Here is a 54250-nt window from a genome sequence, read left to right as displayed (position 1 = left end):
TATCCAGCCCGCGAATACGTGCCGGCAAGGTTGCGCCTGTTCATCGACCTGATCAGCCTACGGCTCGCGGGCTACGGAGATCGTCTGTCCTCGCCATCCACGGAGTAGCTTTTCCGTGCCTCGCGTCGAAGCATGGGGAGCCGTTCAACCCGGCTCGCAGTGTTTCGGCATTGGGACGGTGTGCAGGCGCTGTTGCGCTCAATGAAGATGGCCGGGTTGCCATCCGCCGCGTCGACGAAGATGAGGTCGTCGGACGCGCGGCGGGAGCTGTCGATCCGCAGGAACCCAAAGGTTCTTTCAAAATCTGCGGCAGCGCATGGATCACGGCCTGCTCGAAGGATAGCAGATCCCCGGGGCCGAACTCGGCTTCCGTCACCGGATCCTCCATCCAGGAGGTCCCGCGGCTGGACAGCACATAGAGACCTGCGTGCCATCCGCCTTCCGCAGGATCGGCACTACGCGGTAACGCTTTTGATGGTAGCGGGACACGAGACTGAGCCATCTGGACTGCTGCGCCGCGGCGAGTAATGCTGCGAGCTGTCTGACTGTCTGCGATGGGCTCGAAGCGGCCAGAGAGCCGAACGAGAAGCCCCCGGCGCGCACTTGGCTCCGGGGGCTTCCACATCAACATTTTTCTTAGGGGCTGGTCCTCCTCCCTGGGATCCCCGCAACTCCTCCTTCTCGTTGCAGGCGTCGGCAGACCCCTGGATGAACCTCCGGTCTCCCATCGTAGCGCGGGGAGCAGCTGTTCATTCCCACCCTGATCGTGCGTGCGCCCCATTGCCGACACTGGCGCATGGAAGGTTCCAGCATGTCCGTGGGTGCCGGTTCTCGCGCCGAGCCATCGGTTGCGGGTGGCGTTCTAGCCAGACGAAAACCCGCCAAAGGGATCGCCGCCAAGTAGGCCCGCCGCTCGGCGGGTTTCACCTCTAGCCAGCCGGGCAGCGGCCAGAGTGAGCAATCCCCGTTGAAGCTGCCGCGAACGCAGGTGCGACGCTCGCATGCGAGAAGCCGCTTCGCGGTTCACGCGAGGTCGGCTGCGTGCCGCTTCGCGCCCCTCGCGAAAATCGGAAAATTCATCTAAGCATATGTAATTGCATCATAAAATATGACCGAGCATCTTGCGGGCAGGCCCGAATCATGCATCATTAGGGGCACATCGAACGCCCAACCCGAACCACGCCTCACCCGCCTCGCTCAGGCGGGCCTGACCTTCTGCGCCCTGATGGATGCCATGACCGCACGCTACCCGTTTGTCCTCGCCCGTTATCCCGACCCAACTGTCTCGGAGTTCTCCATCCGCAACCGCCTGCGCGAGGCATGGTGCAAGGTGCATATCCGGCACGAAGGGCTCGAGCCGCCGTTGCGGCCCGACGGCACGCGGGATCAACAGGCCTACCTGAGCCTGCTCGACGAGGTGTCGGTCACCGGGGCGGCACTGAGCCGGGTCAATCGCCGGGCCAAGCGCTACATGGCTTGCTACGAGCGCCGGCACGAGGTGTCGCAGTTGCCCTCGAAGATCGCGGAGGTGATCGAGCCCGCCCGGCACGGTGTCCGGCTGATCCAGCTGCCCTCCGAGGCGCGCGCCGACGAGATCGCGGCCGAACTTCACGCCGACTACCCCGGTCTCGGTCCCTGCAACGAGCTCGTCTGGCATGCGATGCGCCAGTCCTGGCGCAGCGGAGAACCCGGCCTGCGCCTGCCGCCGGTCCTTCTGGTCGGCGCGCCGGGCATCGGCAAGTCGCACTGGGCGCGACGGCTGGCGACGTTGATCGGTGTGCCGAGCACGGAGATCGATGCCGCGGGCGAGAACGCCTCGTTCTCGGTGGCCGGCTGTCAGCGAGGCTGGGGCAATGCCGGACCCGGTCGGCCCGTGGAGCTGATCCTTCGCGAACAGGTGGGCAACGTCCTTCTGGTCGTCGACGAAATCGAGAAGGCCGTGCCCGCCCGGGGCACCTCCGGGGGCACATTCAATCTGACCGACGGGATGCTGCCGCTCCTCGAACCCGCGACCTCGGCGCGGTGGAGCTGCCCCTATGTCCGACTGCCGATGGACATGAGTTGGATCAACTGGGTGATGACCGCCAACGGCCTGCAGGGGCTGAGCGCGCCGTTCCTGTCGCGCTGCCGGATCATCGAGCTGCCGCCACCGTCCATCGATCAGATCGCGGCCTTCACGCGCCGTGTGGGGCGCAAGCGCGGACTTACGAACGACATGATTGAACTGAGCATCGAAGCCATGACCCGTTGCTTCGGGAAGGAGAGACAACCCAACCTGCGGACCGCGCTGCGCCTCCTGGACAATGCGGTCATGATGGCCGCGCGGCCGCTTCTGCACTGAGGGGGTGAAGCGTGAACCCTCTCGAAATTGCCCTCTCGACCGGTGCCCTGGTCTTCGGGGTTGCGGTCAGCGCCGGCTGCTTCCTCTCGATCCGTCGGATGCGGGACCCGGAACCGGATATCGAGGCTGCCGATCGCTTCATTGCCCGGGCACCGCAGCCAGGTCTCCTGCCGCTGTCTCGGGAGGTGCTTGCGGACGTCCGCGTCGTGGCCTTCGACGCCTTCGGCACTCTGGTGAGGATCGACGAGCCTCGGGGGCCGTGGATGAAGATCATCCGTCAGGCGGCACGCAGGCGCGACCCGCGCCTCGCCGCGGGAACCATCCGCGCGTTCGCCGAGGAGTGCGGCGCTCATTGGGACCCGGAATGGGAAGAAGACCTTCAGGCCGAACTCGGCTCGATCCGCATCTTCGACGACACCCTCCGAGTGATCGATCAGCTCCGGGAAGCGGGCTACCGCCTTGCCCTGATCAGCAATCTCGCAAGGCCCTACGTCGAGCCGCTTCGCGAGGTCTTCGGCCAGCGCTTCGACGCCGAGATCTTCTCTTGCGACCTTCAGGCCGTGAAGCCGCAGCCGGTCATGTTCGCGAGCGTCTGCGCCAAACTCGACGTGGCGCCCAGCGAAGTGCTGATGGTGGGCGACAGCCTCCGCTCCGATGTCGATGGCGCGCGCCGCTTCGGAATGGCGGCGCTCCACCTCCGGCGTGCCCGGAGGGAAGTGGCCGGGACAATCTCGACCCTCGATCGGCTCGCTGACCAGCTCAAAGCGGCTCGCCTGTAGTCGACGCCCCCTTACCGTGAAGCGAGAGAGGCCATGTCCACCCCTGATCATCAGTTCGTCCAACGCGCCCTGAGCGCCCTGTCCGCGGCCGAGGCCGGGCCAAGCCCGTCAGATCTCGCAGACGCACCCATGATGCACTTGTGGGTGCCACTCGTAACGCCGAAAGGGGGACCGACCCTGCACGGCTACGCGACGGGCCACCCGGACTTCTGGGTAGCCTGCGTCCGCACCTCGTGGCTGATCGCGCTCGATCGCGACGCGGGTTGGGCAAGGACCCTCGGCCGGTTCTACTTGCTGGACCCTCCGCTCGCGAGCGCAGGAACCCATGTCTTCGATCGCGAGCCAACGCCGGCCGAGGCTGGGGCCGGTATCCGCCGCTTCGACTGTCCCGGATACAGGCCGGTCACGGATCCCGAAGTTCTGGAGGCAATCCTGGCGGAGCATGCGGCGCGATTCCGTCAGCTCGCCGCAGAGGGGAAGACATCTTGATCATCCCGCTGGTGCCGCCATCCGCAAGGCCAACGTGTCTCCCTGCGTTCATGGCGTTCGTCACCACGAGACCTGCCAAACGTATCTTCATAGAGATACTCAATCGAGCCGGTTCGGCATGTCATGTATCCTTGAGGCGATACATTTCGCATATCGCTGCCGTGGGGAGAGAGCGGTGCGCGCTCTCGTGTTCGACGCCCTCAGCCCGGGATCCGGGATCCGCACAACGGACGAGAAAAGATGCCGAGAAAGCGACAGTTGAGCCGCGAAGAGAAGCTAGCGCTTCGCCTGGAGGTCGCCGACCTCGCCCGCCGCGCGCAGCTGAGGTTGCCGCAGGCCATTCGGCAGATGCGTAATTGCCTGGGCCTGACCCAAGCGGAGTTCGCCGACCGCTTCGGCCTGACGAGGATCCAGCTGATCGCGCTCGAGCGGGGCAGGGCCAATCCGACGCTCGAGACCCTCGAGAAGATCTGCAAACCCTTCGGCTTCGTGGTCGGCTTCGTGCCGCGGGAGAAGCATTCGGCGCCTGACCAGGCCGAGGGGCGGTGACGCCGACGCGATTGCCCTGAAGGCAGGGGCAGGCGCTGCGGCTAGTTTGCGAGATCCGTCTCCCGCATCCAGTCCAGTAGCCGGCAGGTCGGCTCCGTCATTCGGCGATCCTTCGGCACGGTCAGCCAGTAGCTTCCCAGCGTGACCACCGGCTCGAACGGACGTCTCAACCTCCCCGCGCGGATCTGGCGGTCGAACATCGGCAGCGGCAGCAGCGCGATGCCGAACCCCTCTGCTGCCAGTTCCGCGAGACCGTTCGAGCTGTCCAGCACCGGACCGGCGAGCGGCGGACAGCTCTCGCCCGCGGCGCGGAACCAGGCCGGCCATTCCTCGGCCCGGTAGCTGCGCAGCAGCCGGTGCCGGCGCAGGTCGCCCGGGCGGCGCAGCTCGAGCCCCGGCGCGCAGAGCGGCGCCATCGGCGCGTCCATGATGTGATGGGCTTCGAGACCCGGCCAGTGTCCGGAGCCGAAGCGGATGGCGGCATCGAGCCCTTCGCGTGCGATCTCCACCCGGTTGTTGTTGGTCGAAAGCCGGACCGTGACGCCCGGATGCGCCCGCTCGAAGGTCTCGAGCCGCGGGATGAGCCAGCCGGTGGCGAAGGTCGTCACGGTGCCGAGGTTCACCACCTCGGTCGGCTGCCCGCCCGAGATGCGCTCGATCATCCGTGCGATGTCGTCCAGCCCGCGCTCCAGCACCGGGAACAGCGACTGCCCGGCATCGGTGAGCACGAGACCGGCCGGAGTGCGGTGGAAGAGCGCGAGGCCCAGGAGGCCCTCGAGCCGCGCGATCTGGTGACTGACCGCGGCCTGGGTCACGCGCAGCTCGATCGCGGCGCGGGTGAAGCTGCCCTGACGGGCCGCGACCTCGAACGTGCGGAGCGCATTCAGCGGGATGTCGGGGCGATCAGGCATGAGCTGAGCTTATGCGAAGTCCAATCCTTTGTCGTCTGCCCTGTGCCGGCACCACCGGATAGGTCACAGCCAAACGCCACGAAGGACCAGACATGACCCGCGCACTTCCTTTCTTGATCCCATTGCTCGCAGCCCCAGTCTCGCCTGCGTTCGCCGAGGACGCCCAGGATCGGTTCGAAGCCGATGCGGCGGCAGCCTTCGGCCAGGCCATCGCGGACCACGACATCCCCGGGCTGGTCGTCGGCGTTACTCAAGGTGGCGAGCACCGCTTCTACGCGACAGGCCTCGCGTCGCGCGAAGACGCCCGTCCGGTCACGCCGGACACGATCTTCGAGCTCGGATCGATCAGCAAGATCTTCAACGTGACGCTCGCGGCACTGGCGGAGGACCGCGGAGAACTCTCGCTCGGCGCCCCCGTCTCGACCTGGCTGCCCCGTCTGCAGGGTGTGCCTGCAGGCGAGATGAGCCTGCTGGATCTGGCGACGCATCATTCGGGCGGTCTGCCGCTTCAGGTGCCGGACGATGCGAAGACTGTCGATCAGCTCGTCGACTGGCTGCAGACATGGACGCCGCCCGAGCCCGGGGCGCGCAGCTACTCCAATATCAGCATCGGTCTTCTGGGCCATGTCACCGCCGGGGCCATGGGCATGAGCTACGCTGATGCGGCAGAACGGGTTCTTTTTCCGGCGCTCGGCCTGAAGGACAGCTGGGTCGAGGTTCCGCCCGCAGCGATCGAGCGCTACGCCTACGGCTATGATCGCAAGACCGATGCGCCGATCCGGGTCACGCCGGGCGTGCTCGACGACGAGGCCTATGGCGTGAAGTCGACGGCGCGTGACATGCTGACGCTGCTCGATGTCGAGCACGGGGAAGCCCCGGTCGCCCCCGATGTCGCAAAGGCCGTGTCGCGGACGCAAGAGCCGCAGTTCCAGACGCGGCTTTTCACCCAAGGCATGATCTGGGAAGCCTATCCTTGGCCTGCCGATCCCGAGCGCCTGGTTGCGGGGAACGGCTATGATTTCATCCTGAAGCCGCAGCCGATGGAGGCTTCCGATCAGCCCGCGGGTGGAGAGGTGTTCCTGAACAAGACCGGATCCACGAACGGCTTCGGGGCCTATGTCGCCATGGTGCCGAGCGAGGACTTGGGCGTGGTCGTGCTGGCCAATCGCAACTTTCCGAACGAAGCCCGCGTGCGCGCCACCCTCGAACTGATTTCGCGACTGACGGCCGACTAGGTCGACGCGAGAGCGATGGCGACGCGGGTGATGCGCCCGCGCCGATGTCATCGGAGCCGGAGCGGGCCTCATCGACCAGCGCGCACCCGCGGGAGAGTGCTCTTCACAGAATGCTTGCCTCAGATGGCATAAGGGCTTGAGCCCGCCGCGGCGTGGCTGCCGCGGCCATGAAGCGAGTGGCACCAAGATCGGCGCGGAGGACGATGCCAGCGCTGAGTTGGCGGTTGCGTTTTTCCGCAGCGACGCGCCGGGCGCAGCCGACAAGGGCAGCAAGCCGTCATTCGCTGCGGCTGACGCCAATGGCGGCTCCGCCCAGAACTGACCTGGTGGGTTTAGTTGGAGGGGGCTGAGCCGTCTACCCTAACCAAGCATCCCAAAACACGGTGCTTAACGACCATACGGGAGCGATCTGAAGCTTTCAGTTGCACCATGGCAAAGGCGGCTGCATATTTAGCCTGACAGCCGCTCATCGCCACAAGTCCTTTCGAGTAGAGCATATCGACTTGATCATTAACAGAGTTGCCGAACTGAAGAACGCAGGAGTGTGGAAAGATTTTTCCGCCCCTGAAGATATTAAAATCATGCCTCGCACCTTAATTTATGGGTTCAATGGGTCGGGAAAAACAACTCTTTCGCGAGTGTTTTCTTCGATTGAGCGAGGAAGCCTTGAGGAGCGATTGCCCGCAGAAACTAATTTCAAAATAGAATCTTCAAACGGCACTACTGTCACGCAGGATCTGACATCTAAACCCTTCGGGAATAACTTGCTGGTTTTCAATACAGACTTCGTGTCCAGAAACTTTGAGTGGGATGCCAGCAGCACAAAGGGGATTGCGTATCTGAGTGAAAAGAAGGTCGATGCTCGAAAAGAATTTGACGAGATAGCTCCTAAATTATCTTCAGCAAAGCAACAGACCGACACCAAAGAGAAAGCAAAGGCCAAGGCTGATAAGGACTTGTCGGACTTCAAAACGCGAGTGGCTCGCAGCGTCCGAGAAGTCGCTTCATCGAGCACCTACACGCAGTCCTACGACGCTCGAAAGATTCAAGGACATTACTCGAAAGCATCCTTCGGCGCAGAGAAGAAGCTGTCCGAAGCAGACCTCAAGAAGAACCAAGGAATACTTGCTCAGCGGGAACCCCTGCCGACACTTTCGTTCTCCGCAAGCCTTCCGGCCGGTCTGATTGGTTGGTTCAAGGTTGGTCAAGCCCTGCTGACTCAGAGCGTGTCCGGCATCGCTTCAAAGGAGTTCGAAGGCCACTCGGATGCTCTTCGCTGGATCGAGGACGGGCTCCATTATCACGACGAACATAGTGTGGCCGACTGCTTGCTTTGCGGAAACTCATTCTCTGAAGAGCGCCGAGCACAGCTTCGGGTCATGTTCGACAGATCGTGGACTGAGGCGCTCCGCGCTCTGGAAGACGCCGTGAAGCACGGGCATGAACACCAGCAAGCTCTTAGGGAGCTCTACCGGTCTGTCCCCAAGGAATCTGAGGTTACCGCCGAAGAACGGGAAGCATTCGCCCAGAACCGAATGCTTTTCGAAACCGCTATCAAGCAGCTTGGCGTGTGTGTCGGGGAGCTTCTCAAGGGTCTCGAGGTAAAGGCAGCAAACCCGATAAAAGAAGTCGAGGCCACCGCGGAGCTGGCCGATTTCGGCCTTGAAAGGTGGCTCGCAGAGTATGGGAAAATAGAGACCGCCCTGACTTCTGCTGTGAATAAACACAACGAAGCCTTCACGAGTTTTGCCGCAATGCAAAAGGAGGCCTTCACGAAAATCGAAGCACATGTTTTGGCGACCAACCAAGGTGATTGGGGCAGCCTTCAAAAGGCTGTGCAGGATGCAGAAACGGAGCTTGTGACAGCGCAAACGGACGAGAAGGGTCTGGTCGACCGACAGTTAGAACTTCGAAGCGACCTACAAGACCACGGTGTTGGCGCGGACAAGATGAATGAACTTATTTGGGCCTACCTGGGGCACAAAGAGCTTCGTCTTGTTGCCGAAGCCGGTGGCTACAGCATCCTTCGGCCGAGCGGGAAACCTGCAACGGAGCTCAGTGAAGGAGAACGGACAGCGGTTTCTTTTTGCTACTTCCTGACGCAACTGGCCGCTGAGGGGCGCAAGGTCGAAGACCTTGTGCTGGTCATTGACGACCCGATTTCGAGCCTCGATACCGCCGCTCGAACCTATGCCTACAGCCTAATGACGCGCATGACCAAGAAGTGCGCTCAGGTCATTGTCCTCACGCACAACACGAGCTTCATGAATATGGTGAAGCGAGAGTTCCAAAACCTTCAAAAGCGGGATGATACGAGGACAGTGACCGCGCTCTTGTCTCTCGATTGTCGAAACTCTGGGGATGGAGATGAACGGGTGACTTGTCTCACCAACATGCATCCGCTGTTGGTGTCCTATGATAGCGAGTATCACTACCTTTTCCGTATGGTTCAGGACGCGGCTCAAAACAAGACAACAGACTATGTATTCTTACTTCCTAACGCGACGCGTAAGCTGTTGGAGATGTTCGCAACCTTCTGTTCGCCTGGGCAGCCGAATTTTGCGGGCGCGCTCGGGGACCACCACAATACCGTGAAGGACAAGCTCGATGTTCGTGCCCTTGAGCGGCTGGTGCAAATTGAATCACACGGTAAAATCGACGGCCTTGGCACCCTTCCAGACCTCACGCTGGAAGAAGCAATCCGTGCGGCCGAAGCAGGCATTAACTTCATCAAGGAAGTTGGCAAAGACCACTACAAGAAGATGTGCGCAACTTGTAAATAAGTAAACCGCCAGAATAACACAACATGCCACCCTGGATCGGAAGCGGTTGTCTGCTGCATATGGCATGAACGTTCGCGAAGGGCTGCTCTCGACACCAGGCGTCTTGCCGCGTTCCGGTCAGCAACGCGAAGTTTGCCAACATGGCCCGGTGAATGGGGCGCAAGGTCTAAGTAAGGCAGCCCGCCCTTCCTGCATGGCACATCCAATTCTGGGCTTGTTTTCTCAGTATCATTCTCATCGGAACGCACATACGCGTATGCTTTTCCCTGAGCCACACGGGCAAAAGTCATCCCTCGAGAAGCAAACTTTTTGTCTTTTCACCACCTTGTGTGCGCATTTTTGGTTAACGCGTTCTATCTTGTTCAATAGAATCCCATATTGCAGCGTTACCCTTTCAGCCTCTCGTGCCAGCATTGTTCCGAAGGCGTAAGCCTTTGAGAACAGAATGAAGAAGTCGCTGTCGTCGCTTGATGCTACCAATGGGTTTGCATTGTATTCCGTCATGTAGGCAAGTTGACCGCCCTGCGTTCTTACTATGCGTTTTTTCCTGGTGGTCGCCAAGTTGTCACCGATATTTGGGTGAACAAACTCGCAGCAGAAATTGTAGAATGGACGTATCCCCTTGTAACTTTCCTCTTTCTGAAGTCTATCGATCTGATTGAGGATATTTCTCGCTGAAAGATCCACCCGAGTTTCGGCGGCATCATGAAGGTAATCTGTCTTAGAGGGCATTTCCGGAAAGTCGACGACCTGAAGATCCGACCAGCTGAACCTTGTTCCAATTAACGGCCATATAGACTCTCGCACCTCAAGCAAGTCACCAAATGATTTTATTTCCGGTAGGCTGGTCTTGTGCGCAATCTTTCTAAGAGATGCTTCCAGGACTGCAAGTCTCTCAACGATAGAGCGAAAGCAGTTGAGCTCTTCATGAAGCGAAAGCGTGCCATAAGAAAGGCTCTCAATGCTTGAGGAGAGAGCCAGGACTTTTGGTGTGATTGCCATGCACGCTTGGCTGTATATCTTGCCATTCTCTCGGGCAATCCGCCTAACTTGATCGGTGGTTAAATTTGCATTGTGAGCCTGGTCAACCGGAGTGCCGAATACGCTGCTTTCTAACCCCTTGTCCATTTGCCAAATAAATGTGTTGCGGTGTGCGTCTACTTGCTTCCGAACAACAGGAAAAACTCTCAAACATTCCGCCTGAAGAGCCGCGCGAGCCTCCATTAAACCTACTTTTTCATCGCCACTCACAGAACATCCTTTGGGTAGCTTCCAGGAGCCCAGTTCTTCTGGAATCCGAAGGTGTAGTCAACGCATGCTTCCAACTGCTGGTCATACAGTCGCGTTCCTGTCAAGTTCTTCAAGTCGAGGGAGATCAAGTTGGCCCTAAAACCTATGATGTAGCGCCGATCCCTACAGATATCTCCGACGCAGCGCATGGCCGCTGTTTGACCTCCTACGGGCGCCTCACCAAGGGCAGGTAGCAGAAATCGAGCGCGTGCAGCGAAGGTCCGGAAGGACCGCGCAATAGCCATCCAATCGTGCAAATGCTGCGCGTCTCCTAAATGACCGGTTCGGCTGCGCCGCAGCGCGGCGACAGTCTCAGCTTCGAACGTCAGGTTTGGGCCGAAACTACTAAGTGCAGAGGGCGGGCTTGCCAGAGGGCATGCGTCCGCTCCATGCGCACAATCGACGTTGCAGGCTAGATGCCGCACCCTAGGACTTGATGGGAGGTCAAGCGGGGTGGAAACGTCCTGTAAAGTCCTAACCCCATCGCCCATAAGGGGGAAAAGGACCTCGCCTGCCATGATGCCCGCCGACCGTGAAACTCTGCCATCCTTCCTGTCTCGCCTCGCAGCGGAGAAGAATGTCGAAACGCAGGCCTTCGCGCAGGATCTTGCAGGTTCCTACAAGCGGCTCCTCAATGGCGAGCCGCGGGCGATCGAGGAACTCAAGAGTTGGGCGCGGCTTTCGGACACTTCCTGCAATGAAGTTCTGTCATGGACAGGGGTCTTCGACGCCGGCGTAAGGACGATGTTTCGAGGTGAAAGCGTCATCTCGAGGTCGCTGCGCAGCCCCGTGGTCCGCGGCTGTCCAGCCTGCTTGCGCGAGGATGCGAACGCGCGACCGTTCGCGCCGCTGACCGCGATGGCAATGCGTGGGCACTGGCAACTTCTCGAAGTGTCTGCCTGCAATCGCCACGCGCGGCTGCTCGTGCCGCTCTGGGAGGAACAGGAGCGGAGTCGGCGCCTGGACATGCAGGCCCGCCTTGCCGAACGCCTCCCGGAAATACTGACGGGTGGGCTCGATGGTGAAGAGGTCGAACTTTCAGCCTTCGACCTCTGGATCGACGCACGGCTCGAAGGGAGAGCAGACGAAGGCTGGCTCGCACCGATCGGGACCTCTTGGGTCGCCCGTTTCTGCGACGCGTTGGGTGACGGTCTCGTAGCGCCGACCACCGCATGGGAAGATCCCATCAAGCGCAGGCATCTCACATGCGCCGCAGGCTACGACGTTGCTGCGAAGGGGCGCGAGGCGGTCAGGCGGCTGTTTCTGGAGACAGCGACCGCGTGGAAAGAGGTCGGCGACCCGATCAAGAGGAGATTCGTCCGGCTGTTCTCGTATCTCGATGTCCACTGGCGCGACCATGCGGAAGTCGACGTCTTCCGCGACCTCGTGCGCGAGGCGATGTTTGAAATCTCCCCGATCGGCGCCGGTGAGCTGGTGCTTGGGCGGCCGCTCGCCGAACGCCGGTTGCATTCCGTCGTGACTGCAGCAGCGGCGTCAGGTGTTAGCGAGAACAGGCTTCGCCCGCTTCTCGTCGAGGGCGGGGCACTGAGCGCGGAAGACCCGCGGCCGGACGCGCGGGCCACCTTCGATGCGCCGCGCTACGCGAGGTTGCTCGCCGACATCGCGCAACTCGTCGACGACAAGGCGATGAGAAACGCGCTCGGAGCTACCGCGGTCGAGATGAGGGCACTGGAATGCGACGGCGTCCTCGTTCCCCGGACCTTTGTCGAGAACTCTCGCATCCGCTGGCATCCAGCGGATGCGGAGCGGTTCCTTGCGAAGCTGAGCGGGCGCCTGGTGTCGCCGGCGTCTGCGGCAGGGGAGACTTGGGTGCCTATCCATCGTGCGCAAACGCGAGCGGGCATTTCCGTGGGGCGCGTCATCGCGGCCGTGCTCGACGGACACGTTCGTGTCACCTGGGCCGACGGTGAGGGCAGATACTCGAGCTTCCGCGTCGAACTGGCAGAGCTTCGCAGGCACGTCGAAGCCGAAGACAGGAAGGCCTCGGACAGACCAGCGCATCTTGAGGGTGCGTCGCTTTCCGCGTTCGGACGAGAGATTGGCTGGCGTGATGCCGCACGCGTGATGCGCCTCGTCGAGACGGGTGTGCTCGAGGTGAGCATGGTTCTGAACCCCCGAACTCAGCGGAGCCAGTGGCAGGTCGCTCCCGAGAGCCTTGCCGCGTTCCGACAGCGATTCCTGACGTTCGGCATGGTGGCAACGGAGTTCGGCATCGAGACACTCTCTTCACGGGCATGGGTGGCGGCAGCCAATGTAGAGCCGGCCAGCATCGGCGGCGTGGTGCTGGACGGCGTCTACCCGCGTCCCGTCTTTGAAAAGATCTTGGCTGAGCGCGGTGCGGTTCGTCGCGTCGAGTAACGCCAGATAGCGACTGCAGACGCAGGCCGTCGCGATTGAAGTGATTTGTTGTCCTCGAAAACAGTCCTTTACGGGCGAGCGCCGGTGCTTGCGTGAAATTATTCTTGACAGGGGTGTGCATAAAAAGTGCCGAAACGTGCACTCATATGCCTTCTCTGCAGAAGCGGTGTGGATGGTGACCCCGACAGGACTTGAACCTGTAACCTGCCCCTTAGGAGGGGGCTGCTCTATCCAGTTGAGCCACGGGGCCGCAGCGACTGTTGACCAGAAATCCCGCCCTCGCGCAAGCGCGGGGCGGCGCGGTGCCGCGGGCACCGGCGGCTGCTTCCCTCGCGCGCGGGAATGCGCTACGCATCGCCCCATGAAGTGGAACATCCCGAACCTCCTGACCGTGTTGCGACTTATCGCGGCGCCTGGCGTCCCGGTGATGTTCCTCTATTTCCACCGGCCCTGGGCCGACTGGGCGGCGCTGTCGCTGTTCATCGGCGCCTCGATCACCGACTGGTTCGACGGCTATCTCGCCCGGCTCTGGAACCAGCAGAGCCGCTTCGGCGCCATGCTCGACCCGATCGCCGACAAGGCGATGGTCACCATCGCGCTTGTGGTCATCACCGGCTATTCCGGCATGAACCCCTGGCTGATCCTGCCCGCGACGGTGATCCTGTTCCGCGAGGTCTTCGTCTCGGGCCTGCGCGAGTTCCTCGGACCCGATTCGAACCGCCTGCAGGTCACCAAGCTCGCCAAGTGGAAGACCACCGCGCAGATGGTGGCGATCGGGGTGCTGTTCCTCGGCACCGGGCTCGACTTCGTCGAACATGGCCGCGGGCCCGAGGCCGGCGGCGTCGTGCGCCTTGCGGGCGGGGCGGCGGCGGTGGCGACCGTTCTCGGGCTGGCGTTGATCTGGGTCGCCGCGGCCCTTACGTTCGTCACCGGCTGGGACTACTTCCGCAAGGCCCTGCCGTTCCTGAAGGACCCCAAGTAAGGAGGCCGCATGGCCCTCGACATCCTCTACTTCGCCTGGGTGCGCGAACGCATCGGGCTGCCGCGCGAGCGGGTGGAGAGCGGGGCCGGCACCGTCGCCGAGCTGGTCGAGGAACTGCGCGGCCGCGAGGAGCGCTACGCCCTGGCCTTCTCGGACCTCACCACCCTGCGGGTGGCGCTCGACCAGGAGCTGTCCGACTTCTCGGCCCCGCTGGCCGGCGTGCGAGAGGTCGCCTTCTTCCCGCCGATGACCGGGGGCTGATCTCATGGCCGCGAAGCCGCCCACCGCAGATCTGCCGACCGCGGCCCCTCGCGACCCGGACGCTCGCGTTCGCGTCCAGGCAGAGCCCTTCGACCATGGGGCAGAGGTGACGGGCTTCGGCATCGGGCGGCGCGACGTGGGCGCGGTGGTCAGCTTCCTGGGCGTGGTGCGCGACGACAGCGGCACCCTGACCCGGATGGAGATCGAGCACTATCCCGGCATGACCGAAAAGGCGATCGCGGCGATCGTCGCGCAGGCGACGGACCGCTGGCAGCTTGCCGATGCGCTGGTCATCCACCGTCACGGCACCCTGCTGCCCGGCGAGGCGATCATGATGGTCGCCACCGCCGCGCGTCACCGCGTCGCGGCCTTCGAGGCGGCCGAGTTCCTGATGGACTACCTGAAATCCCGCGCGCCGTTCTGGAAGAAGGAACATGGCGCAGAGGGCGCGGGCTGGGTCGCGGCCAAGGACGATGACGAGGCGGCGCTGGACCGCTGGTGAGCCGCGCCCCGGGTCGCGCTCGCTGGAGCCCGCCACCCGATCCGCCGCAACCTGTCCGGGCCGCATCCGCTTCGACACCCGTTCGATGCGCCCCTGCCCGTGGCGCGCGTCGGGTCTCTCGCGCCTGAGGGGCCGGGTGCGCACGGCCCTGTCTTTCTGTGGGGGAACGGCAGGGGGCCCTCGCCGCGATCAGGCCCGAAGGCCCGATCCGCCCGCGCGGCCCCAGGCGCCGCATCACTCAGTCGCGGCGCAGCTTCTCGATATGGGCGCGCATTTCCTCGGCCTCCTGCCGGGCGTCGCGCAGGCCTTCCATCGCGGCGCGCAGCTCGGCCTCGGTCTGGCTCAGCTGGCTCATCAGCTCGCGCTCGCGCGTCTCCGACCAGCTCAGCGCCTGATCGCGGCCCTGCTCGGCCTCGTGCAGGGCCTGCGCCATCTTGTCCAGCTCGCCCATGTCCGCCTGCGTGACGCGGGTCAGCCGGTGCAGGATCCAGGACGCGAACCAGCCGAGCGCGAAGGCGACAAAGAGGATGATCGCCGTGGCGACGATGAATTCGGTTCTGTTCATGTCCTGTCCCGTGCCTGCCTTGCGCCCTGAATAGCCCCCCCAGCGCGCGCGGGACCAGAGCCGCCCGCGCTTGCCATGCCCGCCCGCCATGCCCGCCCGTCGCCGTGCCCGACGCCGCGCCCGTCGCTCCCGCCGCCTAGCGGCGCGCGGCGCGGGCCTCGATCGCCGCGGGACGGACCGGCGGTTTCACCGTGTCGCGCCCGGGGGTCTGCACCTCGATCACCACCTCGGGCTCGTCGGTGGCGGCGGTGTCCTGCGCGTCGGGGGCGGTGACCAGCGCGGGCGGGCTGCCGGCCGGGGCCACGCCCTCGGGCTGTGCCGCTGCGGTCTCAAGCGGCGTGCTGCCGGCGGCGGCGGGTTGCGCCTCTGCCGGCTGGCCAGCGTCATTCTGAGCGGTGGCGTCCTGAGCGGTGGCCGCGGGATCCTGCGCGGTGCTGTCCGGCATGCCGTCCGCTGCGCCCTCCGCGGCCTCACCGGTCGTGGCCGGCTCCGTCGCGTCGCCGTCGGCCCCTCCTTCAGGGCCCATCTCGTCGCCGGACCCTGGTTCGTCGCCCGATCCGAAGTCGCCGGACCCGTCCTCGGGGTCCATCTCGTCCCCTGATCCGAAATCGCCGGACGTTTCGTCCCCCGACCCCTGATCCTCGGGGCTCATCTCGTCGCCGGACCCTTCATCCGTCGCGCCGGTGGCGTCGTCGACCGCATCCGCCACCTCGGCCTCTGCCGAGGGTGCGACCTCTTCGGCGCTGGCCCCGGCGCGCTCGCCGGGGCGCATCCGCGGGCGGCGGGTGTCGTTGCCCGGCGCCTGCGCGGTGACGCCGGCATCGGCATCCGCGGCCCCCGCGGCATCACCGTCGGCCGCCGCCGCCGCGTCACCGTCCGTGGTCGCCGCGGCGGGCGCCTCGGTCAGCAGGGTGAACTCGATCCGGCGGTTCTGCTCGCGCCCGTCCTCGCTGCCGTTGTCGGCGATCGGCTTCGTCTCGCCATAGCCGGTTGGATGCAGGTTCGCGGTCAGCACGCGGCGGGTCATCAGCCCCTCGACCACCGCCTCGGCGCGGTCCTCGCTGAGCGCGAGGTTCATCGCGTCGCCGCCCTGGCTGTCGGTATGGCCCGCGACCTCGAACTGGTAGTCGCCGCACTGGCGCAGGATGTCGCCGAGCCGGTCCATCACCTCGCGCGAGCCCGAGGCAAGCCGTGCCGAGCCCGGCTCGAAGCTGATCTTCTCGGCCTCCTGCGCCTGCGCCAGCCGCTCGACGCATTGCTGGGCCGAGGGCAGCGCCAGCGAGGCATCCAGCTTGCGGTCATAGGTCACGCGGATCTCGAATTCCTGACCCTCGCCCAGCCGCTGCGACAGAAGCTGCGCGATCTGCGACGAGGTCTCGCGGCTGCCGGTGCGCCCCTCGATCCGCACGAGGTCGGGCTGCACCAGCATCCGCCCGTCATGCACCTTGTCCAGCGCCTCGAGCCCGGCCAGAACCCGCACCGGCCAGCCCGCCGGCACCCCGGCATCGAGCCGGGTCGCGACATAGACGTTGCCGCTGCCGAAATGCGCATGGGCATAGCTTTCGACGGCATTGCGCGTCAGCTCGTCGGGCAGGCGGCCGCGGATCTGCAGCTTGCCATCCTCGGACAGCGCGGCGCTGACCTGCGGCGGGCCCTGCTCGCCGCTTTGTGCCGCGGGTTTCGGCGTCAGCACCGCGGTCAGCGAGAAGACCTCGGGCAGGGCAGTGTCCAGCTCTCCGGCCACCCGGTCGAAATCGGCCTGTGCCACGCTGTCGGCCGCGATCAGCGAGACATCGGCATCCGACAGCGTGACCGATCCCGCGCCAAGCTCGGCCAGCGCCTTGATCGACTTGCCGGCGGCCTCGGACCAGGCGGGCGAGGGCGTGCCCATGCCGATGGTGCAGTCGCTGTCCTCGGGCGCGCCGGCCCCGCGGCCGGCGGCGAGGATGCGGTCGCGGGCGCGGGTCGTGTCGGCCGAGCAGGCATCGAAATGCGGGCCCGAGCCGTCGATGATGAAGCGCAGCGTGAAGGGCGTGATCACCGGGCGCGGCGCCGAGATGTCGAGCGTCAGCGCGACCCCTTTCGGCGCGGCCGATTGCAGGCGCCGTTCCAGCGTCTGCTTCTCGTCGATCGAGTCGGTGATCGCCGTCACCTGCACATGGCCGGGCGAGATCGACAGTTTCGAGCGCGGCAGCATTCCCAGCGCCTGCACCCCGAAATCGACCGCCGCCTGCCAGTCCTTCGGCGCGGGGTGGTCGCTGGCTTCCAGCATGTCGGTGACCGAGGCGCCGTCGGCGCGCTTGCGCACCTGTTCCAGGATCGCGTCGCGTCCCGATTCCACTGGCACCAGGCCGATCAGCGAGACGCCCTCGTCATTGCGCAGGATCTCGACCGAGAAATCGGGCGCGGCGACCGCGGCCGGGTCGGGGACCGACATCGAATCGACCACCCGGCTCGCGTCCACCACGCTGCCCGCGGCGCCCAGCGCGCGGAAGCGCATCGCCTCGCTCGGGGCCTCGCCGGTCAGGATCACGCTCAGGCCGTCGGCCTGAACCTGCGCCCAGGTGTAGCCCTCGTCCGCCAGCGCGGAACGCACGGCCGCGGCGGACAAATCCTCGATCGCGCCGGCGGCCCAGCTTGCGGTGACGACGGACAGACCCGCAGCGGCGACGAAGGCGGCGCCGCCCACCCAGTGGATGCCAAGGGTCTTCGGGTCGAAACGCATGTTCTGGCCTTCTTGTCCGGATCGGCCCCTGTCGTGGCGAGCGGGGCGCGGCGAGTCAATCAGACCAGCGCGGCAGCGGCAAGAAACAGCGCAGCGATCAGGCCCGTGTCGCGGTTCACACGGAAGAGAGCGAGGCAGCGCTCGGGATCGTCGATGTCGAGCCGCGTCAGCTGCCAGACCATGTGCCAGCCCATCGCCCAGGGCGCGATCAGCGCCAGCACCAGCGTCACCGGCCCGGCCGTCGGCAACAGCGCCACCAGGATCGCCGCGGTCATCAAGAGCACCGTCAGCACCATGAACAGCGACAGCCAGCGGTGGGTCTTCTCGGCGAAGAGCCGCGCGGTGGACTTCACGCCGATCAGCGCGTCGTCCTCCTTGTCCTGATGGGCGTAGATCGTGTCGTAGAACAGCGTCCAGCTGATCCCCGCCAGCCACAGCAGCACCGCGGGCCAGCCAAGCCCGCCCATATGCGCGCTCCAGCCCACCAGCGCGCCCCAGTTGAAGGCGACGCCCAGGAAGACCTGCGGCCACCAGGTGAAGCGCTTGGCGAAGGGATAGACCGCGACCGGCAGCAGCGAGGCCACGCCCAGCGCGATCGTCGGCCCGTTGAAGGTCAGGAGGATCCCGAAGGCCACCAGCGCCTGGATCGCCATCCAGACCGCCGCGCCCTTCGCGGTGACCTGCCCCGAGGGGATCGGCCGCGACCGCGTCCGCGCGACCGAGCCGTCGATATGGCGGTCGGTGATGTCGTTCCAGGTGCAGCCCGCGCCGCGCATCAGGAAGGCGCCGATCGCCATCGCCACATAGAACCACAGGTCCGCCAGCCGCGGCTCGGTCGCGGCCATCGCCAGCGGCAGGCCCCACCAGCAGGGGATCAGCAGCAGCCATGTGCCGGCCGGACGGTCGGCGCGGCTCAGCCGCAGCCAGGGGCGGCTCCAGGCCGGGGCGGTGTGGTCGACCCAGTTGCCGCGGACGGCATCCGCAACGGCGCCCGCGATCCGGGCCATGCCGCGGCGGGCGGTCTCTGGCGTTTCGGCGGGCGGGGTCATAGGGTCCCTCACATGAAAGAAGCGAAGATCAGGCTCCATGTAGACCACCCGCTCGGGCAGGGGCAATCGCTTCCCCTGACCGAGGCGCAGGCGCATTACCTCTTCGGCGTCATGCGCCAGTCCGAGGGCGCGGCGGTGCTGCTGTTCAACGGTCGCGACGGCGAATGGCGGGCGCGCGTCACCAGCGCGCGCAAGAAGGCGGGCGATCTGACCTGCGAGGAACAGACCGCGCCGCAGCGGATGCCGCCGGACCTGTGGCTGATGTTCGCGCCGATCAAGAAGGCGCGCACCGACTTCATCGTCGAGAAGGCGGCAGAGCTGGGCGCCGCGCGCATCCTGCCCGTGCAGACCGACTTCACCAATGCCGAGCGGATCCGGCAGGACCGGCTGCAGGCCCATGCCGTCGAGGCCGCGGAACAATGCGGCGGAACCTTCGTGCCCGAGGTCACCGACCTGCATCACCTCTCGAAGCTGCTGACCGGCTGGGATCCGGCCCGGCGCATCCTCTGGGCCGACGAATCGCTCGCCGGTGCCGTCGAGACGCTGGCCGCCGAAACGCCCGGCCCCTGGGCGATCCTGATCGGCCCCGAGGGCGGCTTTTCCGACGCCGAGCGCGAGAAGCTGCGCGGCCTGCCCTTCGTTCGTCCGGTGGCGCTGGGCCCGCGGATCCTGCGCGCCGACACGGCGGCGGTGGCGGCGCTGTCACTGTGGCAGGCGGCGCTCGGGGACTGGCGCTGATGCGACCGGCGCGGCCGGACGAGGCGGCGGCGCTGGAGGCCTTCCTGTCGCGCCACCCGGAAACCTCGATGTTCCTGCGCCAGTCGCTGGCCGCCCATGGAACCACCGGCGGGCCTGAACGGCATGCCGCGCGCTTCTGGCTGGCCGAAGCCGCGGGGGGCATCCGCGGCTGCGTCGCGCTGAACACCGCGGGTCTCGCGATGATCCAGTGGCCGGACCTCGCGCCGGGCGACTTCCCGCAAGTCGCCGCGGCGCTGGCGGGTGAGAAGCTGCAGGGCATGAACGGCGAGGTCGTCCAGATCGCGTTGCTGCGCCGGGCGCTGGGCCTCGACGCCGCGCCCGCCAGTCTCGACCGGACCGAGCCGCTCTATCGCCTGCCGCTCGACGCGCTGATCCTGCCCGAGGGTCCCGGTACCCTGCGCGCGCCCCGGCCTGCCGACCGCCCGCTGCTCGACGCCTGGCGTGCCGCCTACATGATCGAGGCGGTGGGCGCCGCCCCCGGCCGTCCGACCGAGGCCGAGGCGGCGGCCCAGCTCGACGCCTTGATCATCGCCGACCGGCTGCGGGTGCTGGACGAGGGCGCGGGGCCGGTCGCGATGACCAGTTTCAACGCCTGCCTGCCCGACATGGTGCAGGTCGGCGGTGTCTGGACGCCGCCGCAGGGCCGCGGTCGCGGCCTTGCCCGCCGCGCCGTCGCCGCGCATCTGGCCGAGGCGCGCGGCATCGGCGCCCGCACCGCGATCCTCTTCGCCGCGAACCCGCCCGCCGCCCGCGCCTACGAGGCGATCGGCTTCACCCGCATCGGCGGCTACCACCTGCTGATGCTGGAAAGCCCGGTCAGGATCGCCGCATGATCCGCCCCGAACTCCGCGAAGCCCTCAGCCGCCACCGCGAACCGATCGCCGCAGGGGCCGTGGTGCTGGCGGGGCTCTGGATCGCCAGCCTCGGCGGGCCGGTCTTCCTCGGCCTCGGGGGGCTCACCGCGCTGGCCGGGGCCGCGCTGATGATGCCCGCCCTGCGCCGGCTGCGCTTCACCGGCGGGGCGGCACCGGGGCTGATCGAGCTCGACGAGGGCCGCGTCGGCTATTTCGGCCCCGAGGGCGGCGGCTTCGTCGATCTGGCCGATCTGGTCGAGATCCGCGTCGTGGATATTGGCCCGCGCCGCTTCTGGCGGCTGCGGCAATCCGACGGTCAGGCGCTGCTGGTGCCGATGCTGGCCGAGGGGGCGGAACGGCTTTACGACGCGCTGGCCAGCCTGCCCGGCGCCGACCCGGCCGCGCTGGCCGCGGCGCTTCATGCCGCACCGCAGGGAGCGACGCTGTCGCCGCCACTGTGGCGCCGGCCCTCCACCATCCGAACGAGACCGTTCACCGAGCCTTGACTTGCCCGCGCCGGCACTCCACCTCTGGCGACGCAAAAGACGAACGAGGGCCACCGATGTCCATTCCACAAAGCGGCGGCGGCCCGATCGAGCATTTCGGCCAGCTGGCCGAATACATGGCCAAGGGCGAGAAGCCGGCGGCCGACTGGCGCATCGGCACCGAGCACGAGAAGTTCGGCTTCCTGACCGCCGACCACAGCCCGCTGCCCTATGACGGCCCGGCCTCGGTCCGTGCCGTGCTCGAGGGGATCCAGCACCGTTTCGGCTGGGAGCCGATCTACGAGCAGGACGCGATCATCGGCCTGACCAAGGACGGCGCGAATGTCAGCCTCGAACCCGGCGGGCAGCTTGAGCTGTCGGGCGCGCCGCTCGTCGACTTGAACGGCACCCGGGCCGAGCTGGAAAGCCATTTCGCCGAAGTCCACGCCGTGACCGAAGGCATGGGCGTGGCCTTCATGGGCCTTGGCGCCGCGCCGGAATGGACCCATGCGCAGATGCCGATGATGCCCAAGGGGCGCTACCGGCTGATGACCGACTACATGGGCCGCGTCGGCACGCTGGGCACCCAGATGATGTATCGCACCTGTACGGTGCAGGTGAACCTCGACTTCGGCTCGGAAGCCGACATGGTGAAGAAGCTGCGCGTCTCGCTGGCGCTGCAGCCGGTGGCGACGGCGCTCTGCGCGAACTCGCCCTTCCTCGAGGGCAAGCCCAACGACCACAAGAGCTGGCGCAGCCGGATCTGGCGCGACCTCGACGCCGCCCGCACCGGCATGCTGCCCTTCGCCTTCGAAGAGGGCATGGGGTATGAGCGCTATGTGGACTGGGTGCTCGATGTGCCGATGTATTTCGTCTACCGCGACGGCAAGTACATCAATGCGCTGGGCCAGTCGTTCCGCGACTTCCTGAAGGGCGAGCTGCCGGCGCTGCCGGGCGAGAAGCCGACGCTCTCGGACTGGGCCGACCACATGACCACGGTCTTCCCCGAGGCGCGGGTGAAGAAGTTCATCGAGATGCGCGGCGCCGATGTCGGCTCGCTCGAACAGAACGTCGCGCTGCCGGCGCTGTGGGTGGGACTTCTCTACGATCAGGGCGCGCTCGACGCCGCCTGGGATCTGGTGAAGGGCTGGGACCACGAGACCCGGCAGGGCCTGCGCGTCGCGGCCTCGGTCGAGGGCATTCAGGGCGGGGCCTCCGGCGTGCAGCTGCAGCCGCTGGCCGCACGGGTGCTCGACATCGCCGAAGCGGGGCTGAAGGCCCGGGGCCTTGGCGAAGAGCGCCATCTCGACATCTTCCGCGAGGTCGCGGCCTCGGGCCAGACCCCGGCCGACCGCTGGCTTGCACGGTATCGCGGCGACTGGAACGGGTCGCTCGCGCCGATCTACGCGGCCACGACGCTCTGATCGCGCCGGGCAGGGGCGGGCCGCGCCCCTGCGTTCGGGCGGTGTGCGCGGCCCGCAGGGACGCCCCGTCCGCGAGGGCGTGCTCTCCCCCGCGTTCCGCGCTTGCGCGGGTCCGGACGGAACCCGCGTCCCCACCGGCCAGCGCTACCGACCGACGCTGACGTGGGCGCGGTCACATCGCCTCAACCGCAGATCCCCACCGACCCGGGACCGGGGCGTTCGCGACCCTGCCTGCGGGCTCGGCTGGCGGGGCGAGGCCGTTGTCGACAGGTCCGGCGACCGCCGTCCTGTCTCGTGAGGGGGGCTGCGCGAGGCCGAGGTTCGCGGAAGGCGGGCTGCGAAAGAGGCGGCCAAAGCGCCTGTCAGGTCCCGCCCGCACCGACCGCCCGGCGATAGGTGAACGAGGTCGGCCGGTCGTGGCCCGGATGGTTGGTCGCACCGCTGCGCTCGAACCCCATCGCCGCGAAGGTGCGGTGGTTCTCGACCAGTTCGACCCGGGTCTGCAGCTCCAGCGCCGGCAGACACAGCTCCCGCGCCCGCGCCTCGGCCAGCGTGACCAGCGCCCGGCCGAGCCCGCGGCCCCGCGCCGCCTCGGCCACGGCGAGCTTGCCGATGTAGAGCCGCCCGGGCTTCGGCGTGAGGATCACGCAGGCCAGCGGCGCGTCGCCGATCACCCAGAGCTCGGCCCGCGCGGCCTCTGCGGCGAGCGTGGCCTCGGTCAGCAGATGCAACGATGATGGCGGGTCTATCCGCCCGTCCATATAGGAGAAGGCCGCGCGGATCAGCGCCAACACCGGGGCCATGTCATCGCCGGCGGTCAGGCGGCGCGGGGGCTCCATGCTCAGTTGCCGTGCGTCATGTGGTCCATGTGATCCATGCCGCCGCCCTCGGCGGGATCGACCATGAATTCGATCGCGACCCGGCCGGCCTTTTCGAAGACCAGCGTGGCGGGGATCATGTCGCCCTCGGCCAGCGGCCCGGTCAGGCCCATCAGCATCACATGCATCTCGCCGGTTTGCAGCAGCACCGTCTCGCCCGCCGGGACCTCCAGCCGCGGCACGGCCTCCATCTTCGCGATGGTGCCGTCCATCTGCGTCGCGTGGACCTCGGCCTTCTTCGCGATCGGCGTCTCGATCCCGACCAGCACGTCGGCCTCGGCGCCCTCGTTGGCGATGGCCATGTAGCCCGCGGCGGACTTCGCGCCCTTCGGCGGCAGCGGGATCATCGGGTGGATGATCTCGAACGACCCCACGGTGATCTCGTGCGCGGCGAGGGGGGCGGGAAGCAGCAGCAGGGCAAGAAGGGCGAGGGTCTTCATGGGGGACTCCGGGGCAGGCAAAATCAGAACAGCTTGCCGCGCGCGGTGACGGGCCAGAGCGCCTCGACCTTGCCGCGGCGGATGCAGACGTACCAGTCGTGCAGGTTGCAGGTGGGGTCGCAATGCCCCGGGATCAGACGGACCTGATCGCCAAGCGCAAGCACGCCGTCGGGATCGTCGAGCGTGCCATGTTCGTCCGAGGCGCCGCGGTAGGTGACGCCGGCGGGTGCGGCGACCAGCGGCAGGCCCGAGTCGACCGCCAGCGCCTTCAGCCCGGCATCGCAGACCGCCCGGCCGGGGACCGGCGTGCTCATCACCGTCGCCAGCACGAAAAGCGCCTGTTCGAAGCCGCCGGTGACGCCGCCCTCGGGATCGGCGACGCGGGCGTAATCGGCATCCATGAACACGTAGCTGCCGGCCTGGATCTCGGTATAGACGCCCGAGGCGGCCTCGATCGCGAAGCTGCCGGTGCCGGCGCCGGTCACCCGCGGGCAGGGCAGGCCCGCGGCCAGAAGCGCGTCGCGCGTCGCCGCCGCCGCCCGGATCGAGGCGTCGAGCACCCGCGCCCGCTCGGCCGGGTCGTAGATGTGCTGGGCGTTGCCGTGATAGGCCTGTATCCCGCCAAGCCGCAGCCCCGGCGCGTCGTGGATCGCCTGCGCGAGGGTCACCGCCTCGGCACCCGGCGCCACGCCGCAGCGCCCGGCGCCGGTGTCGACCTCGACCAAGACCTCGAGCGTCAGTGCCTCGGCCCCCTCGGCCCGCGCCGCCATCACCGCCGCAGACAGCGCCGCGACATTGGCCGGGTGATCGGCGCAGACCGCGACCCGGGCGCGGCTCGCGGCGCGCATCAAGAGCGCGATGGCGCGGGGGGCCACGACCTCGTTCGCGATCAGCACGTCGCGGACGCCGCCGCGGATCAGGGCCAGCGCCTCGGACACCTTCTGGCAGCAGATGCCTGTCGCACCGCTTTGCACCTGCGCCTGGGCGATGTCGGCGGATTTGTGGGTCTTGGCATGGGCGCGCAGCCGCACGCCCAGCCGCGCGGCGTGGTCTGCCATCCGCGCGAGGTTCGCCTCGAAGGCGTCGAGGTCGATCACCAGCGCCGGTGTGGCGACGGCCGAGACCGGATCGCCGGGGCGGGCGGGGATGTCGAAGCCGGGTTCGGGAGCGGTCATGGTCATCTGGGGCCTTCCGGGGAGCGCGCGACAGTTGTGGTCCGGTCGGGCCCGGGAGGCAAGGGTGGCTGCCCGGCGGGGTGAGGGGGCGCTGCCCGGCGGGGGAGGGGGCGCTGCCCCCTCGGGCCTTGCGGCCCTCACCCCCGGGATATTTGGACCAATGCGAAAGCGGGGCAGGAAGAGGGGGCTCTGCCCCCGCCCGTTCCGGGCTCCCCCGGAGTATTTGGGCCAAGCCGAAAGCGGAGGGGCGGGGCGGTCTTGCCGATGGGGGGCACGTTTGCGATAAGCGCGGGAAATCGCTGACCCGGGGGTAGACCATGTCCTTTCGCGCGCGCCACCTTCTTGGCATCGAGCATCTGGCCCCCGACGAGATCGTCACCGTTCTCGACCTCGCCGACCAGTATGTCGAGCTGAACCGCCGCACGGTGAAGCGCACCGACGTGCTGGCGGGGATGACCCAGATCAACATGTTCTTCGAGAATTCGACCCGCACGCAGTCGAGTTTCGAGCTGGCCGGCAAGCGGCTGGGCGCGGATGTGATGAACATGTCGATGGCCTCGTCCTCGGTGAAGAAGGGCGAGACGCTGATCGACACCGCGCTGACGCTGAACGCGATGCACCCGGACCTGCTGGTGGTGCGCCATGGCGCGTCGGGGGCGGTGAACCTGCTGGCCTCGAAGGTCAATTGCGCGGTGCTGAACGCGGGCGACGGCAAGCACGAGCATCCGACGCAGGCGCTGCTGGACGCGCTGACGATCCGCCGCGCCAAGGGCCGGATCCAGCGGCTGACCGTGGCGATCTGCGGCGACGTGGCGCACAGCCGCGTGGCGCGGTCGAACCTGATCCTGCTGGGCAAGATGGAGAACCGGGTGCGGCTGGTGGCGCCGCCGACGCTGATGCCCGCAGGCGTGGCCGAATTCGGCTGCGAGGTCTATGACGACATGACCGAAGGCTTGAAGGGCGCCGATGTGGTGATGATGCTGCGCCTGCAGAAAGAGCGGATGGACGGCGGCTTCATCCCCTCGGAGCGCGAGTATTTCCACCGCTACGGGCTGGATGCCGAAAAGCTTTCGCATGCGAAAGAAGACGCGATCGTCATGCACCCCGGCCCGATGAACCGCGGGGTCGAGATCGACGGCACCATCGCCGACGACATCAACCGCTCGGTCATCCAGGAACAGGTCGAGATGGGCGTCGCGGTGCGCATGGCCTGCATGGACCTGCTGGCGCGCAACCTGCGGTCGGAACGCGGCCGCGCGGCCGCCGGGGTGATGGTCTGATGCTGGACGGGCTGACCGCCGCGCTGGGCCCGCTCGATGCGGGCGCGCCGCTCTGGGCGCCCTGGGTCGCGCTGGCCGCGGCGCTGCTGCTGCTGCTGGCGCTGACGCTGGGTCTGGCGGTCTGGCGGCGCGGGGCCGCGCTGGCCGCCGCCCGAGCCGAGGCCGACCGGCTGGCCGAGCAGCCGGCCCGGAACGAGGCCCGCGCGCAGACCGAGGCGGTCGAGCGCGCCGGGGCCGAGGCCCGTCGCGCCGCGGATCTGGACGAGGCGCGCCGGCGCATCGGCGCGGGCGAGGCCGCGCTGGCCGAGGCCAAGGCGCTGACCGATGCGCTGCGCCGCGAGCAGGAGAAGCGGCTGAACGACGCCGCCGACCGCTATGCGAGTTCCGAGCGCAAGCTGGCCGCGCTGATCGCCCAAACCGGCGAGGAACGCCGCGCGGCGGATGAGAAGATCCAGTTGGTCACACAGATGCGCGACGAGATGGCGCGCAGCTTCAAGGAACTGGCGGACGCGAGCCTGAAGGCCTCGAACGAGGAACTGACCAAGGCCAGCCGCGAGCGGCTGGAACAGGCGCTGAACCCGCTGAAGGAACACGTCACCCTGTTCCAGACCGAGCTTCGGGCGGTGCACGAGGGCGCGCTGCGCGACCGCCAGGCGCTGAAGACCGAGATCGAGGCGCTGACCAAACGCTCGGAAGAGGTCTCGAAAGAGGCCACGGCGCTGACGCGCGCGCTGAAGGGTGACAAGCAGCGGCAGGGCGCCTGGGGCGAGATGATCCTCGAGTCGCTTCTGGACCGCTCGGGCCTGCGCAAGGGCGAGGAATACCTGACCCAGACCAGCCACGGCACCGACGAGGGCGGGCGCGTGCGCTCGGACGTGATCGTCAACATGCCGAATGGCTCGGCGCTGGTGGTCGACTCGAAGGTCTCGCTGATCGACTACGAGGCCGCGGTGAATGCCGAGAGCGAGGACGAGGCGCTGGCCGCCCGCCGCCGCCATGTCGTGGCCCTGCGCCGGCACATCGACACGCTGGGCTCGAAGAACTACCAGCATTACGCCGATGTCACCGTCGATTACGTGGTGATGTTCGTCCCGATCGAGGGCGCGCTCTCCGAGGCCCTGCGCGAGGCGGGCGACCTGACCCAATACGCGATGGACCGCAACGTGACCATCGCGACGCCCACGACGCTGATGATGGCGCTGCGCACCGTCGCCAGCTTCTGGACCATCGACCGGCGCAACCGCAACGCCGAAGAGATCGCCAAGCGCGCGGGGCTTCTCTACGACAAGGTCGCGGGCTTCACCGAGGCGATGGAGAAGGTCGGCGGCGCGCTGACCAGTGCCCAGACCGCCTATGGCACCGCGCTCGACCGGCTCAGCCGCGGCAACGGCAACGTGCTGGCGCAGGTCGACATGCTCAAGCGCCTGGGCGCCCGCGCCTCGAAACAGCTGAAGACCGAGTTCGAGCCCGAGGACCTGCCGGCCCTCGACGACGACGCCGGCACGGGCCTTGAAAGCCTGCCCGCCGCCAACGACCGCCCCGCCGAGTGAGGCCCCGATGATCCACATTGCAAATGCCCGCCTGATCGACCCCGAGGCGCTGACGATCCGCGACGGCTCGGTCACGCTGGAGAACGGCCTGATTACCGCGATCGGTGCCGAGGCGCCCGAGGGGGCAGAGGTCATCGACGCCCGCGGCAAGTGCCTGGCGCCGGGGATCGTCGACATCGGCGTGAAGATCGGCGAGCCGGGCGAGCGCCACAAGGAAAGCTTCCGCTCGGCGGGTCTCTCGGCCGCGGCGGGGGGCGTCACCACGATGATCGTGCGCCCCGACACCACGCCCGCGCTCGACAGCCCCGAGATGCTGGAATTCGTCACCCGCCGCGCCACCGAGGCCTCGCCGGTCCGCGTCCGCCACATGGCGGCGCTGACGAAGGGCCGCGAGGGCCGCGAGATGACCGAGATCGGCTTCCTGCTGGACGCCGGCGCCGTTGCCTTCACCGATTGCGACCATGTGGTCGAGAACACCAAGGTGCTGAGCCGCGCCTTCACCTATGCCCGCTCGCTCGGCGCGCTGGTGATCGCGCATCCGCAGGATCCGGGCCTGTCGGCGGGCGCGGCGGTGACCAGCGGAAAGTTCGCCTCGCTTCGCGGCCTGCCGGGCGTCTCTCCGATGGCCGAGCGGATGGCCTTCGACCGCGACATGGCCCTGGTCGAGATGACCGGCGTGCGCTACCACGCCGACCAGATCACCTGCGCGCGCAGCCTGCCGGCGCTGGAACGCGCCAAGAAGAACGGGCTCGATGTGACCGCGGGCGTGTCGATCCACCACCTGACGCTGAACGATCTGGACGTTGGCGACTACCGCACCTTCTTCAAGGTGAAGCCGCCGCTGCGCAGCGAGGATGACCGGATCGCGGTGGTCGAGGCGGTGGCCTCGGGCCTGATCGACATCATCAGCTCGATGCACACGCCGCAGGACGAGGAATCGAAGCGCCTGCCCTATGAAGAGGCGGCAAGCGGCGCGGTGGCGCTGGAAACCTTCCTGCCGGCGGCGATGCGGCTTTACCATGCCGGGATGATCGACCTGCCGCAGCTGTTCCGCGCGATGGCGCTCAACCCTGCGAAACGGCTGGGCCTGCCGCAGGGCCGGCTGGCCGAGGGCGCGCCCGCCGACCTCGTGCTGTTCGACCCCGACGCGCCCTTCGTGCTCGACCGCTTCACGCTGAAGTCGAAATCGAAGAACACGCCCTTCGACGGCGAGCGGATGGAGGGGCGGGTCATCGCCACCTTCGTCGCCGGCCGCCAAGTCTTCGGCGCGGAGGCGAAATGATGCCCGAGATCACCTCTGCGCCCCTGTCGCTGCTGCTGACCGCGGTCCTTGCCTACGGGCTTGGCTCGGTGGCCTTCGGGCTGGTGATCACCCGGCTTTTCGGTCTGGGCGACCTGCGCCAGATCGGCTCTGGCAACATCGGCGCGACCAACGTGCTGCGCACCGGCAACAAGCCGGCGGCGCTTCTGACCCTGATCCTCGATTCCGGCAAGGGCGCGATCGCGGTGCTGCTGGCGCGCTGGCTGGTGGGCGAGGATGCCGCACAGCTTGCGGGGCTTGCGGCCTTCCTTGGCCACTGCTTCCCGGTCTGGCTGGGCTTCAAGGGCGGCAAGGGCGTCGCAACCTTCCTTGGCACCATGCTGGCGCTGGCCTGGCCCGTCGGGCTGGCCGCCTGCGCGCTCTGGCTGCTGACCGCGCTGATCGGCCGGATCTCGTCGCTCTCGGCGCTGGTCGCCTCGGCTCTGGCGGCGCCGGTCGCCGTGGGGCTGGGGCGCGGTGACATGGTGGCGCTGGTGCTCGCGCTGGCGGCGCTGGTCTGGTACCGCCATCTTCCCAACATCAAGCGCCTGCTGGCCGGGACCGAGCCCCGGATCGGCAAGAAGACCTGACCCCGCCGTCCCGGGCGCTGGGGAGGACGCCCGGATGGTCCCGACACGGAGCCTGACCATGCCGCCGCTACTGGCCGCGATCCTCACCATCTTCCTCTTCCAGCTGGGCGGCGAGGTGCTGTCGCGCCTTGCCCATCTGCCGATTCCCGGGCCGGTGATCGGCATGGTCGCGCTGGCCGCGGGATTCGTCGCAAGCCCCCGGCTGCTGGAGCTGGTGCGCCCCGTGGCGCAGGTGCTGCTGGGGCATCTGTCGCTGCTGTTCGTGCCGGCGGGCGTCGGCATCGTCAGCCAGCTTGACGTGCTGCGCGATCAGGGGCTGGCGCTGGGCGCGGCGCTGGTCGTCTCGACCCTGCTCGCGATCGCGGTCGGGGCGGTGGTGTTCGAGCTTGTGGCGCGGGCCACCGGCAACCGTCCCCCCGAAGGCGCGGAGCGGCAGAAATGATCGAGGCCGCGCAGATCTGGTCCTATCTGACCCAAGGCCCGCTGGTCTGGCTGGCGGTGACGCTGACCGCCTACCTGATCGCCGATTGGTGCTTCCGCGCCACGGGGCGGGCGCCCTGGTCGAACCCGGTGATGGTCTCGATCCTGATCGTGGGCTCGGTGCTGCTGGCGACGGGCACGCCCTACCGCACCTATTTCGAGGGCGCGCAGTTCGTGCACTTCCTGCTGGGCCCGGCGACGGTCTGTCTGGCGCTGCCGCTGTACACCAACCTCGGTCATGTCCGCCGCGCGGCATTGCCGATGATCGCGGGGCTGCTGGCGGGCTCGGTGACGGCGGTCGCCTCGGCGCTGGCGGTGGCCTATGCGCTGGGGGTGCGCGGCAACGTGCTGGCCTCGCTCGCGCCGAAATCCGCGACAGCGCCGGTCGCCATCGGGATCTCGGAACGGCTGGGGGGCGAACCCACGCTGACCGCGGCGCTGGTGCTGCTGACCGGGATCATCGGCGCGATCTGCGTGACGCCGATGCTGAACGCGCTGGGCCTGCGTGACTGGCGGGCGCGGGGCTTCGCGACCGGGGTCGCGGCGCATGGCGTGGGCACTGCGCGGGCGCTGCAGGTCAACGAGACCGCCGGCGCCTTCGCCGGGATCGGCATGGCGCTGAACGCCGTGCTGACCGGGATCATCGCGCCGCTGGTGCTGCACCTCTTCCAGTGAACCATCGGCCGCGCCGATCGATCCGGCGCGTCCGATCGGGCTGGCCGATCAATCGGCGGCGCGCTTGCGGATCGCGTCGCCGGTGCGCACCGTGCCACCCTCGACGATCTCGCACAGGATCCCGCGCAGACGCAGCGCCGGGTGGCCGGGGGCAGTGATCCAGTCCTTCGCGGGCTGGCCGTAGCGCACCTTCCATTTCACGCAGCCGTCGTTGAACACATCGGTCACCCGCAGCAGCGCCGCGCCGACCTCAAGCAGGCTGCCCACCGGCAGGTTCGCCTCGGACGTGTCGAGATCGGCGATGATCGTGTCGCCCGGATGCGGCGTGCCGGCGCGGTCGCGCCAGACGGCATCCATCACCCGCCGCGGCAGGATCGAGACCTGGATCCGCAAGTCCGGGCTGCCGTCTTCCAGCTTCATCCAGGGGGCGGCCAGCCAGCGTTCGGTCTCGCCCGCCGAGGTGGTCACGCCGCGGTCGGGGGTGAACTCCAGCGCCTCGGGGAAGGTCCGCTTGTTGAAGCCGGGGCGGAAGCACAGCTGCTCGACCACCGCGGCGTCCTTGGGCGCGGCGAGGATGTGGGGCAGGGCCGCGTCAAGCTCGGCAGCCGTGGCATTGGCGGGGGTATCCATGGGGGCGGGGGGCTGGGTCTGGTCTGTCATTTCAATGCGTCAATGCCGCGAGCAGCGCGGGGGTGGGCCAGGCATCGGCAGGCAGGCCGAGGCGCTTCTGTTCCTTCTGCACCGCCGCCCGGGTCCGCGCGCCGAGGATGCCGTCGGCGGTGCCGACGTCATGGCCCAGCACCGTCAGCCGTTCCTGCAGGCGGCGCATCTCGGACGGGCCGAGGCCCGGTTCGGGAGTGCCGGTCTCGAACGCCTCGGACCCTTCCAGCCGGGTGGCGAAATAGGCGGCGGTGGTGACGTAGACGAAGCTCTGGTTCCAGTGGAACAGCACCCGGAAGTTCGGATAGGCGAGGAACGCCGGCCCCTGACGTCCCATCGGCAGCAGGATCGCGCCGGACAGCTCGCGCGCGAGCATGCCTTCGCGCGGCCGCACGCCCATCTTCGCCCAGTCCTCGACCGGCAGCGCCTGCTCGAGCCCGGTCTTCGACCAGTCGAGCTTCTCCGGCAGGATCACCTCCTGCAGCCAGGGCTCGCCCGGGCGCCAGCCGATGTCCGACAGCTTCGCCGCCGCCGAAACCAGCGCATCCGCCGACGAGGTCTTCAGCCGGATGTGTCCGTCGGCATCGCCGTCCTTGCCATGGGCGAGGATGTCGGCGGGCAGCATCTGCACCTGCCCGATCTCGCCTGCCCAGGCGCCGGTGGTGCGCGCGGGGTCGAAATCGCCGCGGCGGTAGAGCGCCACTGCGGCCAGCACCTGCGGGCGGAACAGGTCCGGCCGGCGGCAGTCATGGGCCAGCGTCATCAGCGCATCGCGGGTGTTGAAGTCGCCCTGCACCTGCCCGAAGTCGGTCTCGAGCGCCCAGAAGGCAAGAAGCACGCCGCGCGGCACGCCGGTCTCGCGCTCGATCCGGTCGAAGAGCGCGGCATGGGTTTCGGCCATCTGGCGGCCGCGGGTCAGCCGGTCGCGGCTGATCACCGCGCGCGAGAAGTCGGTGAAGCTTTTCTGGAAGACGCCCTGCGCCCGGTCGGCGCGCAGCACTTTGGGATCCTGCCGGGCGCTGCGGAAGAAGGCCTGCGCCTCTTGCGGGCTGGCGCCCTCGGCCACCGCCTGATCGGTGAGGGCCGCGACGAAGTCGGGCCAGGGCTCGCCGCAGGCACGGGCGGCGGCGGGCAGGCAGGCAAGGATCGCGAGGGCGGTCAGAAGGGCGCGCATGGCCGGACGCTAGCGCCGCGCCCCGCGCGCGGCAACGGGCTTGAGGGGGCGGGCCGAAGAAACCCGCACCCCGACCCTCACCCCTGCCGCGGGCTTCGTCAGCCCAGCGCGGCGCGGTCGTGGGGCGCGTCGAAGTCCAGCACCGGGTTGATCGGGATGATCCGGTGTGGATTGATGGTGTCGTGGCTGTAGTGGTAGTGACGCACGATGTGGTCGAGGTTCACCGTCCCGGCCACGCCCGGCGTCTGGTAGATGTCGCGGGTATAGGCCCAGAGCGCCGGGTAGTCGATGATCCGCCGGCGGTTGCACTTGAAGTGCAGGTGATAGACCGCATCGAAGCGCACCAGCGTCGTGAAGAGCCGCACGTCGGCTTCGGTCATCTGCCTGCCCACCAGCCAGCGCTGGCGCGACAGCCGCTCTTCCAGCCAGTCGAGACTGTCGAAGAGCGCGTGCACGGCGTTGTCATAGGGGCCCTGCTGGGTGGCGAAGCCCGCCTTGTAGACGCCGTTGTTGACGGTGTCGTAGACGCGGGCGTTGACCGCCTCGATCTCGGGACGCAGGGCTTCCGGCCAGTAGTCGGCGGTGTTGCCGGTCAGCCCGTCGAACGCCTGGTTGAACATCCGGATGATCTCGGCGCTTTCGTTCGACACGATGGTGCCCTGCGCGCGGTCCCACAGGATCGGCACGGTGACCCGGCCCGAGACCAGCGGCTCGGCCCGCGTGTAGATGTCGCGCAGGAAGGGCAGGCCGAACTGGCGGTCGCCGGTCGTCGCCGGGAAGTCGGTGGCGAAGGTCCAGCCCTCGTCCAGCATGTCGGGATGCACGACCGAGACGTCGATCAGCCCTTCGAGCCCCTTCAGCGCGCGGAAGATCAGCGTGCGATGCGCCCAGGGACAGGCGAGCGAGACATAAAGGTGGTAGCGCCCGGGCTCGGCCTTGAAGCCACCCTCGCCCGAGGGGCCGGGGGCGCCGTCGGCGGTGATCCAGTTGCGGAACTTCGCGGTGCTGCGCTGGAACGCCCCGCCGGTCGAGCGGGTGTCATACCATTCCGAGGACCACTGGCCGTCGATGAGCTGGCCCATGCCGATCTCCTTGCTGCTGGGGCAGGAGCTAGGGCGGCGCGGGCGATGCGCATACCCCTGTCAGAGCGCAGGGACCGCGCGCAGGCGCACAGTGCTGCGCCGCGGCGGGAAATTATGCCGCGGAAGCCCTTGAATGCAGGCCGTTTTGCGCCACACTGGATCGTGAGCCATTCGGGAGGTGCGCGTGATGTTCGAAGTGTTTCCGGCAGAGCTGCGCAACGAGCTGGCCGCGGCACAGGCCGCGCAGCGTCGCGGGCGGGCGCGCAAGTCGCGGCTTCGGGTGCAGACCGGGGCGATGAGCCTGCCGGTGCTGCGCCGCTGGGACGACGGATTCGCGCTGGATGCGGCCCGCGTCGGCCATCTGCGCGGGCTCGTCGATCTTTACGACGGGTCGCGCCACCTGATGCATTGCCTGATCGTCGCCTCGGCCGTCGAGGAGAACGAGCTGATCTGCACGGTGAAATCGGCGACCCCGGCCGCCGACCGCCCGCCGGTCGATTTCGTCCGGCCGGACGATGCGCCGGCCGGACTGCTGCCCCGTTACTGAAGGTCGGCGAAGGCCGCCTTCATCCGCTCGACCGCGCGCTCGACCACCGGGCGCGGGGTGGCGAGGTTGAAGCGCAGGTAGCTTTCGCCCCCGAGGCCGAAGGTGGCGCCGTGGTTGACGGCGATCTTCGCATCCTTCTCGACGCGGGCGGTGTAGTCCTCGGTCGACATGCCGGTGCCCGAGAAATCGACCCAGGCGAGGTAGGTGGCTTCCAGCGACATCGAGCGCAGGCCGGGGATCGCGTTGATCCCGGCGTCGAAGATCCGCCGATTCCCGTCGAGATAGGCGGTCAGTTCGTCGACCCAGGCCGCGCCCTCGGGCGAGTAGGCGGCGGTGACCATGTGCATGCCGAAGCTGTTGGGCGAGATGCCGAGCGCGTTCATCTTCGCGGCGAACTTTTCGCGCAGGGCGGGGTCGGCGATGATGACGTTGCCGATATGGGCGCCGGCAATGTTGAAGGTCTTGGTCGCGGCGGTCAGCATCACCAGCCGGCCCTGCGCCTCGGGCGCGGCCAGCGGCATCACGGTGTGCGACTGGCCGGGCATGACGAGGTCGTGGTGGATCTCGTCCGACACGAGGATCAGGTCATGGGCGGCGCAGAAGTCGGCGACCGCGCGCAGCTCGTCCACCGACCAGACCCGGCCGCCGGGGTTGTGCGGCGAGCACAGGATCAGCATCTTCTCGCGCCCGGTCAGCCGGGCTTCCCAGCCGTCGAAATCCATGACGTAGCACCCGTCCTCGACCCCCAGCGGGCATTCGGTGACGCTGCGCCCGGCGCCTTTGATGACGCGGGCGAAGGCGTGGTAGACCGGCGTCATCAGCACCACGGCATCGCCCGGGGCGGTGAAGGCCTCGACCGCCAGCGCGGTGCCGTTGACGAGACCGTGGGTCGTGAAGATCCACTCGGGTTCGACCGGCCAGCCGTGGCGCGACTGCATCCACCAGCGGATCGCGTCCTTGTAGGCGCGGTCGTCGCCGAAATAGCCGTAGACGCCGTGGCCGGCCATCTTCTCGACCGCGGCCTGCACCGAGGCCGGAGGCCGGAAGTCCATGTCGGCGACCCACATCGCGATCCCGTCCTCGGGCGAGACGCCATAGACCTTCTCCATCATGTCCCATTTCGAGCAGTGGGTGCCCTTGCGGTCGATGATCTCGTCGAAGCGTGCGTCAAGGCTCATGGAAAGCGGTCCTTTCGGGGTCTGATCTGCGGCGTGCCGCCCCTGAAGGGGCGTTGCGGAGAAACCGGGCTTGGCCTACATCCGGGACATGACACGCCGCGCCATCCTTATCCATCCCGACCCGCGCCTCAAGAAGGTCTGCGACCCTGTCCCGTCGATCGACGACACGATCCGGGCGCTGGCCGACGACATGCTCGAGACGATGTATGACGCGCCCGGCATCGGGCTGGCGGCGCCGCAGGTCGGCGTGACCAAGCGGATGCTGGTGATGGACTGCGTCAAGGAGGCGTCCGAGACGCCGCGGCCGATGGTGCTGATCAACCCCGAGATCACCTGGTCCTCGGAAGGGCTGAACAGCTACGAGGAAGGCTGCCTGTCGATCCCCGAGCAATACGGTTCCGTCACCCGTCCGGCCGAGGTCGAGGTCAGCTGGCTCGGGCTCGACGGCAAGAACCATTCCGAGCGGTTCGAGGGGCTCTGGGCCACCTGCGTGCAGCACGAGATCGACCATCTGAACGGGCGGCTGTTCATCGATTACCTCGGCGCGCTGAAGCGCCAGATGATCACCCGCAAGATGGAAAAGCTGAAGCGCGAACTGGCGCGGGGCTGATGGCGGTCCTGCCCCTTGTCCTCTGGCCCGATCCGCGGCTGTCGGCCCGCGCGGCCGAGGTGACCGGCTTCGGTCCCGAGATCGCGGCGCTGGCCGCGGACATGCTCGAGACGATGTATGACGCGCCGGGCCGCGGGCTTGCCGGCCCGCAGGTCGGGGCGATGGTCCGGATCTTCGTGATGGACTGCGGCTGGAAAGAGGGCGCGCCCGACCCGCGGGTCATGCTGAACCCCGAGATCCTGTCTGCCGAGGGCGCGGTGATGCGCGAGGAAGGCTGCCTGTCCGTGCCGGGTCTGTCGGTGCCGGTGACGCGGCCCGACCGGCTGGTGCTGCGCTGGCAGGATCTGGACGGCGCCCCGCATGAGGAAGCCTTCGAGGGTTTTGCGGCGACCTGCATCCAACACGAGCGCGACCATCTCGACGGGATCCTGCATCTTGACCGTGCCGACCCTGCCGACCGCGCCGTGGCGCTGGCCCAACTGGAAGATCGCCGATGACCGTTCGCCCCTTCGTGCCCTATCCCGACAAGCGCCTGCGCACCCCGGCCGAGCCGGTCGAGACAGTGACCGAGACGGTGCGGATGATCTGGGACGACATGGTCGAGACCATGGACGCGATGCCGGGCGTGGGCCTCGCCGCGCCGCAGATCGGGATCATGCTGCGGCTGGCCGTCGTCGATGCCTCGGACAAGCGGGGGCAAGCGGTGAAGATGGCGAACCCCGAGGTGCTGCATGCCTCGATCCAGTTCCGCAAGTATGAAGAGGCCAGCCCGAACCTGCCCGGCGTCTCGGCGCTGATCGAGCGGCCGCGGGCGGTGACGGTGCGCTTCCTGAACGAGACCGGCGAGATCGAGGAACGCGATTTCGTGGGCCTCTGGGCCACGAGCGTGCAGCACCAGATCGACCACCTGAACGGCAAGGTCTTCGTCGACCACCTCTCGCCCCTGCGTCGCAAGATGCTGGTGGCGAAGAGCCAGAAGCTGGCCCGCTGATGCGCGTGGTGTTCATGGGCACGCCGGAGTTCTCGGTCCCGGTGCTCGAGGCATTGGCGGCCGCGCACGAGGTCATCTGCGTCTACAGCCAGCCGCCGCGCCCGGCGGGCCGGGGCAAGAAGGACCGCCCCTCGCCGGTGCAGGCGAAGGCCGAGGCACTGGGCCTGCCGGTGCGCCACCCGGTGTCGCTGAAGGGCGCCGAGGCGCAGGCCGACTTCGCCGCGCTGGACGCCGATGTGGCGGTGGTGGTGGCCTATGGGCTGATCCTGCCGCGGGCGGTGCTGGACGCGCCGCGGCACGGCTGCGTGAACATCCATGCCTCGCTTCTGCCGCGCTGGCGCGGGGCCGCGCCGATCCACCGCGCGATCATGGCGGGCGATGCCCAGACCGGGATCTGCATTATGCAGATGGAGGCGGGGCTCGACACCGGCCCGGTGCTGATGCGCGAGGCGCTGGAGATCGGGGCCGAGGAGACCACGGGCGACCTGCATGACCGGCTCTCGGGCCTGGGCGCGCGGATGATCTTGGACGCGCTGGCGGGGCTGCCGGGGCTGGTGCCCGAGGTCCAGCCCGAGGCCGGCGTGACCTATGCCGCGAAGATCGACAAGGCCGAGGCGCGGATCGACTGGGCGCGGCCCGCGGTCGAGGTCGACCGCCAGATCCGCGGGTTGTCGCCCTTCCCGGGGGCCTGGTGCGAGATCGCGGGCGAGCGGGTGAAGATCCTGCGCTCGCGGCTGGGCGCAGGGCAGGGGGCGCCGGGGGCGACCGGCCCGGGCTTCACCGTGGCCTGCGGCGCGGGGGCGATCGAGGTGCTCGAGGCGCAGCGCGAGGGCAAGCGGCCGATGCCCGCGGCCGAGGTGCTGCGCGGATTGACGCTGCCCGCACGTCTGGATTGAGCGACGAGGCTTGCGGCTGCCGCGCGGCGCCGCGATGATGCCTGGGTCCCGACTCCCCCGGGGCGTTTCGGACCTGCGATGCCGTTCGGTTTCACCCAATTCCTCTGGACCCTCGGCGGCGCAGGCACGCTGTTCCTTGTCATGCGATTCGCGAAGATCGGCGTCTGGCTGCTGATGCGCCCGGGCGGCTGGGCCGTGGTCGTCGCGGGCCTGCTGGTGCTGGCCAAGGCGATGGACGGTCAGGGCACGCCGGCCGAGCTTGCCGATGTCCTGCCCGCCGCCGCCGGAGCCGTCGCCGGAGCCGCCGCCGGAGCCGCTGTCCCGGCACTGGCCACGCCCGCTGCGGCTGTCCCGGCCACGGCATTGCCGGACCGGGCGCTTGCGCCCCCGCCGATGCGCCCCTGAACTCCCGAGTGTCTAACCCTTCGCCTTCTGCGGCTTGAAGGGCGCCATCCCGCCGCGGGCCAGCTCGTCGGCGCGTTCGTTCTCGGGATGGCCGGCATGGCCCTTGATCCATTCCCAGGTCACGTTGTGGCGCGCCGCCGCCTCGTCCAGCCGCTGCCAGAGATCGACGTTCTTCACCGGCTTGCCGTCCGCCGTCCGCCAGCCCTTGCGCTTCCAGCCGTGGATCCAGCCGGTGACGCCGTTCTTCACATAGGCCGAGTCGGTGATCACGGTGATCGTCGTCGGCCGCGCCAGCGCTTCGAGCGCCGAGATCGCGGCCAGCAGTTCCATCCGGTTGTTGGTGGTGTCGGGCTCGCCCCCCGACAGGGTGCGCTCGCGCACCACCTTGCCGTCCTCGCGCGCCAGAAGCAGCGCCCCCCAGCCGCCGGGGCCGGGATTGCCGGAACAGGCGCCGTCGGTATAGGCGAAGAGCTGGACCATGGGGCCTCCGGTCGTGATGGTCCGCAGGGTCTAGGCGCTTGGGGCGGTCAGGTCAATTCGGGGTCAGAACGGCTCGCCGAAGCGGTCGGCGACAAGCGCTTCCAGTGCGGAGGACAGCTTTTCGGCCTCGAGCCCCGAGGTCTCGACCTCGATCGCGCAGCCCTTCGAGGCGGCCAGCATCAGCAGGCCCATGATCGAGTCGCCCGACACGTCCATGCCCTGATGGCTGACGGTGGCGCGGGCATCGTGCTTTTCCACGACTTCGACGAACTTGGCCGAGGCGCGGGCGTGAAGGCCCTTCTCGTTGACGATCTTGAGGGTCTTGCGCACCTGTCCTCCCGGGGCGTCAGATGTGAAGGGGTCAGGTGCCGGTGCGGCCGAATTCCCCGGCCTGGTAGCAGTTGATGTATTTGCGGCCCGCGTCCAGCGCCGAGGCCACGGCCTCGCCGACCGACAGGTTGCGCGACTTCGCCAGCTTGATCAGCATCGGCAGATTCGCGCCATAGACGATCTGGCGGTTGCGCGGTGCGCAGGCCATGAGGCTCAGGTTCGAGGGAGAGCCCCCGAACATGTCGGTCACCACGACCACGCCCGATCCCTCGTCCACGGCGTCCGCCGCGGCGCAGATCTCGGCCTGCTTGCCTGCCCGGTCGTGGTCCTCCTCGATGGAGATCGCACGAATCCCGGTCTGCTTGCCCACCACATGCTCGACGGCCGAGAGATATTCCCGCGCCAGACCACCATGTGCGACGATCACGATACCGATCACGCCCTGCCTACCTTCAACGGTTTCCCGCGCCGGCGGATGCCCGGCGCTCCAGTTCCCTGTGTCTTTTAGACACCTGCCACCCGGCCTGTGCAAGCGCAGCGGCGAGCTTTTCGGTCAGAGCGACCGAGCGGTGTTGCCCTCCGGTACACCCCAGACCGATGGTCAGATGGGCCTTTCCCTCTTCCAGATGGGCAGGAAGCACCATCAGGACAAGATCCAATACCTTTGCAAAGAAGTCATCAAACCGTGGATCGGCGGTCACATAATCGACAACCGCGGCGTCGCGGCCGTCGAGCGGGCGCAGCGCCGGCTCCCAGTGCGGATTTCGCAGAAAGCGACAGTCGAACATGATGTCGAGCCCGCGGGGCACGCCGCGCTTGTAGCTGAAGCTCTGCACCGAGACACCGATCCGGTCGGGGCCGAGCGTGTCGAACCAGCGCTGCACCTCGGCCTTCAGGTCGTGGACGCTGAGATCGGTGGTGTCGATCAGCACGTCGGCGCGGGCGCGGATCGGGGCCAGCAGGTCGATCTCGCGCGCGATGCCCTCGCCCGGATCGGTCGGGCCCAGCGGGTGGCGGCGGCGCGTCTCGTTGTAGCGGCGCATCAGCTCTTCGGGGGCGCAGTCGAGATACAGCACCTCGACCTCGACCGCGGGTTCGCGGGTCATGCGGTCGATGGCCTCGATCAGCGCCGCGGCCGAGAAGTCGCGGTTGCGCACGTCGATCCCGAGCGCAATCGGGCGGGCGAGGGCGGGGCCGTCGACAAGGCGCGGCACGAGACTGAGCGGCAGGTTGTCGATCGGCTCGTAGCCCAGATCCTCGAGCACATGGATCGCGGTCGAGCGGCCGGCACCCGAAGGTCCGGTGACGAGCACCATGCGCTGGGCGGGCTGATCCGCGGGATCTGGCTGGTCGGTCATGGCGTCTCGGTCGCGCCCCGGGGAGGGAGTCAGTCGGTGCGGCCCGCGCGGAGCCACTGAAGCAGGGCCGGGCCAAGATGCGGGGCATCCTTGCCCTGCACAAGGGCGATTTCATGGCCGAGAAACGTCTTTGTGCGGCGGGGCGGCAGGCGGTCGGGTTCCGCCAGCCCGAGGTCGACCGCCAGCACCACCGCGACCGCGCCCGCTGTTTCGGCCCGCAGGATGCCAACGCCGCGCGCCTCGATCCGGCCGAGGATCGCGGGCGGGCAGCGGGCGGTCAGGGTGGTGGCGGTGGCGGTCAGCTCGGTGCGGTCGTCGGCCACCAGCCGGGCGCCATGGGCCATCATCCACAGCCCGAGCGCGGACTTGCCGCTGCCCGAGGGCCCGAGGATCAAGAGGCCGCGGCCCTGCAGGGCGACGGTGGTGGCATGCAGGATCTCGCGCAAGCCGCGCTCAGCCCCGCATCAGACCGGCAGGCCGACCACGAAGCGGGCGCCCAGCGGTTCCGAGGTGATGTCGGCATCGGTCGGGCGGATGTTCTCGGCCCAGATTACGCCGGCATGCGCCTCGACGATCTGTTTCGAGATGGCGAGGCCAAGGCCCGAATGCTCGCCGAACTGGCCCGGGGGACGTTCGGAATAGAAGCGCTTGAAGATCTTGGTCAGCGCCTGGTCGGGGATGCCCGGCCCGGTGTCCTCGACCACGACCAGCACCCGGTTGTCGCGCTTGCGCACCCAGACGCGGACGGCGTCGCCCTCTTCGCAGAACGAGATGGCGTTGGTGATCAGGTTGACGAAGACCTGCGCCAGCCGCCCTTCCAGCCCGGTGATGCGGATCGGGCCCTGCGGCAGGTCGGTGATGTAGTCCACCCCGCGCTCGGTCGCCTGCTGCGAGAGGTATTCGTTGATGTTGCCGATGGTGCGGAGAAGGTCGAATTCCTCTTCCTCGTCGCGCACCAGTTCGCTGTCGAGGCGCGAGGCGTTCGAGATGTCGCTGACCAGCCGGTCGAGCCGGCGCACGTCATGCTCGATCACTTCCAGAAGCTTCTCGCGCTGGTCGTCGCGCTTGGCCACGCGCATGGTGCCCACGGCAGACCGCAGCGAGGCGAGCGGGTTCTTGATCTCGTGCGAGACATCGGCCGCGAACTGCTCGTTCGCGTCGATCCGGTCGTAAAGCGCGGTGACCATGCCGCGCATCGCGCCCGACAGCCGGCCGATCTCGTCCGGGCGGCCGGTGAGGTCGGGAATGCGGACGCGGCCTGGGCTCATCTTGCGGGCGTTGCGGTCACGGCCCAGCTCGGCGGCAATGGCGAGGTCGGCCAGCGGGTTGGCGATGGTCGAGGCCAGCACGAGGCTGAGCCCGACCGAGACGATGATGGCGATGATGAACATCTCCAGCACCTGCTCGCGCTCTGCCCGCACCAGCGCGTCGATCGCGCCGGCCTGCGACGAGACCGAGATCGCGCCGATCACCCGGTCGCCGCTGCGCACCGGTTCCGAGACGACGAAGATCGTGCCCTCGTCCCCGTCGCGCAGGTTGCGGACCTGCGTGGTGCCCTGCAGCGCCTCTGCGGCGAGTTCTCCGGCCAGCGAGTGCAGGTCGACGCCGGTGGGGGCGCTGACACGGGGGGCCAGAAGCCCCGCGAGCCCGTCCCAGACCGAGCCGAGGAAATCGGTGATCGCGGTCGGGCGGTGGTTGCCGGTCAGGCCCGGCACCGGGGCCGCGGCGCGGGTCGCGACCTGGCGGCTCGAGGTCAGCAGCGCGCCCTTGGTGTCATAGAGGAACAGCGTGGCGCCCTGCGGCAGCTCGATGCTGCCCAGCGTCTGCTCCAGCGTCTCGCGCGTCCAGACGGCATCGGGCGACTGGCCGAGCCGCGCCTCGACCACGCTGCCGATCAGCCGCGTCTCGCCGACCATGTCGCGCTCGCGCTGCGCCACGAGGCTGTCGCGGAACGGGTTCAGGAACAGCACCCCGGCGACCATCACGATCATCGCCATGAGGTTGAAGGTGATAATCTTGCGCGCCAGCGGCGAGCGGTTGATCGACAGGAAGCTGCGCCGGGCCCGGCCCTCGCGCAGTTCGTCTTCGGACTCGAGACCGGCGTTGACCCAGTCTTCGCCCAGCACGAGTCCGCTGTCGCGGCTCGACTTGATCCCGGCCTCGTTCGGGCGGTGAGCGATGGTCATGGCCGCCGCGTCACTCCTCGTTGTAGCGGTAGCCGATGCCGTAGAGGGTCTCGATCGCCGAGAAGTCATCGTCGACGGTCCGCATCTTCTTGCGCAGGCGCTTGATGTGGCTGTCGATGGTGCGGTCGTCGACATAGACCTGATCGTCATAGGCGACGTCCATCAGCTGGTCGCGGCTCTTGACGAAGCCGGGGCGCTGGGCGAGCGCCTGCAGCAGCAGGAATTCGGTCACGGTCAGCGAGACGTCGCGGCCCTTCCAGCTGACCGAGTGGCGCAGCGGGTCCATGGTCAGCTGACCGCGGACCATCACCTTGTTCTCTTCGGTGACCGGGATGTCGACGCCGCCGGTCTGCGCTTCCTGCCGGCGCAGCAGCGCGCGGATGCGTTCGACCAGCAGGCGCTGCGAGAAGGGTTTCTTGACATAGTCGTCGGCGCCCATGCGCAGGCCGAGCACCTCGTCGATCTCGTCGTCCTTCGAGGTGAGGAAGATCACCGGCATGTTGGTCTTCTGCCGCACGCGCTGCAGCAGGTCCATGCCGTCCATCCGGGGCATCTTGATGTCGAAGACCGCCATGTCCGGCAGTCGCTTGCTGAAGGCGTCCAGTGCGGCCTGCCCGTCGTTGTAGGTCTCGACTTCGAAACCCTCGGCTTCCAGCGTCATCGACACGGAAGTCAGGATGTTACGGTCGTCATCGACCAGTGCGATACGCGACATGGGCATTCCCCGATACTGCTCTGCCTGTTTTTTGCCACATTGTCCCTTGTCCCCCGGGGGGAATCAACGGCTAACTACGAATCGAGCGTCTTCGCCGGACCTAGCCCACCACGTTTTTCCCAAGGTTCGACTAATATGTCTCACTTTACCCATAGCACAATTCTGCACAGGGCGGCGGAATGATTGCGCTAAACCGTGTCTGGTTGCGCTAACCCACCAAAACGACGGGTTTCTTCAAGGTTCTGTCATGGTATAGCGGATGGGTCTTCCCCTGTTTCAGGGGCCGACCGGCGTGCCTGGCCCGCGCGTCGCCTTGATGACTTTTGGAGAGCCGCACCGCGGCTTCGGGAGCTTGCATATGACCATCGGACGCGTGAATCCGGCGCAACGACTGGAAGATCAGGGCATCAGCGGCCTGGGCAACGTCTATTACAACCTGCTGGAGCCGGCGCTCGTCGAGATCGCCGTGCAGCGCGGCGAGGGCAAGCTGGGCCTTGGCGGAACCTTCCTCGTCTCGACCGGCGCGCATACCGGCCGCTCGCCCAAGGACAAGTTCGTCGTCCGCACCCCGGCGGTCGAAGACAAGATCTGGTGGGAAAACAACGCCCCGATGAAGCCCGAGGCCTTCGACGTGCTCTATGCCGACATGCTGGCGCACATGAAGGGCAAGGACTACTTCGTGCAGGATCTCTTCGGCGGCGCCGACCCGGCCCACCGCCTGGACGTTCGCCTGGTGACCGAACTGGCCTGGCACAACCTGTTCATCCGCCACCTGCTGCGTCGCCCCGAGCGCAGCGAGCTGGACGGGTTCGCGCCCGAGTTCACCATCATCAACTGCCCGAGCTTCACCGCCGACCCGGCCAAGCACGGCTGCCGCTCGGGCACCGTGATCGCGATCAACCTCGACAAGAAGCTGATCCTGATCGGCGGCACCCAGTATGCCGGCGAGAACAAGAAGTCGGTCTTCACGCTGCTGAACTACCTGCTGCCGGAAGCGGGCGTCATGCCGATGCACTGCTCGGCCAACCACGCGATCGGCAACCCGGAAGAGACCGCGGTCTTCTTCGGCCTGTCGGGCACCGGCAAGACCACGCTGTCGGCCGATCCCTCGCGCACGCTGATCGGCGATGACGAGCACGGCTGGACCAAGAGCGGCACCTTCAACTTCGAGGGCGGCTGCTACGCCAAGACCATCTCGCTGTCGGCCGAGGCCGAGCCCGAGATCTACGCGACCACGAAGAAGTTCGGCACCGTCATCGAGAACATGGTCTACGACCCCGAGACGCTGGAGCTGGACTTCGAGGACTCGAGCCTGACGCAGAACATGCGCTGCGCCTATCCGCTCGACTACATCTCGAACGCGTCGGAGACCGGCCTCGGCGGCGCGCCGAAGAACGTGATCATGCTGACCTGCGACGCCTATGGCGTGCTGCCGCCGATCGCGCGGCTGACGCCGGCGCAGGCGATGTACCACTTCCTGTCGGGCTTCACCTCGAAGACCCCGGGCACCGAGGTGGGCGTGGTCGAGCCGATCCCGACCTTCTCGACCTGCTTCGGCGCGCCCTTCATGCCGCGCCGCCCGGAAGTCTATGGCAAGCTGCTGCAGGCCAAGATCAACGAGACCGGCGCCACCTGCTGGCTGGTGAACACCGGCTGGACCGGCGGCGCCTACGGCACCGGCAAGCGGATGCCGATCAAGGCCACCCGCGCGCTGCTGACCGCGGCCCTCGACGGCTCGCTGAACAAGGTGCAGTTCCGCAAGGACCCGAACTTCGGCTTCGAGGTTCCGGTCGATGTCCCCGGCGTGGATGCGGGCCTGCTGGACCCCCGCTCGACCTGGGCCGACAAGGCCGCCTATGACGCGCAGGCCGCCAAGCTGGTCGAGATGTTCTCGAAAAACTTCGCCCAGTATGTCGACCACATCGACGACGACGTCCGCGCCGCCGCCATCGGCTGAGCGTCTCGGGAACGGCAATGAACGGGGGGGCGCGATCGCGAGGTCGCGCCCCCTTTGTGCCGGTGGGCCGGAAACGGGGTCGGGGGGCGAGCTCCCCCCCCGCGCCCCCCGCGCTCGGGCGCGGCTGACCGGCGGCGCGCTAGAGGACGGCCTGGCGCAGCAGGTTCAGGCCCGCGACCACCAGCAGGAGCTGGCTGAACCGGCGGAACTGGGCCTGATCGACGTAGTCCAGCAGGCGGTCGCCGATCCGGGTGCCGAGCACCGCGGGCACGGTCAGCACGGCCGAGAAGACGAAGGCCTGCCAGGTCAGGGTGCCGGCGATCCAGTGCCCGGCCATCGCCACCGCCCCGCCCAGCAGGAACAGCATCCCCTGCGCGCGCAGCATCGCGCGCTTCTCGGTCCCGGCGGACAGCAGGTAGACGACGATCGGCGGGCCCCAGACCCCCGACAGCCCGCCATAGAGCCCCGCCACCGCACCGGAAATCCACTGCGCCCGGTTGCGATGGTGCAGCGGCACCGTCAGCGGCACCCCCGCCAGCTGGATCGCGGCGTAGAGCGTGATCGGGATCGCCAGCACCAGAAGGGCCGCGCGCTCCGGCACGAAGCGCACCAGCTGCGTCGAGACCAGCAGCATCACCACCATCGCCGCCAGCAGCCGCGCATAATCGCGCATCGCCAGCTTCATCGGGCCGGGGCCGTCGCGCAGCGCCTGCTGCGCGTTCGTCACCAGGATCGGCAGCAGGATCGCCACGATCGCCAGCTTATGCGGCATGAAGCCCGCGAAACCCGCCACCATGATCAGCGGCAGCGCGAAGCCCACGATGCCCTTCATCACCCCGGCGAACAGCGTGATCGCCAGCGCCAGCGCGAAGGCGGCCGGGTCGAGACCGCCGGTCAATGCCTGCATCGGATGCTCCTCGGGTTGCCGCAGAGACCTATCAACCGGGGGCATCGCCGACCAGAGCCGATTGCGTGCGCAACAATCGGTCCAAAAGTCCTATTAATGTGAAATCTACTTGCGTGACGGATTTGCCCGCCCTATGGCATGATGCAGTTGCAGCATGCGATTCCGGGGAGGAAGACATGGCCCATGATGGAGCACGGCCCTTGGCCGAGATCGACGCCCTCGCACTGGCGGGCGCGGCCCTGCCCGAGGTCGAGGCGCTGTTCGACCGCGCGAAGGTCGCGCTGTCCGCCGAGGTGACGGCCGGGGGGAGGGTGTCCGGCGCGAAGCTGGAAGAGCGCCAGTTCGAGTCCCATGCCCTGTCCTGGCTTGCCACCTACACCGAGGCGCTGCGCCAGCTGAACGCCTGGGCCGGGCGGCTGACCGAGGCCGGAAGCTTCGGTCCGATGGAACGGCTGATCCTGCAGATCGGCTTCGGCGAATACCTGTCGCAGATCGCCGGCGGCATCCCGATGAGCCAGGGCGAGACGGCGCGGCTGTCCGACCTCGGGCTCGACTGGGCGCCGGGCGAGGCCGCGGCGAGGCTGATCGCCGGTGGCAACACACCCGCCGCGCGCGGGGCGCTGGTGGCGCTGATGCGCGAGAACCACGGGCGCGCGACCTTCGGGGTCACCGGGCTGGACGAGGATCTGGAGATGATCCGCGAGCAGTTCCGCCGCTATGCCGAGGACCGCGTCGTTCCGAATGCCCATGAGTGGCACCTGAAGGACGAGCTGATCCCGATGGAGATCATCGAGGAGCTGGCGGAACTGGGTGTCTTCGGCCTGACGATCCCCGAGGAATTCGGCGGGCTGGGGCTGTCCAAGGCCTCGATGGTCGTGGTGTCGGAAGAGCTGTCGCGCGGCTATATCGGGGTGGGCTCGCTTGGCACCCGGTCCGAGATCGCGGCGGAGCTGATCCTGTGCGGCGGCACGCCCGAGCAGAAGGCGCAGTGGCTGCCGAAGCTGGCGAGCGGAGAGATCCTGCCCACCGCCGTCTTCACCGAACCCAACACCGGCTCGGACCTCGGCTCGCTGCGCACGCGGGCGGTGAAGACCGACGCGGGCTGGGAGGTGACCGGCAACAAGACCTGGATCACCCATGCCGCGCGCACCCATGTGATGACGCTGCTGGCACGGACCGAGCCGGACACGACCGATTGGCGCGGCCTGTCGATGTTCCTGGCGGAAAAGACGCCCGGCACCGACGCGGACCCGTTCCCGACGCCCGGCATGACCGGCGGCGAGATCGAGGTGCTGGGCTATCGCGGCATGAAGGAATACGAGCTTGGCTTCGACGGCTTCAAGGTGAAGGCCGAGAACCTGCTGGGCGGCGTGCCGGGGCAGGGCTTCAAGCAGCTGATGCAGACCTTCGAGAGCGCCCGGATCCAGACCGCGGCCCGCGCCATCGGCGTGGCGCAGGCGGCGCTGGAGGTCGGCATGAAATATGCCGAGGATCGCAAGCAGTTCGGCAAGGCGCTGATCGAGTTCCCGCGCGTCTCGGGCAAGCTTGCGATGATGGCGGTCGAGATCATGATCGCCCGGCAGCTGACCTATCACTCCGCCTGGGAGAAGGACCACGACCGGCGCTGCGACCTGGAGGCCGGGATGGCGAAGCTTCTGGGCGCCCGCGTCGCCTGGGCGGCGGCGGACAATGCGCTGCAGATCCACGGCGGCAACGGTTTCGCGCTGGAATACACGATCAGCCGGATCCTCTGCGATGCGCGGATCCTCAACATCTTCGAGGGCGCGGCCGAGATCCAGGCGCAGGTGATCGCGCGCCGGTTGCTCGACGGGTCGAACTGAGATCAGGCCGTGGCGGGGCTGCCCCGCCGCGGCTGTCCGAGCCGCGGGTGCAGCCGGCCCGCGATGGCGAAGGCACCGATCAGCGCGAGCCCGCAGGCCGCGAAGACGCCGGCCAGCGGGGTCACGGCCAGCACCGCCCAGCTGAGGCCGGGGGTGAGGATGCCCGAGACGTCGCGGAAGCTGGAATAGACCGCCGCCATCTCCGAGCGTTCCGAGGGCTTGACCGCCATCAGGAACGGCAGGCCGCCGCAGCAGTCGAGGAAGATCAGGAAGAAGGTCGCGGCGAAGAGCGCCACCAGCGCCACGGGCGGCGCGAGGACGCCGAAGGTCGCCAGCAGGAACAGCCCGCCCGACGCGGCGAAACCGCTGCGCACCGCGATGCGCACGCCCCGCGCGGTGACCCAGCGCAGCATCAGCGGGGCTGCGAACATCATCAGGTTGGTCAGCGACAGGGCGATGCCGCCGGTCTGCTCGCCAAGGCCCGTTTCGATGCAGAAGACCGGCAGATAGACGACATAGACCCACCAGCCGCAGCTGCGGATCACCGCGAAGAGCCAACCCGCCACCAGCCGCGGCTGGCGCATGAACCGCCCCAGATAGGCCAGCGGGTTCGGCGCCGGGCCGCGGGCGCGGGCGATCTGCTTGCCGTTGCCCAGCCGCAACCGCCAGAACACCGCCGTCAGCATCACGGAGAAGCCGATCGTGATCAGGTAGGGCAGCGGCGCCCAGATCCCGTGCAGCCAGATCCCGGCCATCGGTCCGACGGTCCAGGGCAGGGCCGAGTAGAACACCTTCAGGTTCTCGCCCCGGCTGAGATCGGCGCGCTGGATGTAGTCCATCACATAGGCATTGAGGCAGACGAAGACCGTGACCGTGGCGGCGGTGGACAGCAGCAGCGCCAACGGGATCGTCGCCTCGGGCCCGAAGATCGCGAGGCCGGGGCCGGCCAGATGGAGCGCGCAGCCCGCCGAATAGAGCCAGCGGCGGGGAATGAACCGCGCGGCCCAGGGCACCATCAGCCCGATCGCCAGCGACAGGCAGCCGATCGCGAAATAGGCGAGGCTCATCCCCTGCGCCGAGCCGATGGCGCGGTACATGGCGATCGGCCAGACCGAGACCAGCATCGCCCGGACCGCGCTGTCGAGCGCGTAGAGCGTGGCGAAGGCGCGCACCCCGGGCAGGGGCACGTGACGCAAGAGGGTGGGAAGGTACTTGTGGGCCATGATCTCCTCTGGCCGAGGGAAACGCCGGATCGGGGCGGTGCGCTGATCTGCGGGCGACGCCGGGAGGTCGGTTTTGGGCTGACGCCGGGGGAGGGGGCTCTGCCCCCGCCGCGTGCCGCGGCCCCCCGGGATATTTGAGCCAATGCGAAAACGGGAAGAGGGGGCTCCGCCCCGGCCGTGCCGCGTTCTCCCGGAGTGCTTCGGCCGAGCCGAAAGGCGCAGGGGCGGGGGGGTCAGGGGGCGGTGCGGCGGGCGAGGGCTTCGACGAGGCGGTGGCGGGCCTCGGGCAGGGGGCGGCCGCGCTCGGCGGCGATGCGGCTGTCGAGGAAATGGCCGGTGGTGCGCAGGCCGTCCGAGATCTCGGCCGGGGTGGCGGCGGACTGGCCCATCAGCGCGGCAGGCAGCGGCAGCAGGCGCGCGGCCCAGTCGCCGGCGGCAGTGCGGCTGACGGCGCGACCGGTGCGGGGGCTGACATAGGCGAGGTCGTCGCGGGCGCCGGTCACCGCGCAGCGCGCGAGGTCGAGCCCGAAGCCGAGCTCTTCCAGCAACGCCATCTCCCACAGCAAATAGGCGGGGGGCCAGTCCCGGCCGGCGGCGATCTGGTCGAGAAGCGTCTGTGTGCGGGTGTAGAGCAGCGGGTGCGGGTCGCGGTCGGCCAGCGTGAAGCGCAGCATCGCGCAGACCGCGTTGAGGCCCATCAACCCCAGCCGGTCCGAGAGGATCGCGGCGCGCGAGGCCAGCGGCTCGATGGTGAAATGGCCGAGCTGATCCTCGAGCCGGGCGCGCCAGCTGAGGTCGAGCTGGGTGCCGGGTTGCAGGTGCGGCGCGATCTTGCGCGAGATGCCGCCGCGCACCAGGCCCGCGTAACGGCCGCGGTCGCGGGTGAAGACCTCGATGATCACCGAGGTCTCGCCCTGCGGGCGGACCGAGATCAGCAGTCCTTCTTCGCGCCAGTCCATCCGTTCACCCGACCTTCAAGGCCCGTCACTATCGGGTGAGGGCGGGGGGCTGTCCAGACGCGACCCCTCGCCGGATCGTCCATGCCATGTCAGGATCGGGCCATGACGCTGCCCTCGCAAGTCCCCGGAAGTCAGAGCCTTTCCCGCACGGTCCCCGAGATGCGGGCCCGGCTGATCGCGACCCTTGGCGCGGTCGTCGCCTTGGCGGGGCTGGCGGGGCAGTTCGACATCAACCTTGCCCGGCGCGAGGGCGACGTGCTGGCGGCGCTTTGGGGGATGACGCGGTTCTTCACCAACCTGACGGTCGCCTTCGCGGCCGGCGTGCTGCTGTGGGCGGCGCTTGGCGGGCGGGTGCGGGCGCGGACCGGGGCGGGGCTGGTGCTGTCGGCGCTGGTGATGGCGCTGGTCTATTACCTGGTGCTGGCGCCGGCCTGGACGCCCGAGGGATTCCGCTGGTGGGTGGCGCAGGCGATGCACGGCGCGACGCCGCTGGCGGTGGCGGTCTGGTGGCTGGCCTGCGTGCCGAAGGCGGGGCTGACGATGCGGATGTTCCCCGGCTGGGCGGCCTTTCCGGTGGGCTACCTCGTGATGTCGCTTCTGCGCCAAGCGGCGGGAGAGCGTGCGCCCTATCCCTTCCTGAACCTCGGCGAGCGCGGGGCCTTCGGCGTGGCGGTGGCGGCGCTGGCGATCACGCTGGTCTATCTGCTTCTGGCGGCCGCGCTGATCGCGCTGGCGCGCCGGCTCGATCAGTCCGAGAGCCCCGGCTCGTCCAGCAGCGAGCGGCCCTGACGGTCCTCGATCTCGAGCAGCCAGAGGTCGGGGTCGCGCGACCGGGCGCGGGCAAGGGCGGCATCGACCTCGCGCTCGTCACCTTCGGCAAAGATCACCCAGGCGCGGGTGCCGCTCATCAGGTCCCAGCTACGGTGCCAGGCGGTGGCGCGTCCGTCGAGCGTCGCGCATTTCACGATCACCGCGCCGCCCTCGTCATGGCCATGCGCGGTGACATAGACCGGCAGGCCCGCCAGCCGCGCCCGGGTCAGCCAGGCGCCGACCCAGACATGGGTGGCCAGACGCGCGTCAGTTGCCATCCTTGAAGTCGAGCCCCATCTCGCTGTAGCGCTCGCTCTCCTCGAGCCAGTCGGGCCGCACCTTCACCTGCAGGAACAGGTGCACCGGGCGTCCCATGAACTCGGTCAGATCGGCGCGGGCCTGCGCGCCGATGGCCTTGATCGTCTCGCCGCCCTTGCCCAGCACGATGCCCTTGTGGCCATCGCGCATGACGTAGACGATCTGGTCGATCCGGGCCGAGCCGTCCTTGCGCTCTTCCCATTTCTCGGTCTCGACCGTCAGCTGATAGGGGATTTCCTCGTGCAGGCGCAGGGTCAGCTTTTCGCGGGTGACCTCGGCCGCGATCATCCGCATCGGCAGGTCGGCGATCTGATCCTCGGGGTAGAACCACGGGCCCCGCGGGATCTGCTCGGCCAGCCATTCCTTCAGGTCCTGAACGCCGTAGCCCTTTTCGGCCGAGATCATGAAGGTCTTCGAGAAGGGCAGCAGCGTATTGGCCTCTTCGGCCAGGGCCAGCAGGGTTTCGGCCTTCACCTTGTCGATCTTGTTGATCGCCAGCGCGACCGGCCGGGTGCCAAGCCGCTGCTGAAGGGCGGCGATCACCTCGCGCGCGCCCTCGGTCAGGCCGCGATGCGCCTCGATCAGAAGCACGATCACGTCGGCATCGGCGGCCCCGCCCCAGGCGGCGGCGACCATCGCCCGGTCGAGTCGGCGGCGCGGCCGGAAGACGCCCGGCGTGTCGATGAAGACGATCTGCGCGCGGTCCTGCATCGCGATGCCGCGGATGCGGGCGCGGGTGGTCTGCACCTTGTGGGTGACGATCGAGACCTTGGCCCCGACCATCCGGTTAAGCAGCGTCGACTTGCCGGCGTTCGGCTCGCCGATCAGGGCGACGAAGCCGGCCTTGGTCGGGCCGTCCTCGGCCGGGGTCGCGGGGCCTTCGCCCTGGGGGTCGTCTTGCATCACTCGGTCTCCAGTCGCGCCAGCAGCGCGGCGGCCGCGGCCTGTTCGCCCGCGCGTTTCGATCCGGCCTCGGCCGTGGCGGTGGCACCGGTGGCGATCCGGGCCTCGATGGTGAAGACCGGCGCATGGTCGGCGCCGGCGCGGGCGATCACCTTGTAGGCCGGCAGCGCCAGCCCGCGGGCCTGCGCCCATTCCTGCAGCGCCGATTTCGCGTCGCGCGCCTCGTCCGGGACGGCCTCGATGCGCGCACCCCAGAGCCGCAGCACCAGCGCGCGCGCGGCCTCGAAGCCCGCATCGAGGTAGACGGCGGCGATCACCGCCTCCATAGCATCGCCCAGAAGCGCCTCTTTCCGCCGCCCGCCCGAGATCATCTCGGAGCGGCCAAGGCGCAGCACCTCGCCCAGCCCGATCTCGCGCGCGACCTCGGCGCAGCTTTCCTGGCGGACCAGCATGTTGAAGCGGGGGGCCAGCTGGCCCTCGGCGGCGCCGCGGTCGGCCTTGAACAGCGCCTCGGCGATGGTCAGGCCCAGCACCCGGTCGCCCAGGAATTCCAGCCGCTCGTTCGAGGGGCGGGTCTCGGAGGCGATCGAGGAATGCGTGACGGCCCGAACCAGAAGTTCGGGCCGCGCGAAGGCATGTCCAAGCCGCTTCTCGAAATCGGAGAGGTCGGCGGCGCGTTTCACTCGATCGCCTTGAAGAAGCGGTCGCTCCGCCAAGTCCAGAAGTAGAACAGGCTGCGGCCGGCGGACGAGAAGATGATGCGGTCGGCGCGGCCGATCAGGAACTCGGCCGGCACGGTGCCGACCCCGCCCGAGGCGAGCGCGAAGCGGCTGTCCTGGCTGTTGTCGCGGTTGTCGCCCATGAAGAAATACTCGCCCTCGGGCACGGTGAAGACCGGGGTGTTGTCCGCCCAGCCGGTGCCGATGTTGAGGATATCATGCTTGACGCCGTTCGGCAGCGTCTCGATCTGGCGCTCGCTCTCGCAGACGGCACCGTCGCCGACCGGGCCGTTGGCGCAGCGCGGGCGCAGGCCCTGCGGGCCCTGCGGCTCCATGATCTCGGTGAAGGTGCCGGCATCCTCGACCTCGACCGGCTGGCCGTTGATGTAGAGCAGCCCGTCGCGCATCTGCACGGTGTCGCCCGGCAGGCCGATCAGCCGCTTGATGAAGTCCGAACCGTTGGCCGGATGGCGGAAGACCACGACATCGCCGCGCGTGGGCTCCGAGCCGAAGAGCCGCCCCGAGATCGGGCAGATCGCGAAGGGGCAGGAATACTTGGAATAGCCGTAGGCCATCTTGTTGACGAAGAGGAAGTCGCCGATCAGCAGCGTGTCCTTCATCGAGCCCGAGGGGATCCAGAACGGCTGGAAGAACAGGGTGCGGAACACGCCCGCGATCAGCAGCGCGTAGACAACGGTCTTCACCGTCTCGAGGATGCCCTCGCCGCGCTTTTCCTTGGTCCTGCTCGCCATGCCCGCCGCCTCAGATGGATACCGGCGCTTCATGCGGCCCGGGGGGGCGCAAGTCAAGTTTCCCGGCCCCGAATCCGGGCCCGCCCCGTTCACGCACAAGCGATCCGGCGCGTGTCAGCCGCGCAGGGGACGCGCCTCGATCACCACGAAGGCCTGCGCCCAGGGGTGGTCGTCGGTCAGGGTGACATGCACGACCGCCTCGTGGCCGGGCGGAGTCATCTGCGCCAGCCGCTCGGCCGCCCAGCCCGACAGCGCCATCACTGGCTGCCCGGTCGGCAGGTTGGTGACGGCCATGTCCTTCCATGAGATGCCCATGCGCAGCCCGGTGCCCAGCGCCTTGGAACAGGCCTCCTTCGCCGCCCAGCGCTTGGCATAGGTTCCCGCGACATCGGCCCGCGCCTCGGCCTTGGCCTGTTCGGCCTCGGTGAAGACGCGGTTGCGGAACCGGTCGCCGAAGCGCGCCAGCGTCGTCTCGATCCGTTCGATGTTGGCAAGGTCGGTGCCGATCCCGAGGATCAT

Annotated in this window: 57 protein-coding genes and 1 tRNA gene (1 of these 58 running past the window's edge); 30 read left to right on the top strand and 28 right to left on the bottom strand. The window is 68.1% G+C overall.

What is annotated here, in order from left to right:
• The 5 genes from V8J36_RS03230 to V8J36_RS03210 form a co-directional block, all read left to right on the top strand.
• Positions 1–108, top strand: the final stretch of a protein-coding gene (locus V8J36_RS03230; protein ID WP_336465801.1) for a LysR family transcriptional regulator. Its footprint begins 810 nt before the window's first position; only the last 108 of its 918 coding nucleotides appear in the window; its start codon lies beyond the left edge, outside the window; its stop codon occupies positions 106–108.
• Between the two features lie 1126 nt (positions 109–1234).
• Positions 1235–2341 (top strand): AAA family ATPase, encoded by a 1107-nt coding sequence (locus tag V8J36_RS03225; RefSeq protein WP_336465800.1) that lies wholly within the window; start codon positions 1235–1237, stop codon positions 2339–2341.
• Positions 2342–2352: 11 nt separating this feature from the next.
• Positions 2353–3120 carry an HAD family hydrolase gene (locus tag V8J36_RS03220; protein ID WP_336465799.1) on the top strand — a complete coding sequence of 256 codons (768 nt, stop codon included), beginning with the start codon at positions 2353–2355 and terminating at the stop codon, positions 3118–3120.
• Positions 3121–3153: 33 nt separating this feature from the next.
• Positions 3154–3609, top strand: a complete 456-nt coding sequence (locus V8J36_RS03215) for a DUF6634 family protein (protein WP_336465798.1) — start codon at positions 3154–3156, stop codon at positions 3607–3609.
• Between the two features lie 258 nt (positions 3610–3867).
• Positions 3868–4158, top strand: a complete 291-nt coding sequence (locus V8J36_RS03210; protein WP_336465797.1) for a helix-turn-helix transcriptional regulator — start codon at positions 3868–3870, stop codon at positions 4156–4158.
• 41 nt (positions 4159–4199) lie between these two features.
• Here V8J36_RS03210 and V8J36_RS03205 read toward each other — a convergent pair whose 3' ends face one another.
• A complete protein-coding gene (locus V8J36_RS03205; RefSeq protein ID WP_336465796.1) occupies positions 4200–5069 on the bottom strand; it encodes a LysR family transcriptional regulator in 870 nt (289 codons plus the stop codon).
• Between the two features lie 92 nt (positions 5070–5161).
• Here V8J36_RS03205 and ampC point away from each other — a divergent pair, with 92 nt between their 5' ends.
• Together ampC and V8J36_RS03195 are read left to right on the top strand one after the other, a co-directional pair.
• Entirely contained in the window at positions 5162–6304 is a 1143-nt protein-coding gene (gene ampC, locus V8J36_RS03200) for a class C beta-lactamase (RefSeq protein WP_336465795.1), read from the top strand.
• Positions 6305–6726: 422 nt separating this feature from the next.
• Positions 6727–9087, top strand: a complete 2361-nt coding sequence (locus V8J36_RS03195) for an AAA family ATPase (RefSeq protein ID WP_336465794.1) — start codon at positions 6727–6729, stop codon at positions 9085–9087.
• A 234-nt stretch (positions 9088–9321) separates the two neighbouring features.
• Here the strand turns inward: V8J36_RS03195 and V8J36_RS03190 are convergent, their stop codons facing one another.
• Entirely contained in the window at positions 9322–10338 is a 1017-nt protein-coding gene (locus tag V8J36_RS03190) for a hypothetical protein (protein ID WP_336465793.1), read from the bottom strand.
• A gap of 555 nt (positions 10339–10893) precedes the next feature.
• Here V8J36_RS03190 and V8J36_RS03185 point away from each other — a divergent pair.
• Positions 10894–12756 carry a TniQ family protein gene (locus V8J36_RS03185; RefSeq protein ID WP_336465792.1) on the top strand — a complete coding sequence of 621 codons (1863 nt, stop codon included), beginning with the start codon at positions 10894–10896 and terminating at the stop codon, positions 12754–12756.
• Positions 12757–12929: 173 nt separating this feature from the next.
• Here the strand turns inward: V8J36_RS03185 and V8J36_RS03180 are convergent.
• Positions 12930–13006, bottom strand: a tRNA-Arg gene (locus tag V8J36_RS03180).
• 111 nt (positions 13007–13117) lie between these two features.
• On the opposite strand from V8J36_RS03180, the gene pgsA reads away from it, so the two are divergent.
• Genes pgsA through V8J36_RS03165 form a run of 3 tightly spaced genes read left to right on the top strand, consistent with a single transcriptional unit; the run spans position 13118 to position 14501 of the window.
• Positions 13118–13738, top strand: a complete 621-nt coding sequence (pgsA, locus tag V8J36_RS03175) for a CDP-diacylglycerol--glycerol-3-phosphate 3-phosphatidyltransferase (RefSeq protein ID WP_336465791.1) — start codon at positions 13118–13120, stop codon at positions 13736–13738.
• A gap of 9 nt (positions 13739–13747) precedes the next feature.
• On the top strand, positions 13748–13999 hold the full coding sequence (gene moaD, locus V8J36_RS03170; RefSeq protein ID WP_336465790.1) for a molybdopterin converting factor subunit 1: 252 nt from the start codon (positions 13748–13750) through the stop codon (positions 13997–13999).
• Positions 14000–14003: 4 nt separating this feature from the next.
• Positions 14004–14501 (top strand): molybdenum cofactor biosynthesis protein MoaE, encoded by a 498-nt coding sequence (locus V8J36_RS03165; protein ID WP_336465789.1) that lies wholly within the window; start codon positions 14004–14006, stop codon positions 14499–14501.
• A 238-nt stretch (positions 14502–14739) separates the two neighbouring features.
• On the opposite strand, the gene V8J36_RS03160 is transcribed toward V8J36_RS03165, so the two are convergent.
• The 3 genes from V8J36_RS03160 to ubiA form a co-directional block, all read right to left on the bottom strand.
• Positions 14740–15066, bottom strand: a complete 327-nt coding sequence (locus tag V8J36_RS03160; RefSeq protein ID WP_336465788.1) for a hypothetical protein — start codon at positions 15064–15066, stop codon at positions 14740–14742.
• Between the two features lie 136 nt (positions 15067–15202).
• Positions 15203–17791 carry an OmpA family protein gene (locus tag V8J36_RS03155; protein WP_336465787.1) on the bottom strand — a complete coding sequence of 863 codons (2589 nt, stop codon included), beginning with the start codon at positions 17789–17791 and terminating at the stop codon, positions 15203–15205.
• Between the two features lie 59 nt (positions 17792–17850).
• A complete protein-coding gene (gene ubiA, locus V8J36_RS03150; RefSeq protein WP_336465786.1) occupies positions 17851–18840 on the bottom strand; it encodes a 4-hydroxybenzoate octaprenyltransferase in 990 nt (329 codons plus the stop codon).
• A 12-nt stretch (positions 18841–18852) separates the two neighbouring features.
• Here ubiA and V8J36_RS03145 point away from each other — a divergent pair, with 12 nt between their 5' ends.
• From V8J36_RS03145 to V8J36_RS03130, 4 genes are read left to right on the top strand one after another with little or no spacing between them, the layout of a single operon-like run.
• Positions 18853–19578, top strand: a complete 726-nt coding sequence (locus tag V8J36_RS03145) for a 16S rRNA (uracil(1498)-N(3))-methyltransferase (RefSeq protein WP_336465785.1) — start codon at positions 18853–18855, stop codon at positions 19576–19578.
• Positions 19578–20432: a GNAT family N-acetyltransferase gene (locus V8J36_RS03140; protein ID WP_336465784.1), complete on the top strand. Its 855-nt coding sequence runs from the start codon at positions 19578–19580 to the stop codon at positions 20430–20432. Before V8J36_RS03145 ends, V8J36_RS03140 begins: the two co-directional genes overlap by 1 nt.
• Positions 20429–20959: a hypothetical protein gene (locus tag V8J36_RS03135; RefSeq protein ID WP_336465783.1), complete on the top strand. Its 531-nt coding sequence runs from the start codon at positions 20429–20431 to the stop codon at positions 20957–20959. The genes V8J36_RS03140 and V8J36_RS03135 overlap by 4 nt, the downstream gene beginning before the upstream one ends.
• A 56-nt stretch (positions 20960–21015) precedes the next feature.
• On the top strand, positions 21016–22362 hold the full coding sequence (locus V8J36_RS03130) for a glutamate--cysteine ligase (RefSeq protein WP_336465782.1): 1347 nt from the start codon (positions 21016–21018) through the stop codon (positions 22360–22362).
• 362 nt (positions 22363–22724) lie between these two features.
• On the opposite strand, the gene V8J36_RS03125 is transcribed toward V8J36_RS03130, so the two are convergent.
• From V8J36_RS03125 to V8J36_RS03115, 3 genes are read right to left on the bottom strand one after another with little or no spacing between them, the layout of a single operon-like run.
• The gene (locus tag V8J36_RS03125) at positions 22725–23201 is read right to left on the bottom strand and encodes a GNAT family N-acetyltransferase (protein ID WP_336465781.1); all 477 of its coding nucleotides are present in this window, start codon (positions 23199–23201) and stop codon (positions 22725–22727) included.
• A gap of 2 nt (positions 23202–23203) precedes the next feature.
• The gene (locus V8J36_RS03120) at positions 23204–23680 is read right to left on the bottom strand and encodes a copper chaperone PCu(A)C (RefSeq protein WP_336465780.1); all 477 of its coding nucleotides are present in this window, start codon (positions 23678–23680) and stop codon (positions 23204–23206) included.
• Between the two features lie 23 nt (positions 23681–23703).
• The gene (locus V8J36_RS03115) at positions 23704–24855 is read right to left on the bottom strand and encodes a DSD1 family PLP-dependent enzyme (RefSeq protein WP_336466180.1); all 1152 of its coding nucleotides are present in this window, start codon (positions 24853–24855) and stop codon (positions 23704–23706) included.
• Positions 24856–25172: 317 nt separating this feature from the next.
• On the opposite strand from V8J36_RS03115, the gene V8J36_RS03110 reads away from it, so the two are divergent.
• From V8J36_RS03110 to V8J36_RS03085, 6 genes are read left to right on the top strand one after another with little or no spacing between them, the layout of a single operon-like run.
• Positions 25173–26135 carry an aspartate carbamoyltransferase catalytic subunit gene (locus V8J36_RS03110; RefSeq protein WP_336465779.1) on the top strand — a complete coding sequence of 321 codons (963 nt, stop codon included), beginning with the start codon at positions 25173–25175 and terminating at the stop codon, positions 26133–26135.
• On the top strand, positions 26135–27685 hold the full coding sequence (gene rmuC, locus V8J36_RS03105) for a DNA recombination protein RmuC (protein WP_336465778.1): 1551 nt from the start codon (positions 26135–26137) through the stop codon (positions 27683–27685). Before V8J36_RS03110 ends, rmuC begins: the two co-directional genes overlap by 1 nt.
• A gap of 7 nt (positions 27686–27692) precedes the next feature.
• Positions 27693–28967: a dihydroorotase gene (gene pyrC / locus V8J36_RS03100; protein ID WP_336465777.1), complete on the top strand. Its 1275-nt coding sequence runs from the start codon at positions 27693–27695 to the stop codon at positions 28965–28967.
• Positions 28967–29575: a glycerol-3-phosphate 1-O-acyltransferase PlsY gene (gene plsY / locus V8J36_RS03095; protein ID WP_336466179.1), complete on the top strand. Its 609-nt coding sequence runs from the start codon at positions 28967–28969 to the stop codon at positions 29573–29575. The genes pyrC and plsY overlap by 1 nt, the downstream gene beginning before the upstream one ends.
• A 58-nt stretch (positions 29576–29633) precedes the next feature.
• On the top strand, positions 29634–30017 hold the full coding sequence (locus V8J36_RS03090; protein WP_336465776.1) for a CidA/LrgA family protein: 384 nt from the start codon (positions 29634–29636) through the stop codon (positions 30015–30017).
• Positions 30014–30730 (top strand): LrgB family protein, encoded by a 717-nt coding sequence (locus V8J36_RS03085; RefSeq protein ID WP_336465775.1) that lies wholly within the window; start codon positions 30014–30016, stop codon positions 30728–30730. Before V8J36_RS03090 ends, V8J36_RS03085 begins: the two co-directional genes overlap by 4 nt.
• Before the next feature lie 48 nt (positions 30731–30778).
• Here the strand turns inward: V8J36_RS03085 and V8J36_RS03080 are convergent, their stop codons facing one another.
• From V8J36_RS03080 to V8J36_RS03070, 3 genes are all read right to left on the bottom strand, one after another.
• Entirely contained in the window at positions 30779–31390 is a 612-nt protein-coding gene (locus tag V8J36_RS03080) for an MOSC domain-containing protein (RefSeq protein ID WP_336465774.1), read from the bottom strand.
• Position 31391: 1 nt separating this feature from the next.
• Positions 31392–32564, bottom strand: a complete 1173-nt coding sequence (locus V8J36_RS03075) for a lytic murein transglycosylase (protein ID WP_336465773.1) — start codon at positions 32562–32564, stop codon at positions 31392–31394.
• Positions 32565–32662: 98 nt separating this feature from the next.
• Positions 32663–33646 (bottom strand): glutathione S-transferase family protein, encoded by a 984-nt coding sequence (locus V8J36_RS03070; protein WP_336465772.1) that lies wholly within the window; start codon positions 33644–33646, stop codon positions 32663–32665.
• A 187-nt stretch (positions 33647–33833) separates the two neighbouring features.
• Here V8J36_RS03070 and V8J36_RS03065 point away from each other — a divergent pair, with 187 nt between their 5' ends.
• A complete protein-coding gene (locus V8J36_RS03065) occupies positions 33834–34193 on the top strand; it encodes a hypothetical protein (RefSeq protein WP_336465771.1) in 360 nt (119 codons plus the stop codon).
• Here V8J36_RS03065 and V8J36_RS03060 read toward each other — a convergent pair.
• Positions 34187–35371, bottom strand: a complete 1185-nt coding sequence (locus tag V8J36_RS03060; protein ID WP_336465770.1) for a MalY/PatB family protein — start codon at positions 35369–35371, stop codon at positions 34187–34189. The genes V8J36_RS03065 and V8J36_RS03060 overlap by 7 nt on opposite strands.
• A gap of 88 nt (positions 35372–35459) precedes the next feature.
• Here V8J36_RS03060 and def (V8J36_RS03055) point away from each other — a divergent pair, with 88 nt between their 5' ends.
• The 5 genes from def (V8J36_RS03055) to V8J36_RS03035 all read left to right on the top strand — a co-directional run bounded on the left by def (V8J36_RS03055) (position 35460) and on the right by V8J36_RS03035 (position 38273).
• Positions 35460–35981, top strand: a complete 522-nt coding sequence (gene def / locus V8J36_RS03055; protein ID WP_336466178.1) for a peptide deformylase — start codon at positions 35460–35462, stop codon at positions 35979–35981.
• The gene (gene def / locus V8J36_RS03050; protein ID WP_336465769.1) at positions 35981–36478 is read left to right on the top strand and encodes a peptide deformylase; all 498 of its coding nucleotides are present in this window, start codon (positions 35981–35983) and stop codon (positions 36476–36478) included. The genes def (V8J36_RS03055) and def (V8J36_RS03050) overlap by 1 nt, the downstream gene beginning before the upstream one ends.
• A complete protein-coding gene (gene def / locus V8J36_RS03045) occupies positions 36475–36972 on the top strand; it encodes a peptide deformylase (protein ID WP_336465768.1) in 498 nt (165 codons plus the stop codon). The genes def (V8J36_RS03050) and def (V8J36_RS03045) overlap by 4 nt, the downstream gene beginning before the upstream one ends.
• Positions 36972–37868, top strand: a complete 897-nt coding sequence (fmt, locus tag V8J36_RS03040) for a methionyl-tRNA formyltransferase (protein ID WP_336465767.1) — start codon at positions 36972–36974, stop codon at positions 37866–37868. Before def (V8J36_RS03045) ends, fmt begins: the two co-directional genes overlap by 1 nt.
• A gap of 78 nt (positions 37869–37946) precedes the next feature.
• A complete protein-coding gene (locus V8J36_RS03035; RefSeq protein ID WP_336465766.1) occupies positions 37947–38273 on the top strand; it encodes a hypothetical protein in 327 nt (108 codons plus the stop codon).
• A gap of 12 nt (positions 38274–38285) precedes the next feature.
• Here V8J36_RS03035 and rnhA read toward each other — a convergent pair whose 3' ends face one another.
• The 7 genes from rnhA to V8J36_RS03000 all read right to left on the bottom strand — a co-directional run bounded on the left by rnhA (position 38286) and on the right by V8J36_RS03000 (position 43342).
• Positions 38286–38753, bottom strand: coding sequence for a ribonuclease HI (rnhA, locus tag V8J36_RS03030; protein ID WP_336465765.1), 468 nt, complete (start codon positions 38751–38753; stop codon positions 38286–38288).
• A 63-nt stretch (positions 38754–38816) separates the two neighbouring features.
• Positions 38817–39083, bottom strand: coding sequence for an HPr family phosphocarrier protein (locus tag V8J36_RS03025; RefSeq protein WP_336465764.1), 267 nt, complete (start codon positions 39081–39083; stop codon positions 38817–38819).
• A gap of 31 nt (positions 39084–39114) precedes the next feature.
• Positions 39115–39522, bottom strand: a complete 408-nt coding sequence (locus V8J36_RS03020; protein ID WP_336465763.1) for a PTS sugar transporter subunit IIA — start codon at positions 39520–39522, stop codon at positions 39115–39117.
• 13 nt (positions 39523–39535) lie between these two features.
• A complete protein-coding gene (gene rapZ, locus V8J36_RS03015) occupies positions 39536–40441 on the bottom strand; it encodes an RNase adapter RapZ (protein ID WP_336465762.1) in 906 nt (301 codons plus the stop codon).
• 29 nt (positions 40442–40470) lie between these two features.
• Positions 40471–40887, bottom strand: coding sequence for an HPr kinase/phosphorylase (locus V8J36_RS03010; RefSeq protein ID WP_336465761.1), 417 nt, complete (start codon positions 40885–40887; stop codon positions 40471–40473).
• Positions 40888–40905: 18 nt separating this feature from the next.
• On the bottom strand, positions 40906–42627 hold the full coding sequence (locus V8J36_RS03005; protein ID WP_336465760.1) for a sensor histidine kinase: 1722 nt from the start codon (positions 42625–42627) through the stop codon (positions 40906–40908).
• 10 nt (positions 42628–42637) lie between these two features.
• Positions 42638–43342, bottom strand: a complete 705-nt coding sequence (locus tag V8J36_RS03000) for a response regulator transcription factor (protein WP_336460559.1) — start codon at positions 43340–43342, stop codon at positions 42638–42640.
• A 358-nt stretch (positions 43343–43700) separates the two neighbouring features.
• On the opposite strand from V8J36_RS03000, the gene V8J36_RS02995 reads away from it, so the two are divergent.
• A complete protein-coding gene (locus tag V8J36_RS02995; protein ID WP_336465759.1) occupies positions 43701–45299 on the top strand; it encodes a phosphoenolpyruvate carboxykinase in 1599 nt (532 codons plus the stop codon).
• Positions 45300–45438: 139 nt separating this feature from the next.
• Here V8J36_RS02995 and V8J36_RS02990 read toward each other — a convergent pair whose 3' ends face one another.
• The gene (locus V8J36_RS02990; RefSeq protein WP_336465758.1) at positions 45439–46206 is read right to left on the bottom strand and encodes a sulfite exporter TauE/SafE family protein; all 768 of its coding nucleotides are present in this window, start codon (positions 46204–46206) and stop codon (positions 45439–45441) included.
• A gap of 176 nt (positions 46207–46382) precedes the next feature.
• Between V8J36_RS02990 and V8J36_RS02985 the strand changes: the two genes are divergently transcribed.
• Positions 46383–48047 (top strand): acyl-CoA dehydrogenase family protein, encoded by a 1665-nt coding sequence (locus tag V8J36_RS02985; RefSeq protein WP_336465757.1) that lies wholly within the window; start codon positions 46383–46385, stop codon positions 48045–48047.
• A 2-nt stretch (positions 48048–48049) separates the two neighbouring features.
• On the opposite strand, the gene V8J36_RS02980 is transcribed toward V8J36_RS02985, so the two are convergent.
• Together V8J36_RS02980 and recO are read right to left on the bottom strand one after the other, a co-directional pair.
• Positions 48050–49270: an MFS transporter gene (locus V8J36_RS02980; protein WP_336465756.1), complete on the bottom strand. Its 1221-nt coding sequence runs from the start codon at positions 49268–49270 to the stop codon at positions 48050–48052.
• A 233-nt stretch (positions 49271–49503) separates the two neighbouring features.
• Entirely contained in the window at positions 49504–50229 is a 726-nt protein-coding gene (recO, locus tag V8J36_RS02975) for a DNA repair protein RecO (RefSeq protein WP_336465755.1), read from the bottom strand.
• A 102-nt stretch (positions 50230–50331) separates the two neighbouring features.
• Between recO and V8J36_RS02970 the strand changes: the two genes are divergently transcribed.
• The gene (locus V8J36_RS02970) at positions 50332–51018 is read left to right on the top strand and encodes a Pr6Pr family membrane protein (protein WP_336465754.1); all 687 of its coding nucleotides are present in this window, start codon (positions 50332–50334) and stop codon (positions 51016–51018) included.
• Here V8J36_RS02970 and V8J36_RS02965 read toward each other — a convergent pair.
• The 5 genes from V8J36_RS02965 to acpS all read right to left on the bottom strand — a co-directional run bounded on the left by V8J36_RS02965 (position 50976) and on the right by acpS (position 54250).
• Positions 50976–51317 carry a DUF1491 family protein gene (locus V8J36_RS02965; RefSeq protein WP_336465753.1) on the bottom strand — a complete coding sequence of 114 codons (342 nt, stop codon included), beginning with the start codon at positions 51315–51317 and terminating at the stop codon, positions 50976–50978. The genes V8J36_RS02970 and V8J36_RS02965 overlap by 43 nt on opposite strands.
• Positions 51307–52260: a GTPase Era gene (era, locus tag V8J36_RS02960; protein ID WP_336465752.1), complete on the bottom strand. Its 954-nt coding sequence runs from the start codon at positions 52258–52260 to the stop codon at positions 51307–51309. Before era ends, V8J36_RS02965 begins: the two co-directional genes overlap by 11 nt.
• Entirely contained in the window at positions 52260–52943 is a 684-nt protein-coding gene (gene rnc, locus V8J36_RS02955) for a ribonuclease III (RefSeq protein ID WP_336465751.1), read from the bottom strand. Before rnc ends, era begins: the two co-directional genes overlap by 1 nt.
• Positions 52940–53731, bottom strand: coding sequence for a signal peptidase I (gene lepB / locus V8J36_RS02950; RefSeq protein WP_336465750.1), 792 nt, complete (start codon positions 53729–53731; stop codon positions 52940–52942). The genes rnc and lepB overlap by 4 nt, the downstream gene beginning before the upstream one ends.
• A gap of 114 nt (positions 53732–53845) precedes the next feature.
• Complete coding sequence (gene acpS, locus V8J36_RS02945) at positions 53846–54250, bottom strand: holo-ACP synthase (protein WP_336465749.1); 405 nt, start codon at positions 54248–54250, stop codon at positions 53846–53848.

It is taken from the genome of Frigidibacter sp. MR17.14, from assembly GCF_037095735.1.
In the GTDB taxonomy this organism is placed as follows: Bacteria; Pseudomonadota; Alphaproteobacteria; order Rhodobacterales; family Rhodobacteraceae; genus Frigidibacter.
The sequence above is the reverse complement of the archived record's forward strand: the minus strand, read 5'-3'. Positions and strand labels throughout refer to the sequence as shown.

Coding starts and splice junctions, on each gene's coding strand:
- V8J36_RS03225 (WP_336465800.1), top strand. CDS start 1,235: ATGACCGCACGCTACCCGTTTGTCCTCGCCCGTTATCCCGACCCAACT.
- V8J36_RS03215 (WP_336465798.1), top strand. CDS start 3,154: ATGTCCACCCCTGATCATCAGTTCGTCCAACGCGCCCTGAGCGCCCTG.
- V8J36_RS03205 (WP_336465796.1), bottom strand. CDS start 5,069: ATGCCTGATCGCCCCGACATCCCGCTGAATGCGCTCCGCACGTTCGAG.
- ampC (WP_336465795.1), top strand. CDS start 5,162: ATGACCCGCGCACTTCCTTTCTTGATCCCATTGCTCGCAGCCCCAGTC.
- V8J36_RS03185 (WP_336465792.1), top strand. CDS start 10,894: ATGATGCCCGCCGACCGTGAAACTCTGCCATCCTTCCTGTCTCGCCTC.
- pgsA (WP_336465791.1), top strand. CDS start 13,118: ATGAAGTGGAACATCCCGAACCTCCTGACCGTGTTGCGACTTATCGCG.
- moaD (WP_336465790.1), top strand. CDS start 13,748: ATGGCCCTCGACATCCTCTACTTCGCCTGGGTGCGCGAACGCATCGGG.
- V8J36_RS03165 (WP_336465789.1), top strand. CDS start 14,004: ATGGCCGCGAAGCCGCCCACCGCAGATCTGCCGACCGCGGCCCCTCGC.
- V8J36_RS03160 (WP_336465788.1), bottom strand. CDS start 15,066: ATGAACAGAACCGAATTCATCGTCGCCACGGCGATCATCCTCTTTGTC.
- V8J36_RS03155 (WP_336465787.1), bottom strand. CDS start 17,791: ATGCGTTTCGACCCGAAGACCCTTGGCATCCACTGGGTGGGCGGCGCC.
- ubiA (WP_336465786.1), bottom strand. CDS start 18,840: ATGACCCCGCCCGCCGAAACGCCAGAGACCGCCCGCCGCGGCATGGCC.
- V8J36_RS03145 (WP_336465785.1), top strand. CDS start 18,853: ATGAAAGAAGCGAAGATCAGGCTCCATGTAGACCACCCGCTCGGGCAG.
- V8J36_RS03140 (WP_336465784.1), top strand. CDS start 19,578: ATGCGACCGGCGCGGCCGGACGAGGCGGCGGCGCTGGAGGCCTTCCTG.
- V8J36_RS03135 (WP_336465783.1), top strand. CDS start 20,429: ATGATCCGCCCCGAACTCCGCGAAGCCCTCAGCCGCCACCGCGAACCG.
- V8J36_RS03130 (WP_336465782.1), top strand. CDS start 21,016: ATGTCCATTCCACAAAGCGGCGGCGGCCCGATCGAGCATTTCGGCCAG.
- V8J36_RS03125 (WP_336465781.1), bottom strand. CDS start 23,201: ATGGAGCCCCCGCGCCGCCTGACCGCCGGCGATGACATGGCCCCGGTG.
- V8J36_RS03120 (WP_336465780.1), bottom strand. CDS start 23,680: ATGAAGACCCTCGCCCTTCTTGCCCTGCTGCTGCTTCCCGCCCCCCTC.
- V8J36_RS03115 (WP_336466180.1), bottom strand. CDS start 24,855: ATGACCGCTCCCGAACCCGGCTTCGACATCCCCGCCCGCCCCGGCGAT.
- V8J36_RS03110 (WP_336465779.1), top strand. CDS start 25,173: ATGTCCTTTCGCGCGCGCCACCTTCTTGGCATCGAGCATCTGGCCCCC.
- rmuC (WP_336465778.1), top strand. CDS start 26,135: ATGCTGGACGGGCTGACCGCCGCGCTGGGCCCGCTCGATGCGGGCGCG.
- pyrC (WP_336465777.1), top strand. CDS start 27,693: ATGATCCACATTGCAAATGCCCGCCTGATCGACCCCGAGGCGCTGACG.
- plsY (WP_336466179.1), top strand. CDS start 28,967: ATGCCCGAGATCACCTCTGCGCCCCTGTCGCTGCTGCTGACCGCGGTC.
- V8J36_RS03090 (WP_336465776.1), top strand. CDS start 29,634: ATGCCGCCGCTACTGGCCGCGATCCTCACCATCTTCCTCTTCCAGCTG.
- V8J36_RS03085 (WP_336465775.1), top strand. CDS start 30,014: ATGATCGAGGCCGCGCAGATCTGGTCCTATCTGACCCAAGGCCCGCTG.
- V8J36_RS03080 (WP_336465774.1), bottom strand. CDS start 31,390: ATGACAGACCAGACCCAGCCCCCCGCCCCCATGGATACCCCCGCCAAT.
- V8J36_RS03075 (WP_336465773.1), bottom strand. CDS start 32,564: ATGCGCGCCCTTCTGACCGCCCTCGCGATCCTTGCCTGCCTGCCCGCC.
- V8J36_RS03070 (WP_336465772.1), bottom strand. CDS start 33,646: ATGGGCCAGCTCATCGACGGCCAGTGGTCCTCGGAATGGTATGACACC.
- V8J36_RS03065 (WP_336465771.1), top strand. CDS start 33,834: ATGTTCGAAGTGTTTCCGGCAGAGCTGCGCAACGAGCTGGCCGCGGCA.
- V8J36_RS03060 (WP_336465770.1), bottom strand. CDS start 35,371: ATGAGCCTTGACGCACGCTTCGACGAGATCATCGACCGCAAGGGCACC.
- def (WP_336466178.1), top strand. CDS start 35,460: ATGACACGCCGCGCCATCCTTATCCATCCCGACCCGCGCCTCAAGAAG.
- def (WP_336465769.1), top strand. CDS start 35,981: ATGGCGGTCCTGCCCCTTGTCCTCTGGCCCGATCCGCGGCTGTCGGCC.
- def (WP_336465768.1), top strand. CDS start 36,475: ATGACCGTTCGCCCCTTCGTGCCCTATCCCGACAAGCGCCTGCGCACC.
- fmt (WP_336465767.1), top strand. CDS start 36,972: ATGCGCGTGGTGTTCATGGGCACGCCGGAGTTCTCGGTCCCGGTGCTC.
- V8J36_RS03035 (WP_336465766.1), top strand. CDS start 37,947: ATGCCGTTCGGTTTCACCCAATTCCTCTGGACCCTCGGCGGCGCAGGC.
- rnhA (WP_336465765.1), bottom strand. CDS start 38,753: ATGGTCCAGCTCTTCGCCTATACCGACGGCGCCTGTTCCGGCAATCCC.
- rapZ (WP_336465762.1), bottom strand. CDS start 40,441: ATGACCGACCAGCCAGATCCCGCGGATCAGCCCGCCCAGCGCATGGTG.
- V8J36_RS03005 (WP_336465760.1), bottom strand. CDS start 42,627: ATGACCATCGCTCACCGCCCGAACGAGGCCGGGATCAAGTCGAGCCGC.
- V8J36_RS03000 (WP_336460559.1), bottom strand. CDS start 43,342: ATGTCGCGTATCGCACTGGTCGATGACGACCGTAACATCCTGACTTCC.
- V8J36_RS02995 (WP_336465759.1), top strand. CDS start 43,701: ATGACCATCGGACGCGTGAATCCGGCGCAACGACTGGAAGATCAGGGC.
- V8J36_RS02990 (WP_336465758.1), bottom strand. CDS start 46,206: ATGCAGGCATTGACCGGCGGTCTCGACCCGGCCGCCTTCGCGCTGGCG.
- V8J36_RS02985 (WP_336465757.1), top strand. CDS start 46,383: ATGGCCCATGATGGAGCACGGCCCTTGGCCGAGATCGACGCCCTCGCA.
- V8J36_RS02980 (WP_336465756.1), bottom strand. CDS start 49,270: ATGGCCCACAAGTACCTTCCCACCCTCTTGCGTCACGTGCCCCTGCCC.
- recO (WP_336465755.1), bottom strand. CDS start 50,229: ATGGACTGGCGCGAAGAAGGACTGCTGATCTCGGTCCGCCCGCAGGGC.
- V8J36_RS02970 (WP_336465754.1), top strand. CDS start 50,332: ATGACGCTGCCCTCGCAAGTCCCCGGAAGTCAGAGCCTTTCCCGCACG.
- V8J36_RS02965 (WP_336465753.1), bottom strand. CDS start 51,317: ATGGCAACTGACGCGCGTCTGGCCACCCATGTCTGGGTCGGCGCCTGG.
- era (WP_336465752.1), bottom strand. CDS start 52,260: ATGCAAGACGACCCCCAGGGCGAAGGCCCCGCGACCCCGGCCGAGGAC.
- lepB (WP_336465750.1), bottom strand. CDS start 53,731: ATGGCGAGCAGGACCAAGGAAAAGCGCGGCGAGGGCATCCTCGAGACG.
- acpS (WP_336465749.1), bottom strand. CDS start 54,250: ATGATCCTCGGGATCGGCACCGACCTTGCCAACATCGAACGGATCGAG.